We start from the raw sequence: 56,987 nt of genomic DNA, 5'->3' as shown, positions 1-56,987 counted from the left end.
TTTAATAGCTGGTGCAGCGATGGGAGATGAAGTTGTACTTGATAATGTGATCCCAACTCATTTAGAATCAATTACGGCGAAACTTAGAGAAATGGGGTTCACCATTGAAACGAGCAACGATCAGATGCTGATCGTTGGCAGAAATGAAGGACTCAAGCCTGTCGATATCAAAACTCTTGTGTATCCGGGCTTTCCAACTGACCTTCAGCAGCCGATGACGGCGCTGTTAACAAAAGCGAAAGGCACGAGTGTGGTCACAGATACGATCTACTCAGCCCGCTTTAAGCACATTGACGAATTGCGTCGAATGGGTGCAAACATGAAGGTCGAAGGAAGATCTGCTATTATTACCGGACAAACGCAGCTCCAAGGAGCAAAGGTCAAAGCAAGTGATCTGCGTGCAGGCGCTTGTCTTGTTGTCGCAGGGTTAATGGCAGACGGTGTGACCGAAATCACAGGGCTTGAACATATAGACAGAGGATATAGTTTGCTTGAGAAGAAGCTTGAAGGCTTGGGTGCAACCATCTGGCGTGAAAAGCTGAATGACCAAGAAATAGAAGAACTTCAAAATTCATAAGGCTTTGACTGTGAGAGGAGATTTGGACAAAAATGGAAAGAAGTTTATCGATGGAACTAGTACGGGTGACAGAAGCAGCCGCATTAAAATCTGCCCGTTGGATGGGAAGAGGATTAAAAGACGAGGCGGATGATGCTGCAACAAGTGCAATGCGTGATGTATTTGACACTATTCCGATGAAGGGAACAGTGGTCATTGGCGAAGGAGAAATGGACGAAGCACCAATGCTTTATATTGGGGAAAAGCTTGGGAACGGATATGGACCTCGCGTAGATGTCGCTGTTGATCCATTAGAAGGAACAAACATTGTGGCAAGCGGCGGTTGGAATGCCTTAGCTGTCATTGCAGTTGCAGATCATGGCAACCTGCTGAATGCACCTGACATGTACATGGATAAGATCGCAGTAGGTCCAGAAGCGGTAGGCTGCATCGATATTGAAGCGCCTGTCATTGATAATCTTCGCGCTGTTGCAAAAGCGAAAAACAAAGATATTGAAGATGTGGTTGCAACGATTTTAAACAGAGATCGACATGAGAAAATTATTGCTGAACTGAGAGAAGCAGGAGCAAGAATTAAACTGATCGATGATGGTGACGTTGCAGGAGCCATTAATACAGCATTTGATCACACAGGTGTTGATATTCTATTTGGTTCAGGCGGAGCGCCTGAGGGTGTCCTTTCTGCTGTTGCGTTAAAGGCACTTGGTGGTGAAATTCATGGTAAGCTTCTTCCTCAAAGTGAAGAAGAACTAAGACGCTGTGAGAAAATGGGGCTGGATGTTGGTAAAGTCCTCAGAATGGAAGATCTCGTAAAAGGAGATGACGCCATTTTTGCAGCGACAGGTGTAACGGACGGCGAATTACTTAAAGGTGTTCAATTCAAAGGCTCTGTTGGAACAACACATAGTGTTGTCATGCGTGCGAAATCAGGTACGGTTCGTTTCGTAGACGGCAGACACAGCTTAAAGAAAAAACCGAATCTTGTCATTCGTCCGTAATCTGAAAGCGGGTATTCATTACCCGCTTTTCATATAGGTGTCAAATGTATATCATTTTCTTTTAAAAGTTGAATATTCTCTGCAAATGAGGTAAAACTAAAGAGTGCTGCGAAATTTTCTGCGAATTTACTTCTTTTAAGCTTCAACAAGTTTAAATACTGCCGCATCATGACGATATACTCATTATCCTTCTCTATGTTAAAAAAGCTCTATTTCACATTGTTCCTATCTTTCACGATAAAACGAGTGGGAGCGTTACCATGAGAGCGAGGTCATTCCAACAACAACGGAATTAAAAGCTAATCAAATACAATTGGTCATGCATTTGTAAAGAAATACATTGACTGGAAAAGTGTGGTGTCCATATTGAAAGATGTTTCGATTTCATCTTTGGAAAATATGAAATTAAAAGAGCTGTATGAGTTAGCAAAACGATACAAAATCTCTTATTACAGCAAACTAACAAAAAAAGAATTAATTTTTGCCATCTTAAAGGCGAACGCTGAGCAAGAGGATCTCTTATTTATGGAAGGGGTTCTTGAAATTATTCAGTCTGAGGGATTTGGTTTCTTAAGACCGATTAACTACTCCCCAAGTTCTGAAGACATTTATATTTCAGCTTCACAAATCAGACGCTTTGATTTACGAAATGGAGATAAAGTGTCTGGAAAGGTACGACCTCCAAAAGAGAATGAACGCTACTATGGCCTCCTTCATGTAGAAGCGGTAAATGGGGACGACCCAGAATCAGCAAAGGAACGTGTTCACTTTCCTGCACTCACACCGCTATTTCCTGACCGCCAAATGATTCTTGAAACACAGCCTAATCACCTGTCTACTAGAATTATGGATATGATGGCGCCAGTTGGATTTGGACAGCGTGGTTTAATCGTTGCACCGCCTAAGGCTGGGAAAACCATTTTACTTAAAGAAATTGCCAACAGCATTTCTGAAAATCACCCAGAGGCAGAGCTGATTGTCCTTTTGATTGACGAACGCCCAGAAGAAGTAACAGATATCGAACGTTCTGTTGCAGGGGATGTTGTTAGTTCAACCTTTGACGAAGTACCGGAAAACCACATTAAAGTAGCAGAGCTTGTATTAGAGCGTGCCATGCGTCTTGTTGAACATAAAAAAGATGTCATCATCTTAATGGACAGCATCACAAGGCTTGCTCGTGCATACAACCTTGTGATTCCGCCAAGCGGCCGAACGCTTTCAGGCGGTATTGATCCTGCGGCTTTCCATCGTCCAAAACGCTTCTTCGGTGCTGCGCGTAACATTGAAGAAGGCGGAAGCTTGACGATTTTAGCCACTGCACTTGTTGATACAGGATCACGTATGGATGACGTGATTTATGAAGAGTTTAAAGGAACTGGAAACATGGAGCTTCATTTGGACCGTTCTTTGGCCGAAAGAAGAATTTTCCCTGCGATCGACATTCGCCGTTCTGGTACGAGAAAAGAAGAACTGCTTGTACCAAAAGAGCATCTTGATCGTCTATGGGCGATGAGAAAATCGATGTCAGATACACCTGACTTCGCTGAGAAGTTCATGCGCAAAATGAGAAAAACAAAGACAAACCAAGAATTTTTCGATATTTTAACGCAAGAATGGAAACAAGCCAATATGTCTGCATCAAGAAGATAGCTTCCCTGAAAAAATACATTTGCAATCATAGACTCACACTGTTATAATTTTATCATGTGCGTTTCAGAATTTATTTCTGAGATATTAACTCTGTTTCCGAATTGGATTCAGGGCGGAAGGAGATGACAGTAGATGAAAACAGGAATTCATCCTAACTACAAAAAAGCTACAGTCAAATGCGCTTGTGGAAATGAGTTTGAAACTGGATCAGTAAAAGAAGAGGTACGCATCGAGATTTGCTCTGAGTGCCATCCTTTCTATACAGGCCGTCAAAAATTCGCTTCTGCTGATGGACGTGTTGACCGCTTTAACAAAAAATACGGTCTTAAGTAATAATAGATACAATAAACAGGCAGGAATCCGTTCTTGCCTGTTTTTTTACGTGGATTGATGGAACTTTAAAACGGGGGAGAAGACCTTATGTATGTGATGAAACAAAGCGGTTGGCTTGAAGTCATCTGCGGTAGTATGTTTTCTGGAAAGTCGGAAGAATTGATTCGGAGAGCCAAAAGGGCCACCTTTGCCAAACAAGAAGTAAAAATATTCAAACCAGCGATTGATAACCGATATAGTACAAGCTCAGTTGTGTCACATAACGGTTCATCATTAGATGGGATTGCAGTAGCCTCACCAAAAGACATAATAACGCACATATCAGAAAGAACCGATGTCATTGGCATTGATGAGGTGCAATTTTTTGATGAGACAATCATTGACATTGTCACTCAATTGGCTGACCAAGGCTACCGAGTCATTGTTGCAGGCCTGGATCAAGACTTCAGAGGAGAGCCATTTGGTGTTGTTCCGCATTTAATGGCATGTGCAGAGCTTGTAACAAAACTTCAAGCAGTTTGTTCGGTATGCGGCTCCCCAGCGAGTAGAACACAACGCTTGATCGACGGTAAACCCGCATCCTATGATGATCCTATTATTTTAGTAGGTGCGCAGGAATCATACGAAGCACGATGCAGACATCACCATGAAGTACCAAGACTTGATGTTGGTACAACACTTGACAATTAAAAAAATAGCAAATGCCGCTGTGTTTCGTTTTTCGAGATTTTGGCTGAACACCCATCATTTGTACTTAAATAAATTAAATAACACTACGATTAAATTATCTAATTTTCAACGCTTGCGTTTTGTTATAAGCAGGCATAAAATGACTAACTGTAGTGTAAAGCATTTTAACGAAAAGTTCGATTTCTTGTCATAATTTTTTTGATTAAGGATTTTTCTCCTTAATCGTTCTTTGGATTAATAGTTCACTTTATTTATATTTTAGAAAGAGGGTAGTTTTTGATGAACAACGTGAAGAAAACAAAAGAAGGGTACCTCGAAACCACTTTGACAGGTAAAGACGTATTATCTATTCCAACGTTGAACAAAGGCGTTGCTTTCTCTGAAGAAGAAAGACAAGAGCTTGGACTAGAAGGCTTACTTCCTCCAACGGTTCTAACTTTAGAACAGCAAGCGGAAAGAGCGTACAAGCAATTTTTAGCTCAGCCGGATCGTCTTCGTCAAAACGTATACTTAAGTGATTTACAAAACCGTAACGAAGTATTGTTCTACAAGCTTCTAACAGAAAAGCTTCGTGAAATGCTTCCTGTTGTGTACACACCAACTGTTGGTGAAGCGATTCAAGAATACAGCCATGAATACAGAAGACCTCATGGTGTCTATCTTTCAATCGACGACATTGACGGCATCGAGAAAGCATTTGAAAACTTGCACGCAACTGCTGGAGATATTGACCTCATCGTTGCAACTGACTCTGAGAGTATTCTTGGAATTGGTGACTGGGGTGTTGGTGGTATCAACATCGCAATCGGTAAATTAGCTGTTTACACGGCTGCAGCAGGTATTGATCCTAGCCGCGTGATTCCAGTTGTATTAGATGTTGGAACAAACAATGAAAAATTATTGAATGACCCATTATACATCGGGAACCACCACAAACGTGTACAAGGTGAAAAATACGAAGAATTCATTGATGCTTATGTGAAAGCAGCACTTAAATTCTTCCCGAAAGCATTGCTTCACTGGGAAGACCTTGGAAACAAAAATGCGCGTAACATCATGAAAAAATACAACGATAACATCTTAACGTTCAACGATGATATTCAAGGTACTGGTGCCATTACTTTAGCGGGTGTTCTTGCAGCTGTCAAGAAAACTGGTACTCAATTGAAAGATCACCGTGTTGTCATCTTCGGGGCTGGATCAGCCGGTATCGGAATCGCAGATCAAATGCGTGACACAATGGTTCTTGAAGGTTTAACAGAAGAAGAAGCAAACAATGCATTCTGGACTTTAGACTACAGAGGATTGCTAACAGATCAATTTGAAGATGAAGTGCTTGATTTCCAAAAACCATACCTTCGTACTTCTGATGAAGTAGAAGGCTGGGCACGCGATGAAAAAGGACAAATCTCATTTGCAGAAACTGTTCGCCAAGTGAAGCCGACAATCCTTATCGGTACATCAGGTCAAGGCGGCGCATTCACTGAAGAAATCATTAAAGAAATGGCAGCTCATACAGAGCGTCCAGTGATCATGCCAATGTCTAACCCAACACCGCTTGCTGAAGCAGTGCCAGAAGATCTATTCAAATGGACAGACGGCCGTGCACTTGTTGCAACAGGAAGCCCGTTCGAAAACGTTGAGTATAATGGAATCGAACATGAAATCGGACAATCAAACAATGCGTTCGTTTTCCCTGGACTTGGTCTTGGTTCAATCGTAACAGAATCAAAAATCATCACAAAAGGCATGTTCGTTGCTTCTGCGAATGCAATTGCTGAAATGGTTGATCATGATAAACCAGGTGCTGGTCTTCTTCCAAGTATTGATAAATTGCAAGAAGTGTCAATTCATGTGGCTGTTGAAGTAGCGAAAGCAGCAATTGAAGATGGTGTCGCAAGAAAAACGCCTGACAACATCGAACAAGCTGTGAAAGACGCAATGTGGATTCCTGAATATAAAAAAATTGTAAGAGCATAATAAAATGTGTAACGCGGCATTGCTTCGGGTAATCTAAGCAATGCCGCAATAAATAAGAAACATGTAAAGGATTTAAGGAGGAATAGTAAGATGGACTTTTTAAATATTTTGATCCTCCTAGCACCGATTTTTTTCGTTATCGCGCTGGGTTGGTTCGCAGGACACTTCGGCAGCTATGACGCTAAATCTGCAAAAGGTGTAAGTACACTTGTTACAAAGTATGCTTTACCAGCGCACTTTATCGCCAGTATTCTGTCAACACCAAAAGATAAATTCTATAGTCAAATTCCATTTTTCATTGCATTGATTTTCGGAATCGTTGGTTTTTATATCATTATCCTTTTAGTTACGAAATTTGCTTTTAAATATGATTTAACAGATTCTTCTGTTTTCTCGTTAAACTCAGCACAACCGACCTTTGCATTTATGGGGATTCCGGTCTTGGGCAGTTTATTTGGAGCTCAAGAGGTTGCAATTCCGATTGCGATTACCGGAATAGTTGTAAATGCACTGCTTGATCCAATTGCAATTATTGTGTCAACTGTCGGTGAAAAAACAAAAGGGAAAACAAAAGACGGCGAAAGCTTCCTAAAAATGACGACAAAAGCGATTTTGCACGGTTTATCAGAGCCGCTTGCTCTTGCACCGTTAGCCAGTATCATTCTTGTTCTTTTAGGATTTAAACTTCCTGCAATTGGACACGAAATGTTAGAGGAAATTGGCAGCGTTACATCAGGGGTTGCGCTATTCGCAGTCGGTGTCACTGTTGGTATCCGCAAAATTAAATTAAGCTTGCCAGCCTTCAGTATTGCATTGCTAAAAGTAGCTGTACAACCAATACTTATGTATTTTATTGCTGTTCTTATGGGTCTTTCGGCTGATGAAATTACAAAAGCTGTATTACTTGTAGCCTTCCCAGGTTCAGCTGTTGCAGCGATGATCGCAACACGATTTGAAAAACAAGAGGCGGAAACTGCATCCGCATTTGTCATCAGTGCCATCATGTCACTCATCACATTACCGATCATTATTGCACTTACCGTATAATATAGTAAAAAGGCTGCCTATCGAGGCAGCCTTTCCTAGCGAAATGAATGAAACAGAGGGAAGAGTACACGCTTTTTTTTGATATCAGGGTGTGCGGTTTCCTTTTTTTCTTCTACTTGTGACGGTTGTTTCAAGGTTGCGGCGAGGCGGTCAAATTTTGTGGATAAATCTTCAATTTCTCTGCGGTGCTGAAGCAGCTGATACGATACACCTTCATCTGCTTTTTTAGCCAATTTCTGTTCAAGTTCTTGCAGTCGGTCTTCTACATCAGTGACGTGTAATTGCTGCTGAATGAGCTCTTTTACTTGTTTTTCTAATGCTTCAATCCGCTGTATGGAGACATCAGCTTCGGCAGCAGGTGCTGCTTGACGAACGGTTTCCTTATGGATTGGCAGTTGAATATCTTGGAGGATCACACCTTCACTCATTTGGTGTTTGACCTCTTTGAGCAGCTGTACAATATCTTCATGAAATTCATAATGTCCAAGTTCATTCCGGGCGACAGGGATGTTGAGCTGTTTGACCCAACGCTGAATCGTCTTTGAAGAAACACCAAGTTCCTTTGCAACCTCATTTGTATTCAAACCAAATGCCCTCCCTTTTTTCAATTACAAGTACCATTCTCTTTAAGGAGGACCTGTTCCTTCACGTTAGACAAAACAAGTAACCAATCGCCAAAGATCGTGTTTTATAGCGAAAAATTGCAGAAAATCAATTGTTTTGGAAATTTTTTTGACTGTCATACCCCGCTATACTATAATTAGACTGTTACGCACAAAACAGAGGTGAAGACCATGTTAGACCGTTTAAAATCAATTGAAGAACGCTATGAAAAACTAAATGAATATTTAAGTGACCCTGAAGTGGTGAACGACACTACGAAGCTTCGTGAATATTCGAAAGAACAATCCGATATTCAAGAAACTGTTGAGGTATATAGACAATATCGTGCGGCATACGACCAGCTGAATGATGCGAAAGCAATGCTCGAAGAGAAGCTGGATGCTGAGATGCGCGACATGGTCAAAGAAGAAATTTCAGAGCTCACTGAGGAAACGGAACGTTTAGAAGATGAGCTGAAAATCTTGCTGATCCCGAAAGATCCGAATGACAACAAAAACGTTATTGTGGAGGTTCGTGGTGCAGCGGGTGGAGAAGAAGCTGCTCTTTTTGCAGGAAACCTTTACCGTATGTACAGCCGTTATGCTGAAATGCAAGGCTGGAAAACAGAAGTCATGGAAGCAAGTGTTACTGGCACAGGCGGTTATAAAGAGATTATCTTTATGATCAGCGGGAAAGGCGCATACTCCAAACTAAAGTTTGAAAACGGCGCACACCGCGTGCAGCGTGTTCCGGAAACGGAATCAGGCGGACGGATTCATACATCAACTGCGACAGTCGCGGTATTACCTGAGGCTGAGGAAGTTGAAATTGATATCCATGAAAAAGACATCCGTGTCGATACTTTCACATCTAGCGGACCTGGCGGACAAAGTGTCAATACAACGATGTCAGCTGTTCGATTAACTCACCTTCCAACAGGTGTTGTTGTGTCCTGTCAGGATGAGAAATCACAAATTAAAAACAAAGAAAAAGCCATGAAAGTACTGCGTGCGAGAATTTATGATAAATTCCAGCGTGAAGCACAGGCTGAATATGATCAAACGCGTAAATCTGCGGTTGGAACAGGGGATCGTTCAGAGCGTATCCGTACGTACAACTTCCCGCAAAACCGTGTAACAGACCACCGCATCGGATTGACGATTCAAAAGCTTGATCAAATCTTAGAAGGAAAACTTGACGAGGTCATTGATGCACTAATTATGGAAGACCAAGCAAGAAAGCTTCAAGATGCAAAATAAAGAGCGAACAATCTTCGAAGCCCTTAAATGGGCTTCTTCTTTGTTAACGGAAGCTGGCAGAGACCAAAATGCAGCAGAACTCCTGTTGATGCATGTGCTCGGCTGGAGCAGAAGTGAGCTTCTTGCACGATTTCATGATGCGCTGCCTGAGGAGCAAGATCAACTGTTCAGCAAATTTGTGACGCAGCATAAGGCAGGTGTTCCTGTTCAGCATTTAACGGGTGTTGAATTCTTTTACGGACGTCCTTTCGAGGTGAATAAGCATGTTCTTATTCCTCGTCCTGAAACGGAAGAAGTTGTGTTGGCGGCGCTCAATTTGGTAGGTGACGTTTTCCCGCCCGATCAGCCGCTCAAAGCAGTTGACGTTGGCACAGGAAGCGGAGCCATTGCAATTACGCTCGCTCTTGAAAAAAAATCACTATCTGTCACAGCGACTGATATCTCACAAGAAGCACTTGCGGTAGCAAAGCGGAATCAACAAGCGCTCGGTGCAGACGTTCATTTTTTACATGGAGATTTACTTGAACCGGTTATAGCTCAAGGTATTAAAGTAGATGTATTTATTTCCAATCCACCTTATATTGCGGCGGAAGAAATGGACAGTCTGTCTGAGGTGGTGACGAAGCATGAACCGGTAAATGCGCTGACGGATGGACGTGATGGCTTGTGGTTTTATAAGCGTCTTGTTCGTGATCTTCACAGCGTGCTGAGTGAGCAGGCAGTTGTTGTCTTTGAAATTGGACATACGCAAGGTCAAGAAGTCACAGCGCTTCTCGTGCAGGCATTTCCTAAAGCGCATGTTTACATCGTTAAAGATATTAATGGAAAAGATCGAGCTGTTTGCGCTCACATTCAAAACGGAAAGTCCGGCTGAATATAGCCGGACTATTTTATTATGTAAAGATGAAACTTATGGTAAAAGAGAAACGTATATATAGAAGAATGAACATTCTGATCATGATTTTTTACATAAATTTGTTTTGAAGGAGCGAATGGTGTGAACAAAAGGTATGCGATGGTGTTGGTCATCGTCAGTGTACTATTGATTGTGAGTGCTTGTGGTAAACCGAGCTTTAAAAAAGAGGCAGCAGCATTTGGAGAAAGCTATAAAAAAGCACAATACACAGTGAATCGAACGGATGACCTATCTGACATGAAAGAGAAGCTGAAGGTTTATTTAACCGAACACGAATATCAAGAATATACAGAAGACAGCATGTTCCCGAGCATATTAGAAGCGGCGAAGGATCAAGATTGTCAAATTAAGCTGAAGAAAATTATGTTTACGCCTTCAGATGAAAGCGATGACAGAATTGAATTTAACTATGAAATGGTGATCCAATTTATCGATCAAAAAGGAAAGGTCAAAAAAGAAATCAAGAAAAAAGGGGCCATGACTGTTATCAAAACAGAATCTGGTTTAAAAATCAGCCGAGATTGGGATGGTAGACTATACCCTTCTGACTACCAATCCTCACTCAAAAGTCGTTCTTAATGAGAACGGCTTTTTTGTTTTGACTCATAATCTATTAAAAAAATAATTTATGTTGACTGTTTATGAGATGTGTTTCCTGGACACAATGTTTGTAGCGAAGAGAAAAAGTGGGGGGAACACACAATGTTGAAAAGTAAAACGATGATTTGTCTTTATATGTTTCTATTATTATGCGGTGCTTTTGCAAACCTTGGCAGAGAGGAGACAGCGGCTGCTTCTGCAAATCAGCCTGTTGTCATACCAGATGAAGCAATTCGATTACGCATTTTAGCAAATAGTGATCGTTCAGCGGATCAGGATGTGAAAAGAAGTATTCGTGACGAGGTCAATGCGAATATGACGGAGTGGGTCAAAGACCTCACGTCCATTGAAGAAGCAAGACGTGTCATTCGATCAAAGCTGCCAGAAATCAATCGTATCGCCAAAGCGAAATTGAAGGAACAGCACATTGATCAATCCGTATCGGTCAGTTTTCAAAAAGCTTCATTTCCAACAAAGCTCTATGGAAATTTCGTCTACCCTGCTGGGAAATATGAAGCCATTTTAATTACGCTTGGAGAAGGGGACGGAGCCAACTGGTGGTGTGTGTTATTCCCGCCGCTCTGTTTTATCGATTTTTCAAACGGAGAAGCCATTGCCTCACCAGAAAGCGATGATGATAAACAAGTGACAGCGCAGCAACCGAAAGAGTCTGTCAATGAAGTGGTGAAAGAAGAGGAAGAAGAGACAGGTGAAGTAAAGTTCTTTTTGTTCGAATGGGTCTCTAGTCTTTTCTCTTAAAAAAGGTATAAATCGGTTTTTGCCTCATAGAGTTGAAGTAAGAGATCAAAAAGAGGTGAAAGCATGTATTATCAATTAAGAATAGCCACAGAGGAAGATGTCCCGGCGATCAATGCTTTTCTTGAAAAGGGACAAGCAAAAGGCGGAGTGACGCTTGCAGAGCGAACGACATTTGTCGTGATGGAAGATGCGGATGGTCAGCTGGCAGGCTGCTTAGGTCTTGAACAGCTCAATGAACAAGAGGGATTGCTACGGTCTCTTGTCATATCAGATAAGCTCGGTCAGGGGCACATTGTCTCCTTGTTCCAAAGCGTTCAAACGCTCGGAGAAAAAATAGGTGTGGATACTTTTTATGTCGTTGCAAACCATTCCTCTTCCCATGATTTTTTGGCATTAATGGGCTTTGCGCCTTTAGAAGAAATCCCAGAAAGCATATGGAGCTCTGCACATGCAAAAGAGACATTGGGGAAAGAACAGGCTGTGGTCCTGCAAAAAAAAGGCAGTTAATCACAAAATGATGGACTTATACACATACTTATCCACTACAAAACAAGCGTTATCCACAAATTGTGGACAACGCTTGTTTTATTGATCATCATCTTTTATACTTTCAAAAGGATAATTGAGATATATCAACAGTTTTATCTTTTTTAAAAGGAGTTTGTATGATGTTAAATACAAAAAGGTGGTCTGTGGATTTAGAAAAGGATTTATCCACATACTATCCACAAATTAAACAGGCGGCCGATCTGCTGCAGCAAAATGAAGCGGTTGCTTTCCCGACAGAGACCGTTTACGGACTCGGGGCAAATGCGAAAGAGACTGAAGCCGTGATGAAAATTTATGAAGCGAAAGGGCGTCCGAGTGATAATCCGTTGATTGTTCACATCGCGGAAGTTCAGCAGCTTCACGAATTTGCACAAATAGAAAGCGAAAAAGCGAAGGCGCTGATGGATGCCTTTTGGCCGGGCGCCTTAACCATCGTTCTTCCGTGTAAGCCAGGCACTTTATCCAAGCAGGTTACAGCAGGTTTATCCACAGTAGGTGTGAGAATGCCTGACCATCCCATTGCGCTTGAGCTCATCCGAGCAGCTGGTCTGCCAATTGCTGCACCAAGTGCGAACCGTTCAGGGAAACCTTCACCAACACAAGCTGACCATGTAGCGAGTGACCTCGAAGGAAGAATCGCTGGAATTGTGGATGGCGGTTCAACTGGAATTGGGGTTGAGTCAACCGTTGTATCCTGTGTCGGTGAGATCCCAGTGATTTTAAGACCGGGCGGAATTACAAAAGAAGCATTAGAAGAGGTCGTGGGGACGGTGAGTGTGGATCCAGGACTGACAAAAAAGGACGAGGCGCCTGTATCGCCAGGTATGAAATACACACACTATGCACCTGAAGCCCAAATGTATATCTTTCATGGAAGTGATGAAGACATGCAGCGACACATTCAGAAATACAAAGCTGAAGGTCTAAAAGTCGGAGTACTGACAACAGAAGAAAAGAAATCGCTGTTTGCGGCAGATGTTGTGTACAGCTGTGGATGGAGAGAAAAACCTGAAACGGTTGCTGCAAACCTCTATCGTGTACTGAGACAATTTGATGAAACGGATGTAGACTTGATTATTTCAGAAGCCTTTTCAGAGCAAGGAGTTGGTTCTGCCATTATGAACCGTCTGCAAAAAGCCGCAGGAGGGCGTACACTCCCTTCTTTCCAATAGTTCTAACCTTTCTTGGACAAACATAGGTTAAAGGAGAATGTGTGTCCAAGGGGGATTTACATGAACGAACTAGCTGGCGAATTGCTGACACTCAGCATCATGGCTTTTGCACTTGGGATGGATGCTTTTTCGGTTGGACTTGGTATGGGGATGATTCAGCTGAGGTTCCGCCAGATCATTTATATTGGACTTGTCATTGGGATATTTCATATGTTTATGCCGCTTTTTGGCATGCTGACAGGTCAGCTCTTATCCGGATGGCTCGGTCTTCTTGCCACCTATATTGGCGGGGCGCTGCTTTTGGTGCTGGGACTGCAAATGATCGTTGCTTCTATCCGCAAAGAGGATAAGCCCTTTATCGCACCTGTTGGGACTGGTCTCGTTCTTTTTGCTACAAGTGTCAGCCTAGACAGCTTCTCTGTTGGTTTAAGCCTCGGGATTTACGGTTCCCAGGTGTGGATGACTATATTATTGTTTGGTTTTTTTAGTATGCTTCTCACATGGCTCGGATTATTACTCGGTAAACAGGTTCGGTCATGGGTGGGTTCATATAGCGGCGCGCTTGGCGGAATCATTTTACTAGCCTTTGGTATCAAATTATTATTTCCGCTCTAGCCAGTCTCCTTACATAACATGTAGAATGAAATGCTATATAATAGAAGAAAAGGAGGGCGAAAGATGAAAATCTTATTTGTTTGTACGGGAAATACATGCAGAAGTCCAATGGCTCAAGCCCTTTTTGCTTCCATTGCAGATGAAAAAGGTTTAGAGGTCACTGTAAAATCCGCAGGGATTTTCGCCACCGATGAAGGGAAGGCTTCTCCTCAAGCGATCGAAGCATTATTTGAGAAAAGCATTCCACTGAATCACTCATCATCAAAATTGACAGAGGAGCTTCTGCGCGAAGCTCATTACGTCTTCACGATGACTATGCAGCATAAACAGTTGATTGCAGAGCAATATGCGCATGCAAAAGGCAAGGTCTTCACTTTAAAGGAATTTGCGACAGGAACAGAAGGCGATGTATCCGACCCGTTTGGAGGAAGTCTTTCTGTTTATCAGGAAACTCGTGATGAACTTGAAGCCTTACTGTATCAGCTCGCTGAGAAATTGAAAAAAGATCATCATCATAGATAACCTGTAAAACCGTTGCGTCAACGGTTTTTCTGCTTTTGTTTGCAAATCACTAGGCAGAGGTTAAAATATAACTGTAAATAAAGAATGAATGTAAGACATAACAGATCAACTCACCCTTAGGAGGAATTGCCCGATGAAAGTAGCCATTGCATCCGATCACGGCGGAACGAATATTCGTGAAGAAATCAAACAACTGATGGATGAATTGAAGATCGAATACATTGATATGGGTTGTGAATGTGGATCAGGTTCTGTAGACTACCCAGATTATGCATTCCCAGTAGCCAATATGGTGGCAAACGGAGAAGTCGACCGCGGCATTTTAATTTGCGGGACAGGCATCGGCATGAGCATCTCGGCAAATAAAGTAAAAGGAATTCGCTGTGCATTAGCACATGATACATTTAGTGCAAAAGCAACTAGAGAACATAATGATACGAACGTTCTTGCAATGGGAGAGCGAGTGATTGGACCAGGATTAGCACGTGAGATTGCGCATATTTGGCTGACAACAGAGTTTACAGCAGGACGCCATGCTGTGCGGATTGGCAAAATTGCTGATTACGAAGAAAAGCACCTATAAGGAGCGCTTAATATGAACATTGGTCAAGATTGGCTTGAAATGTTAAAAGAGTTTCATCAAACAGTTGAATTGCGTGCCGGGCAAATTTTAGTCATTGGCTGCAGTACGTCAGAAGTGGCTGGTGAGCATATTGGTACTGCAGGAAGTGAGCAAATTGCTGCGTCCATCTATCAAGAATTGGATCAGTTAAGACGAGAGACCGGCATTGAGCTCGCCTTTCAATGCTGTGAGCATCTCAATCGTGCCCTAGTCGTTGAAGAAGAAGTGGCTTTCCGTTTTAACTTGGAGATTGTAGCTGCAGTACCTGTCCGTAAAGCGGGTGGTTCGATGGCAGCTCACGCGTATCAGCAAATGGAACATCCTGTATTAGTCGAATCCATTGAGGCGCATGCTGGAATTGATATCGGTGATACGTTAATTGGGATGCACCTAAAGAGAGTCGCTGTACCTGTCCGTCTCAGCCGTCATCAATTAGGACATGCACATGTGACTTTTGCGAAAACACGTCCGAAGCTGATTGGCGGAGAAAGAGCGGTTTATACAAGATCATAGCTTCGATATATTTCTAATATAATGTTGAATGATGAAGGCGCTTTACCACTTGAATATTCGGGTTTTCATAAAAAAGAAGTCGATTTTCCAAAAAAAACTTTTACATTTTACTCAAAAACCGTGTACAATGAGATGGTGAAAACATCGAATGGAAATAGATTGGAGAGGATTTCGCTGATGAAACATTTACCTGAGCAAGACGCACAAGTATTCAAAGCAATTCAACTAGAGCGGAAACGCCAGCAGGACAAAATCGAATTAATTGCATCAGAAAACTTCGTAAGCGAAGCAGTCATGGAAGCACAGGGCTCTGTATTAACAAACAAATACGCTGAGGGCTATCCTGGTAAACGCTACTATGGCGGCTGTGAACATGTAGACGTTGTGGAAGATATCGCACGTGACCGCGCAAAAGAAATTTTTGGCGCTGAGTATGTGAACGTACAGCCTCACTCAGGTGCTCAAGCGAACATGGCCGTATACTTTACTATTCTTGAGCATGGCGATACAGTGCTGGGCATGAACTTATCACATGGCGGGCATTTAACACACGGAAGCCCTGTAAACTTTAGTGGTGTACAGTACAACTTTGTAGAATATGGTGTAGATAAAGAAACTCAGCATATCGACTATCAAGATGTACTTGAAAAAGCACGTGAACATAAGCCGAAACTGATCGTTGCGGGTGCAAGTGCATACCCACGTCAAATTGATTTCAAAAAGTTCCGTGAGATTGCTGATGAAGTCGGTGCTTACTTTATGGTCGACATGGCTCACATTGCTGGTCTTGTTGCAGCAGGTCTTCATCCAAATCCAGTTCCTTACGCAGATTTTGTGACAACGACAACTCACAAAACATTACGCGGACCTCGCGGCGGAATGATTCTTTGCCGTGAAGAGTTTGGTAAAAAGATCGACAAATCGATCTTCCCTGGTATTCAAGGTGGACCACTCATGCATGTCATCTCTGCAAAAGCTGTTTCTTTCGGTGAAGTATTGAACGGAGATTTCAAAACATATGCACAAAACGTCATTGATAATGCAAAACAACTAGCTGAAACTCTTTTATCTGAAGATATTCAGCTTGTATCTGGCGGAACAGATAACCATCTTGTTCTCATCGACTTGCGTTCTCTTGGCATCACAGGAAAAATTGCAGAAAACGTTCTTGATGAAATCGGTATTACGGTGAACAAAAATGCAATTCCTTATGATCCAGAAAAACCATTTGTCACAAGTGGTGTACGTGTAGGGACAGCAGCAGTAACAAGCCGCGGTTTCGATCAAGAAGCGATGAAAGAAGTCGGTTCCATTATTGCACTTGCGCTAAAACATCATGAAGATGAAGCAAAATTAGAAGAGGCGAAAAAGCGTGTATCTGATCTTACGGCCCGTTTCCCTCTATATAACGAATTAGATTATTAAAAAACAGACCCATTTGCCTATTTTTGGCATGTGGGTTTTTTTTGTAGGATTTGCGAATCATATTGAAAGATGATGTCTTTTTATGTAGAATTGTAGGAAGTGTGCAAAGTTCACCGGAAGATGACAGAAAAGGAGTTGTAGCAAGCTATGGCAAAGGTTTATGTATTTGATCACCCGCTTATTCAGCACAAACTTACATATATTCGTGACGTTCATACAGGAACTAAAGAATTTAGAGAGCTAGTGGATGAAGTCGCAACATTAATGGCATTTGAAATCACAAGAGATTTACCGCTTGAAGAGGTAGATGTAGAAACACCTGTACAAGTAGCGAAATCAAACGTGATCTCAGGTAAAAAACTCGGTGTTGTGCCAATTTTAAGAGCAGGTCTTGGAATGGTAGACGGGATTTTGAAACTCATTCCAGCTGCTAAAGTGGGACATGTTGGTTTATACCGCGATCCGAAAACATTAAAGCCTGTTGAATATTATGTGAAGCTTCCATCTGATGTGGAAGAGCGTGAATTTATCGTAGTAGATCCAATGCTTGCAACTGGCGGCTCAGCAGTCGAAGCGTTAAACAGCTTGAAAAAACGCGGTGCGAAAAACATTCGTTTCATGTGTCTGATTGCTGCCCCTGAAGGTGTAGAAGAAATGCAAAAGCATCATCCAGATGTTGATATCTACATTGCAGCATTAGATGAGAAACTAAACGAAAAAGGTTACATCATCCCAGGTCTTGGTGATGCTGGTGACCGTATGTATGGAACGAAATAAGAAAGTCTTAATAAAAGCCCACATGCAAAACGTGCATGTGGGCTTTTTGAAATATATGACAAACGGTTGATACCGTTCTTAGAAAAATCATTGTATACTGAACATTGGCTGTTTTTTTCAATGAATGTCACATCTCTCCTAAAGTTTGATGAAATTGTGAACATTTTGTGTGCTCTATCACTATAGAAAAGTTTTTTAACTTTCAACCGATTGACACATCATAGACGCTATTGTATGCTAAACGAGGGTATTATGGTAAGGTTTTCATAGCCTATAGCACTCTACTAATCCTCATTGTGAACCCTTTAATAATCAGGGTTTGTATCAACGAATGAAGCAGCATCCCATAGATCTAAAGATTTCAAGTCTGATTGTGCAATTAGACCGATGGGTGATTGATTTTTTTCGAATAGGACGGCTTATCATAAGCGTCTTCTACGCAGTTTTCATCACCATTTATCACCTTTTTTACAATATTTTTCATCGGGAGTCAGATGAATGAACGATCCAAACGCGATTTTCCGCAGACAGAGTAAATATATGTTCTATCTATTGGCAATTTTTGTGTTTGGCTATGCCATGCCTGGTTTTAAACCACTGTTTCTTGGTTTCATTATCGGCACAATTTTTGCTTTCTTTAATTTATTCCTACTTATACGGAGAATGCACGCTTTTGATCGAGCGGTTAAAAAAGGAAAATCCATTCGTTCAATGGGAAGTACAGCCAGGTGGGCCAACGCGATTCTCGCAGTAGCGATTGCTTGGCGTTACCCCAATGAAGTTCATCTGGCAGGTGTTGTTATAGGATTAATGACAATATATCCTGTCATTATGATAGATTCCTTCATTCAACTTAAACGTTCTACTATGGAAGAGAGGTGAATACTCTTTGGGTCACAGTTCAAAAACTACAGAATTTTTAGGGTTAACGTTCAACTTATCCAATGTTCTCATGATTACGATTGCTAGTATCATCGTTCTTCTCATAGCGGTGCTGACTACTCGTGTTCTGTCTATTCGTCCGACTAAGGCGCAGAACTTCATGGAATGGATCGTTGATTTTGTTCGAAATATCATAGGTAGTTCGATGGACATGAAAACAGGAGCCCCATTTCTAGCGCTTGGCGTTACATTACTCATGTACATATTTGTTTCAAACATGCTTGGACTGCCATTCTCGATTACGGTCGATCACAACTTGTGGTGGAAATCACCAACTGCTGATCCTGCAATCACAATGACACTAGCAATTATGGTCATGGGTCTCACACACTACTATGGTGTCAAGGCAAAAGGAGTCAAGGAATATACGAAAGACTACTTTAGACCAATTCCGCTTTTAGTACCATTGAAACTTATTGAAGAATTTGCAAACACGCTAACACTTGGTTTGCGTCTTTACGGAAATATTTTCGCTGGAGAGATTCTTCTTGGTTTACTTGCAGGACTTGCGACCAATTTCTACTCGCAAAACATTGCGCTTGGTATCGTTGGTACATTAGGTGCTATCGTGCCAATGATTGTATGGCAGGCATTCAGTTTGTTTGTCGGAACCATCCAGGCATTTATCTTCACCATGCTGACAATGGTGTACATTTCCCATAAAGTCAGCGACGAACACTAAAAAAATTGAGAGTCCAAAAAGGACGTTATTTTAAAGGAGGAGCTTTTTAATGAATTTAATAGCAGCAGCAATTGCAATCGGTTTAGGAGCACTAGGAGCAGGTATTGGTAACGGTCTAATCGTATCTAAAACAGTTGAAGGAATCGCTCGTCAGCCAGAAGCTGGTAGAGAACTAAGAACACTTATGTTCATCGGGGTCGCTTTAGTTGAGGCACTTCCAATTATCGCTGTCGTTATCGCATTCTTGGCATTCTTTGGTTAATATGTGAGAAGCGTTCTAATATGAATTTTAATGGCGAAGATCAGATTAGTTCGAAACTTCGCCATTCCTTTATGTTTTGTTTCTTAACATATTATTTAAAGAAGGGAGTTGCCGTACTAAATGTCTCAGTTACCAGTGGTTTTAGGAGCAGGGGGCTTAAGCTTCAACGCCGGTGATATGTTATTCCAGCTTATCGCTATGCTCATTTTGCTTGCACTTTTAAAGAAATTTGCGCTTAAACCTTTATTAGGTATTATGAAGCAGCGTGAAGATTATATAGGAAATGAAATTTCAAGTGCTGAAGAAAAGCACGTTCAAGCTGAAAAGCTTCTTGAAGAACAACGTGTCTTATTGAAAGAAGCACGCGAAGAATCACATACACTCATCGAAAATGCGAAAAAGATTGGTGAGAAACAAAAAGAAGAGATCATTCAAGCAGCACGTCAAGAATCAGAGCGCTTGAAAGAGTCTGCTAGAACTGAAATCGTGAAAGAAAAAGAACAAGCTGTGGCTGCACTGCGTGAGCAGGTTGCATCACTATCTGTGCTGATTGCATCTAAAGTGATTGAAAAAGAACTTGATGAGCAGGCACAAGAGAAGTTGATTCAAGAGTACCTTAAAGAGGCAGGCGAAAGCCGATGAGCGTAACTATTGTCTCTAAGCGTTACGCTTCTGCTCTTTTTGACATCGTTCTTGCTTCTTCGGCAGTAGACGAAACTGAAAAAGAGCTGAATGAGATCAAAAAAGTTCTAAAGGCTGATCAAGAACTCAATGACTTCCTTGTTCATCCAAAGATTACAGCAGACAAAAAGAAACAGTTGATTGCTGAAGCTTTCAAAGGTGTTTCTACTTATGTATTGCACACAATGTATTTACTGATTGACCGCGGACGCACGAATATTTTCTCTGAAATGACGTCTGAGTTTGTGAAACTTGCAAACCGTACGAAACAAATAGACGATGCGATCGTGTATTCAGTGAAACCGCTGAGCGGTGCTGAAATTCAATCTTTATCTGAAGTATTTGCCAAAAAAGCCGGAGTCACATCACTGCGTGTTGAAAATGTGATTGACAAGGATCTAATAGGCGGAGTGAAAATCCGTATCGGAAACCGCATTTATGACGGCAGTGTCAGCGGAAAGCTTTCCCGCATTGAACGTCAGCTTGCAGGCGAAAATCGTTAGAAGGGGTGAAACCTTAGTGAGTATCAAAGCTGAAGAGATTAGCGCGCTGATAAAGCAGCAAATCCAAAACTATCAATCAGAAATTGAAGTAAAAGATGTCGGTACAGTCATTCAAGTAGGGGACGGTATCGCGCGTGTACATGGCCTTGACAACATTATGGCAGGAGAGCTGGTTGAGTTCTCTAACGGTGTAATGGGTATGGCTCAAAACCTTGAGGAGTCTAACGTAGGTATCGTTATTTTAGGACCTTACAAAGATATCCGCGAAGGTGACGACGTAAAACGTACAGGTCGTATCATGGAGGTTCCAGTAGGTGAAGAGTTAATCGGACGTATTGTGAACCCGCTTGGTCAGCCTGTTGATGGACTAGGTCCAATCTTAACAAGCAAAACACGTCCAATCGAAAGTGAAGCACCTGGCGTTATGGATCGTAAATCTGTACATGAGCCGCTTCAAACAGGAATTAAAGCAATTGATGCCTTGATTCCAATCGGCCGCGGACAGCGTGAATTGATCATTGGTGACCGTCAAACAGGTAAAACATCTGTTGCAATCGATACGATTCTAAACCAAAAAGATCAAGACATGATCTGTATTTATGTAGCCATCGGACAAAAAGAATCAACGGTTCGTGGTGTTGTTGAAACACTTCGTAAGCATGGTGCGCTTGACTACACAATCGTTGTCACAGCTTCTGCATCACAGCCAGCTCCACTTCTTTACCTTGCTCCTTATGCAGGTGTAACGATGGGTGAGGAATTCATGTATAACGGCAAGCACGTACTTGTTGTCTATGATGACCTTTCTAAACAAGCGGCAGCTTACCGTGAGCTTTCATTATTGCTTCGTCGTCCTCCAGGTCGTGAGGCATTCCCTGGTGATGTTTTCTATCTTCACTCTCGTTTATTAGAACGTGCAGCGAAGCTTAGTGACGAAAAGGGTGGCGGTTCTATCACAGCATTGCCTTTCGTAGAAACGCAAGCTGGCGATATTTCTGCATATATCCCAACAAACGTTATTTCCATTACAGATGGACAGATTTTCTTACAATCTGACCTCTTCTTCTCAGGCGTACGTCCAGCGGTAAACGCAGGATTGTCTGTATCTCGTGTGGGTGGTTCTGCACAAATCAAAGCGATGAAAAAGGTAGCAGGTACACTTCGTCTGGATCTTGCTTCTTATCGTGAGCTTGAAGCATTCGCTCAGTTTGGATCTGATCTAGACCAAGCGACTCAAGCGAAATTAAACCGTGGTGCAAGAACAGTTGAAGTCTTAAAACAAGACTTGAACAAACCGCTTAAAGTTGAAAAACAAGTAGCGATTCTTTACGCACTAACAAGAGGATACTTAGACGATGTTGCCATTGCTGATGTTAAACGCTTTGAAGCTGAGTTATTCTTGTACATTGAAGAAAACCATAAAGGCTTGTTTGACACAATCTCTCAAACAGGAAATATGCCTGCTGATGAAGAGTGGAAGACAGCAATCGAAGGCTTTAAACGTACGTTTGCACCAAGCAACTAATTAGTAATCTTTCCGAGAGAAAAAGATTCTCTTTTTCTCTCTTTTCACGTAAATGAACACGGATTCCTGAAAAAAGGTGGTGAAATCTTTGGCCTCATTACGCGATATAAAGTCAAGGATCACGTCAACGAAAAAATCGAGTCAGATCACAAAAGCGATGCAAATGGTATCAGCTGCGAAACTGAATCGTGCTGAAAACAATGCGAAGTCTTTTGTTCCTTACATGGAGAAAATCCAGGAAGTGGTTGCTGCAATCGCAACTGGAACAAGTGCTAAGCACCCAATGCTTCTTTCAAGACCTGTCAAGAAAACAGGGTATCTCGTCATTACATCTGATCGAGGGCTTGCAGGACCTTTTAACAGCTCGATTTTGCGTGCCGCTTACCAAACCATTCAATCTCGTCATCAATCCGCTGATGAATATGCGGTGATTGTCATTGGTAAAATCGGACGCGACTTCTTCAAAAAGCGTGGTATTCCAGTTATTTCTGAAGTAACAGGACTTGGAGACGAAGTAGCGTTTGCTGATATTAAAGAATTAGCAAGCAGCACAGTTCAAATGTTCTCTGATGAAGCGTTTGACGAACTTTACATGTTCTACAACCACTTTGTCAGTGCGATTTCACAAGAAGTAACAGAGAAGAAATTATTGCCGCTAACGGACCTTTCGGCCGCAGCGACACCAAATAAACGTTCCGCATCTTATGAGTTTGAGCCTTCTGAAGAAGAAATTCTTGAAGTTCTCCTTCCTCAATATGCAGAGAGTTTGATTTTCGGTGCGCTTCTTGACAGCAAAGCAAGTGAACATGCTGCAAGAATGACAGCAATGAAGAGTGCAACAGACAACGCAAAAGAATTGATCGACAGCCTGACACTCTCTTACAACCGTGCTCGTCAAGCAGCGATTACACAAGAGATTACAGAAATTGTCGGCGGAGCAGCTGCCTTAGAATAGAAATAATTGTCAGGAGGGAATGCAATGAAAACAGGACGCATCAGTCAGATCATGGGACCAGTCGTAGACGTTCGTTTTGAAGACGGTCACTTGCCTGAGATTTATAATGCGATCAAAGTTTCGCATAAAGCGGAAAGCGAAAGTGAAGTTGATATCGACTTAACTTTAGAAGTAGCACTACATTTAGGTGATGATACAGTGAGAACCATCGCAATGGCATCAACAGACGGTGTGAAGCGCGGTATGGAAGCTGTAGACCTTGGAAAACCAATTTCAGTACCAGTTGGTAACGTAACACTTGGACGTGTATTCAACGTACTGGGAGATAACATTGACTTAGATGAGCCACTTGTAGAAGCTCAAAGAGATCCAATCCACAGACAAGCGCCTTCTTTTGATCAACTTTCTACAGAAGTTGAAATTCTTGAAACAGGTATCAAAGTTGTTGACCTGCTTGCTCCTTACATCAAAGGTGGAAAGATCGGTCTATTCGGTGGAGCCGGTGTAGGTAAAACCGTTCTGATTCAAGAATTAATCAACAACATCGCACAAGAACACGGCGGTATTTCTGTATTCGCTGGTGTTGGAGAGCGTACACGTGAAGGAAACGACCTTTACTACGAAATGAAAGATTCTGGCGTTATCGAAAAAACAGCCATGGTCTTCGGCCAAATGAATGAGCCGCCAGGTGCACGTATGCGTGTTGCCCTAACTGGTTTGACAATGGCAGAGCATTTCCGTGATGAACAAGGTCAAGACGTATTGTTCTTCATTGATAACATCTATCGTTTTACACAAGCAGGTTCTGAAGTTTCAGCCCTTCTTGGACGTATGCCTTCAGCGGTAGGTTATCAGCCGACACTTGCAACAGAAATGGGTCAGCTGCAAGAGCGTATCACGTCTACAAACGTAGGATCTGTTACATCGATTCAAGCGATCTATGTACCTGCGGATGACTATACGGATCCAGCTCCAGCAACTACGTTCGCTCACCTTGATGCAACGACAAACCTTGAGCGTAAGCTGACTGAAATGGGTATTTATCCAGCGGTTGATCCTCTTGCTTCAACATCTCGTGCACTTGCACCTGAGATCGTTGGCGAAGAGCATTATGCGATTGCGCGTGAAGTGCAGCAAACATTGCAGCGCTATAAAGAATTACAAGATATCATTGCCATTTTAGGTATGGATGAATTATCTGAGGACGATAAGCTTGTGGTACACAGAGCGCGTCGTGTTCAATTCTTCCTATCTCAAAACTTCCACGTAGCAGAGCAGTTCACTGGCCAAAAAGGTTCTTATGTGCCATTGAAAGAAACTGTTAAAGGCTTCAAGGAAATCTTATCTGGTAAATACGATCACCTTCCAGAAGATGCATTCCGCTTAGTTGGACGCATTGAAGAAGTGGTTGAAAAAGCCAAAGAGATGGGTGTAGAGGCCTAATCTGGTCCTTAGGAGGGTAAAAGCATGAAGACCGTTCAAGTCAATATCGTTACTCCCGACGGCCCAGTGTATCAAGCGGATGTGGAAATGGTCAGTGTAAGAGCAGAAAGCGGTGAGCTTGGTATTTTAGCTGGCCACGTTCCAATGGTTGCTCCGCTAAAAATCGGTGCAGTTCGCTTAAAACATAGTGGATCAACTGAATTGGTTGCAGTAAGTGGCGGGTTTGTTGAAGTCCGCCCTGAACAAGTAACGATTCTTGCTCAGGCCGCTGAAACATCAGACAAAGTTGATGTTGATCGTGCTAAATCAGCGAAACAGCGTGCTGAAGAGCATTTGAACCACCCGAATGAAAGTGATGTACGCCGGGCGGAACTCGCATTAAAACGGGCATTAAACCGTTTAAATGTAGCAGGGAAATAAAATAGAAAATCCTTCTTATCACAGTGATAAGAAGGATTTTTTTTAGGATGACATGAGAGATTGATACATCGACACATAAGGATGAGATGCTTGCTTTTCTAAATATAACTGCTCGCAAAATTGCGTACTGCAATGCCATGTTTTATTGTTTCTGCGTAAGCCAAGCGTATATTGGTGCGAAGAGTCCATATAAGGCCGCACTACCCAGTCAGCATCTGAATGATGACGGATGACAACCTCTCCTAAATACACACTCATCATCGCTTCTAATGCATCTATTGGCATTTTCCACTCAGCGAACAGCTGCTTGGTCAATGCATCAAAGTATAGTGATTCTAACTGATACAGGCTTTCCTCAGAGTAATCCAAAGAAATGTTATGAAAATGACACAATTGTGCTAATTCTTCTAGCTGTGTCTGTCTATAATCAAAGTAGAAAGCAATGGCCTCCCATTCATGATCAAATGAGGGAACCAATTCTCCGTACAAATCAACAAAGTCAGGAAAAGAATCTTTCAATGTGTTCAGCTCCTTCCACACGCAGTATATCATCTCCTTGGCATCAGGATAAGAGGGGATTCACACTAAATGTAGCTCTTTTTTCCAAATGATTCATCTTTCCGATTTTCGAGGATATAATGAAAGGGAGTTTTCCTTTACAGAAATAAATAAAAGGAGGATTCAATTGTATGGAAGACGTAGGACAACAAGCAATCGTGGGCATTGTGATTCACCTATTTTTTATCGCGGTTACATGGTGGGCACTGCTTGCTGTAAATATTGATCCACTCATTAAAAAAGGGAAAATTGTTCAAGCAAGGCTGCTGATGATGCTCATTACCATTGCGATCGCATCTGCGGTCAGCAATTTCTTCCTTGATTACTTAAATTTCTCCAGACAAATTCCTTATATGTTCTAACATAAAAGGTTTGGTCACGGCCTTCTGCGGGAACGTAAAAAGAAGGGTCATAAGGCTCGCCTTTTGTTGACTTTTCCACGTATGTATTGACCTCCTTGCGGCAACACTTGTAGCAAGGGGGAATGACAGGTGAGAAAGTATTTGAAAGGTTGGCCATTATTTGCGTTTATTCTTTTTTTTGTTCTGATGATTCAAGGGATTCGTGCGGAAGAATCTTCTCCGCTCGCTCAAATAGCAGAAGGTTTGAAAAACCAGCAAATCGAAGTCGATGGATGGACCCTTCATGCCAAAACAAATGTAGATATTTCATCCGAACAATTTTCAAAAAAAGTGAAACGTTTGAAAGACGAACTACGACAGTATGAGTGGACCGAAAAAAAAGAACAACATGTCACCAAAGTCACAGGAATTTACAAAGATGAAAAAAATGATACAGAATCGAAAATTTTACTCGTGAAGACCGACACAAAATCAAATCAAAAGTCGTATTTATTATATGAGCAAAAAGGTGCTCGCCCACTGAATACCTGGGAGCATACATATGATCAGTTCGTACGTCATGCAAAAAGCATATTACAAGAGAAAATTGTAATTTTTACTTGTCTCGATGGTCATGTAAATGGTATGATGGATGTTGTTTTGCAAAAAAAAGCTGAAACGTTAGCAAATGAATTTCAAGCAAAACCAGTTGAGTATCTCGTTGAGTCTAATTTTGTGTCGCTTTCCGCTTACACAGATAAGTGGGAACAGTTCATTATGACTTCAAATGATAAAATGAATGTTCAAATTGCCATCAGAAGTTCGGAAATGAACGAAAATCATACGATTACGGTTGGCACACCAATCGTAACGACTGAATATTAATATAGAGAATTTGGGACGCGGAGGGGAAGACCTTGGAAAAAATCATCGTCCGCGGCGGTCAAAAGTTAAACGGCACAGTTAAAGTAGAAGGCGCAAAAAATGCCGTTTTACCAGTTATCGCTGCATCTTTGTTAGCAAGTACAGAAAAAAGCGTAATTTGTGATGTACCTACGCTCTCCGATGTATATACAATCAATGAAGTGTTACGTCATTTAGGAGCAGAAGTACATTTTGAAAATAACGAAGTATCAGTTGATGCATCTCATGCACTAGAAACTGAGGCTCCGTTTGAGTATGTCCGTAAAATGAGAGCATCCGTGCTTGTCATGGGACCACTTTTAGCAAGAACAGGTCATGCAAGAGTTGCATTACCTGGAGGCTGTGCAATTGGTTCAAGACCAATTGATCAGCATTTAAAAGGCTTTGAAGCAATGGGAGCTAAAATTCAAGTAGGTAATGGTTTCATCGAGGCTGAAGTAAAAGGCCGTTTAAAAGGTGCAAAAATCTATTTGGATTTCCCAAGTGTAGGGGCAACTGAAAACATCATCATGGCAGCAGCATTAGCTGAAGGAACAACAATTTTAGAAAACGTAGCAAAAGAACCTGAAATTGTTGATTTAGCAAACTACATCAATGCCATGGGCGGTAAGGTTCGCGGTGCTGGTACTGGTACAATCAAAATCGAAGGTGTGGAAACACTTCACGGTGCAAAACACAACATCATCCCTGACAGAATTGAAGCAGGTACTTTCATGGTGGCAGCAGCCATTACAGAAGGAAATGTTCTTGTAAAAGGCGCAGTGCCAGAGCACATGACATCACTTGTTGCAAAAATGGAAGAAATGGGTATTCAGATCATTGAAGAAGAAGAAGGTTTAAGAGTCATTGGACCATCTGAGCTCAAGCCAATTGATCTAAAAACAATGCCACATCCTGGGTTCCCAACGGATATGCAATCTCAGATGATGGCGCTATTGCTTCGTGCGAACGGAACAAGCATGATCACAGAAACGGTGTTTGAAAACCGCTTTATGCATGCTGAAGAATTCCGCCGCATGAATGGCGATATTAAAATTGAGGGTCGCTCTGTCATTATCAATGGGCCAGTTCAACTTCAAGGTGCTGAAGTGGCAGCGACTGATTTAAGAGCAGGAGCAGCACTTGTACTTGCTGGATTAGTGGCAGAAGGTCATACACGTGTCACAGAGTTGAAGCATATTGACCGTGGTTACGTGAACTTCCACCAAAAGCTTGCAGCAATCGGTGCAGACATTGAAAGAGTAAACGATGAATCAGCAGATGTGACACAAGAACAAGTTGTATCAGATCTGAACGCTTAGTCATTAAAGAAATCAGTGTGTCCATTGGGCATGCTGATTTTTTTTTAGAATCATAGAATGCTTCATTTCACGAAGCTTATCATTAGTGTATCCAACCATCTTAAATTTTATTCATACAGACGAACAGTAAAATCCATTTGAAGGACAGCCTCATACCCTCCATAAAAGACTTGTCCACTAAATGAAAGAAGCTGTCATATTAGCTTGTCCCTGCCCATAGGATAAAAGAGATTCAATGACAAATGGGGGCAGCCAAATATGAAACCAATGATATGGACAATCGCAGGAATATGCATCATCATTTTAATGATTCCAACATTACTTGTGTTGCCGACATTCCAAGGGAAGCCGGCGGCTAGCCAGCACGTAGCAGCGGAACCATCAGTTAAAAAAGAAGTGAAGGGTTCAGTCAAATTGAAGCAATCACCCGTCGCTATCCCCGTCTATCGCTCTGCTCATCAGCAGGTAGAAAACATCCCCTTAGAAGAGTATGTGATCGGTGTCGTAGCATCTGAAATGCCAGCTGATTTTGAAATGGAAGCACTCAAGGCACAAGCGCTCGCAGCAAGAACGTATATCGTCAGACAAATGATCAGTGATAAGACTGTCAAATCACCTAAGGGTTCTCTTGTAGATGATACCCAAATGTTCCAAGTTTACAAAAACAAACAGGAACTTAAGAAAATTTGGGGGAAAGCGTACAATTGGAAATTAAAAAAGGTCACGGAAGCTGTCGCCAGCACACAAGGAAAAGTGCTGACTTATGATGAGAAACCAATTGATGCTTCATTCTTTTCAACAAGTAATGGAAAAACGGAAAATGCCGAAGCCTATTGGAAAAATGAAATCCCTTATTTGAAAAGTGTCTCAAGTAAATGGGACGAAAAATCGCCAAAATTTCAAAACAAGAAAACCATCTCTGTAAGTGAATTTCAGCAAAAATTAGGTGTGACGCTCACTCAGCAGGCTCAGGTCGGACAGATTGTAGAACGGACACCAGGAAACCAAGTAGCGAAAGCCGTGATCAACGGTAAAACACTGTCAGGCCGAGACATTCGAGAATCACTAGGCCTTCATTCAGCGGACTTCACATGGGAACGCCAGGGCCAGCAGATTGTCATTACAACAAAAGGATATGGTCATGGTGTAGGCATGAGTCAATATGGTGCGCATTATATGGCGCAGGCTGGCAAAAAAGTAGATGCCATCGTGAAACATTATTATAAAGGCATTCAAATCGAATCAGCCGATCGTTTTCTCAACACGTATATGGCTAAAAAATAAAGCAAAGGTGCCTCAGAAATGAGGCATTTTTTGTTTGTTCAAAAAGATTTGAACAGAATGTGTCAAATCACGACTTAAGACGCAGGTCAGGAAATCTTAAACATTTATGTCCTGACAAGAACTGATGGCTGATACAAAGTCCCTCGAAAGACAGAGAAAACGAGAGGATAATGGGTGTGTTAGGTGAAAATATCTAGACATCTGACAGAATTTTAGTGATTTTGATGAAAGAGAAAAAGGGACCGAGTCCTATACCATTCCAAGACAGAATAATTTACGATTAAGATGTTTCAATCAAATACATAAGGAGGAAGGAAAAGTATGTTGAAAAAAGTAATCACACTCGTAACCTTAACTGTATTGACATTATCTATGTCAATCTCTTCACCAGTATTTGCAGAAGCATCTACAGTCAAAAAACATAACAAAGATGTAAGAGTGACAATCTTACTTGATGCAAGCGGAAGCATGGCAAGAAAAGTAGAGGGAGAGCGCAAATTTGATCTCGCTAAACAAGAGGTATTTAAATTTGCTCAGTCACTTCCTAAAGACGCTAAAATTCGTATGAGCTTGTTTGGTTCTGAAGGAAACAACAAAAATTCAGGTAAAGCTCAATCATGTGAAGTCATTAGAGGCGTTTATGGCGTACAGCCTTATGAAAAAGACAGCTTTGAAAACTCTTTAAACGGACTTGGGCCAACTGGGTGGACACCGATTGCACGTGCACTTGAAAATGCAAAACAAGCGGATGAGCAGCTTCATGCAGGAACAAAGCATATTGTGTACTTAATCACTGATGGTGAAGAAACTTGTGGCGGAGATCCAGTAAAAGTAGCAAAAGAATTGCATAACTCAAAAGGATCAACTGTTGTAAATGTGATCGGATTAGACTTTAACGATGGCTATGAAGGTCAATTGAAGCAAGTAGCCAAAGCTGGTAAAGGCCATTACTACCAAGCAAGCACTGGTAAAGAAATGGGTTCTATCTTTTCAGCAGAATCATTAAAACTACACGAATAACTTGCTGAACAAAAGGGAAACGATTGATTTATGCTTTCGTTTCTCTTTTTCTGTACAAAAGTAAAAAAATGGAGGTTTTTATTGATGAAAAGAAATATCATATTAACCATTTTGGCTAGTCTTGTCCTGCTTCTTTCTTCACCAGCTCATGCTGTAACAAAACAGGAGCCGCCTGCTCATGTGGTGATATTACTCGATTTAAGCGGCAGCATGGCACAGTCAGTTGAAGGTGAAAAGAAAATCGAAATTGCTAAACGGTCTATTCAAAGCTTTGCGAGTATTTTATCTGAAGATACACAAGTTCTGCTTCGTGTGTTTGGTCATGAAGGAACCAATAAAAATGCAGGGAAAGCCGTATCTTGTTCAAGTTCTGAAGCCGTTTACGGATTTGGATCATATGAGCCATCAACATTTCAGCAAGCACTGAACGTGTATAAGCCAACTGGCTGGACACCACTTGCAAAAGCATTAACGGATACGAAACAAGATTTTGAAGATCACCAGGCTGAAGGCAAAAATATTGTTTATGTTGTCAGTGATGGTGAAGAAACTTGTGGTGGAAGTCCTTCACAAGCAGCAAAGGAATTACATGAAGACGGGATAGATACAATTGTTAATATCATTGGCTTCGACGTAAATGAAAAAGAAGCAAAAAGTCTAAAATCTGTTGCAAAAGCGGGTGGAGGACAATATCAACCGGCAGCAAATGCCGAAGAATTGAACCGCATTCTTCAACAAGAAGCGAGCGTTTTTGGTCGGTAGAGAGTGAATGGCAGCTGGGGAAAATAACCCCAGCTGTTTTTAAGTTGACGATTAATTCAAAGTCGTTTCTAATTCATCGATTCGTTTCTCCACGTAATGCTGATCCTTTCTTGCATGAAAGGTTTCGGCTTTTTCTAATATGGCAGCCGTATTATATTCGGGAATCTGTGAGTAGCTCTCATACACACCTTTAGGAATTAAAACGTTCCCTTCAGGCCAATAAACTGCGATATTGCCACGTCTCAACTCTCCGAATTGAGCTACTCCTTGATAGGACCCATATTGATTAAAGAGAACAACTGGATCACCTTCTTGGACGTAAAGCTCTTTTGCATCTTCTTCATTCATTAGGATAGAATGACGTTTTCCACCGTTAAAGGCATCCTTTTCACTGTAGATCATGGAGTTGAACTGCTTTCCTCTTCTTGTCGTGATATTGAAATGTCCTTCGGTTTTTCGATATTGAGGCAACTGGGCAGGAAGAAGATGTCCCTTTCCGTCTGGCGTTGGACACTCGCCATCTTCACAAAGCCATGCGCCTCCCCATTGAAAAACGTCTCCCTTATGCCGTAAATGCTGGATGCCATCATAGTTTCGATTGGCGATCGCTATCTCACGACGAATGTCTTCAGCTGTTTCAAAATGAATCAGCTCGGCATCATCTGGGCGGACCCTTTTCGCAAGATCAACATAAATGTCCCATTCTGCTCTGGCTTCCTCAATACGAGGTCCTTCAATTTCTGGACTGAAATATACCATGCGTTCTGTACTGGTTGATGTGCCGCCGCCTGGTTGTTCATATCTTGTCATAGCAGGCAGCACAATTACCGCCTCTTCAGCGTCTACCAGCGTAGAGGTATTCAAAATGATATCTTGGTGGACACGGAGTTCAAGTTCAGATAATGCTTTTTCAATCGCTTCTGGGTTTGGCATCGTTTCTAAAAAGTTTCCACCACTCGTAAACAGCATTTTGAGTTTTTGTGGATGATCTTTTGGGAGAGCCATCTTCTCAAAGGATTGCCCAATGGTGTCACCATGCCATTTAGGAATGTCAAATCCCCATATATGTTCGATTCTTTCAATATTCTCTTCATCAAAATCACTACCCGGCAAAACGAATGGATCAGCGCCCATTTCACCGGAACCTTGGACGCCGCTATGCCCCCGAATTGGCATGACACCACAATGTTTTCTGCCAATGAATCCTCGCAGCATGGCAAGGTTGGCAACCTGTGATATATTATCAGTTGCAAAGCGGTGCTGAGTAAGGCCCATACTCCAAATAAAAACACCTGAATTAGCATTGGCAAGCAGTGTTGCAAATTCCTTCATTCTTTCTTTTGATAAACCTGATGATGCTTCTAGGTCCTTCCACTTCAACTGTGCGACATGCCGCTTTAAATCCTGTATGCCTGTTGTATGGTTTTGAATAAATTCGTGATCAAGGGCCGAATGGGGAGCATGCTGCTCCATGTCAAACCAATGCTTGATGACGCCGTTCATAAACGCAATATCGCCGCCTATATTGACTTGGTAAAAATCATCCGCAATTTTTGTACCGAATAATGCACTCTCTGGAATAGAAGGAACCCAGTATTTTTCCATGGCAGGCTCTTTATACGGATTGATGATGATAATTTTTGTCCCCTTCTTTTTAGCAGCGTACATATATTTAGTGGAAACAGGCTGATTGTTTGCTGCGACAGATCCCCAAAAAATTAATACATCCGTTCCAATCCAATCGCTGTAATTACAGCTTGAAGCACCGATGCCGAGGGACCGTTTAAGAGCGGTTTTACTTGGTGAATGGCAAATGCGAGAAGCATTATCAATATGATTCGTTCCTATAAATCGAGCTGCCTTTGCAGCGGTATAATAAACTTCATTTGTAATTCCTCTGGCGGTTAAATAGAAAGCAAGCTGCCGTTTATCAATTGATTGGATTTTAGATGCGATTTGATCTAGTGCATTATCCCAAGAAATACGTGTAAAGGCATTGTCACCTTTTTTTCGGAGCAATGGATAAGGAATTCGCCCAAGCTTGCGAAGAGAGGTGCTGTCCATTTGCTTTAGCTGATGAATATCTTCAAACCATTTTGGATCAATAGCTGGCATTGTGTTGAGACGAAGTACATTTAGTCTTGTAGTGCATATATGAGGTCCTGCGAGCGTTTGATCATACAGTCCTGAGACACCAAGTGCACAGCCGTCACAAACGCCCTGCGTTAAAATACGGTACGCATAGGGAAGGTTATCTTTGTTCTCCCATGCCACTTTCATCGTATCTCGAATATGTTTCGGTTTCACTTTGCCAAGCCCCATTGGTGCAAAAGAGGCCCATAGCTTTGGTGAGGGTTTTTTATTGAGTTTAACAGGCCCTTTATGTTTTGTTTTCCCCATGAGATCATCACCCTCCTATTACTTTGTAAAGCGTTTTCATATCTAAAAATTACCTTTAGATTGTGATTCTGTCAAATTCAAATTAAGGTCGGGCTGAAACAGAAGAAGCAGTAGGTGGGTTTGTTTCTCTCAGCTGCTGAATATCCTTCCGAATAAGAAGTGATATGATAAAAGCGATGAAAAATAAGCCAGAGAACACCATGAGACTCTGTGTGTAATTACCTGTTATATCTCGGATGAAGGATGAAAATAGAGGGCCTGCTAAACCCGCAGCGGCCCAAGCCGTCAGAATATAACCGTGTATGGCACCAAGCTGCTTTGTACCAAACAAATCCCCAATATAGGCTGGAATTGAAGCAAATCCTCCTCCATAGCACGTATAAATGATCGCCATGACGATTGAAAAGATGAGCGGTTCTTTTAAATAGGGAAGTAAAGGAAAAGCAATGAGCTGGATACTGAAAAAAATCGTGTAGGTATTCGGTCTTCCTATATAATCTGAGAACGATGCCCAGCCAATTCGTCCTAACCCATTAAAAGCACCTAAAATGCCCACAAGAGTGGCTGCAGCACCTGCAGTGAACCCAACACTTTCTTGAGCAAGAGGTGACGCTACTGAAATAATAGCAATTCCGCATGTGATATTAATAAAAAACATAAGCCACAAATAATAAAAACGTCTTGTCTTGATCGCTTCATTTGCTGTAAGCTGTGATAAATCTTGAGGAATTTTTCTTTGCTTTGTTTTGAATGTGTCAAATTGCTTGACGTCATCAGGTGTTGGTGGTGATAAATAAAGAGATGAGGTCACCATGATGATAAAATAGGAGATTCCAAGAATATAAAAAGTATTTGCGATATTCACTTTTTCAATGAGAAATTGAATAATTGGGCTGCAAATAAGAGAAGCAAATCCAAACCCCATAATGGCTAAACCGGTTGCAAGCCCTCTTCGATCCGGAAACCATTTGACTAGAGTTGATACAGGTGCAATATAGCCTACACCTAAGCCTATTCCAGCGAGTACCCCATAAAATAAATAGAGGAGAGGCAGTGAGGACATGTGGACAGCGAATCCTGATCCAGTCATTCCGATGCCGAAGAAAATAGCTGAGAAGAGCCCCGATGCCTTTGGGCCATACCTTTCAACGAAATGTCCCATGAAAGCAGCAGATAAACCTAAAAATAAAATAGCAATACTGAAGGTGAGACTTATTTCTGTTAATGACCACTGAAAGGCTTCATGTAAAGGATTCGTAAAAACACTCCAAGCATAAACAGACCCAATAGATAAATGAATTCCTACAGCACTTGTTGCAATGAGCCAGCGATTTTTCGATTTGTTCATTTTGTTCCCCCCATATAAAGCAATCAAGAAGTTTGATAAGATAGAAATATGTTACATTTTCATGACTTTTTAAAATAATATCACAATTTGATTGGATCATATAACTAAATTTGCATTGAAAGGAAGATCATACAATGAATCCTTCTGTTAAAAAGAAACGAGTCATACACCAATACCGTGAAGGCCAGTTTACATGCAAATCTGATGAAATTGTAGAAGAATTTCCTTTAACTGTGATGGTGAATGGAGAAGAATTTGTGACACTTGTTTGTTCGCCAGAGCACCTGAAAGAATTGGTTATCGGCTTTTTGGCTTCAGAAGGGGTCATTCGATTTGAAAATGAGATTAAAAGGTTTACAATAGATGAAAGTATGGGTTTTGCCTATGTTGATTTAGTTCATTCAAGTGGATTTGATTCATCAGATTTTACAAAACGAGTGATTGGTTCATGCTGCGGGAAAGGAAGACACTTTTATTTTCTTCAAGATGTGAAGACGGCAAAAACAGCCATTGATCGAATTAGTATCTCTGCTGAAACCTGTACGCATCTCATGAAGTGTTTGCAAGAAGAAAGCCAATTATTTCAACATACTGGTGGAGTGCATAATGCTGGACTGTGTGACACAGAGAAGTTATTTATCACTAGAACTGATATAGGAAGACATAATGCTTTAGATAAAATTTATGGATATTGTTTACTCCAGCGAATCCCACTTAGAGATAAAATTCTTGTGTTTAGCGGCCGGATATCGTCAGAAGTTCTATTGAAGGCAGCAAAACTAGGAGTCTCTATCGTCATTTCAAAATCAGCACCTACTGAGCTAGCGCTTCAAATGGCAGAAGAATTAAATATTACGACAGTTGGATTCGTCAGAGGAAAATCCTTTAATATTTACACTCATCCTCAGCGTATTACAGAATAGGAGGCAAAGTATGGACAGTATTTTAGATAAAAGACATCGACCATTGCGCAATTTAAGAATATCAGTAACTGATCGCTGTAACTTTAGATGTACGTACTGTATGCCTGCTGAAATTTTTGGACCAGATTATCCTTTCTTGAAAAAAGAAGAACTGCTTAGTTTCGAAGAAATTGAACGACTTGCTACCCTTTTTGTAAAGAATCTAGGTGTGGTAAAAATACGCATCACGGGCGGGGAACCTTTAATGCGGAAGGATCTGCCTGTCTTAATAGAAAAGCTCGCAAAAATTCCAGGGATTGAAGACATTGCGATGACAACCAATGGAACGCTTTTACCTTTATATGCTGATCAGTTAAAGAGAGCTGGTCTTAATAGAGTTACCATTAGTTTAGATTCATTAAATCCCGATCGTTTTAAGCAAATGAACGGAAGGCACATTTCTATCCAAAAAGTGTTTGATGGCATTGAGGCGGCAAAAAAGGCTGGACTTGCTATCAAGATTAATATGGTTGTTCAAAAAGGTGTGAATGATCAGGATGTCTTACCAATGGCGGCTTACTTTAAAAAAGAAGGACACGTTCTCAGGTTTATCGAGTTTATGGATGTCGGTAATACGAATAAATGGAATCTAGAACATGTCATGACAAAGAATGAAATAATTGAAATAATTGATTCAACATATCCTATCAAACCAGAACCTCCTCAATATACAGGTGAAGTAGCCAACCGATTTTTTTACAAAGATGGATCAGGAGAGATAGGCATTATTTCTTCCGTTTCAGATGCTTTTTGCGGAACATGTAACAGAGCAAGGCTATCTGCACGCGGGGAATTGTTTACATGTCTGTTTGCATCATCGGGTTTTGATCTGAAACGGATGATTCGTACGACAAAAGATAATGAAGAGTTAGCAAACTTGTTAAAGGAACTATGGTCGAATAGACATGATCAATATTCAGCTGAGAGAGAGCAGAAAAAAGATCAGAAAAAGGTTGAAATGTCATATATCGGTGGGTAGTGACAACAAAGTATCATGATCAGGTATTTTTGAAAAGAAGGCAAAATGGAATAATCATTATTGGAACTCCTTTTTTGAGAACAGGTTATTTTATCTTATGAATTCAGTCATTATAAAAAACCAGCAGAGATTCTGCTGGTTTTTAAATTACTATTTTGAACTTCAAAAAGCTTGAGATAAGTCTTGAAAATAGATTTTTCATCGTTTTGTGCTGCTTTACTTTTCCGACTGCTGTGATAAGATCAAATCATTCTTTACCAGCTCGATTTTTTTACCCCAGGGATATGACCCTTATAGGCAAGCTCACGAAAAGCAATCCTAGACATTTTGAATTTTCTTAAGTAACCTCTCGGGCGGCCGGTTAATTCACAACGATTTTTTAAGCGGGTAGGGGAAGAGTCTCTAGGTAATTTCCGTAAAGCTTCATAGTCACCTTTTTCTTTTAACTCTTTCCTTAATTCTGCATATTTCAATACAAGCTGCTGTCGTTTTTTTTCTTTAGCAATCTTAGATTTCTTTGCCAATTAAAACCCTCCTGGCCTAATTTTGTATTTTCCATTGAAAGGGATCCTCAAATGTAGTCCAATCTTGATCCAATTCGTCAGGTGTGAGCAAGCATTGATCAAGAGTGCGAATAATTTCTGCTTTAGGCAACTCCACACCGATAAACACAAGTTTTGTATGACGATCACCAAACTCTGCGTCCCACTCATCTAGAAGCTCTGGTTCCTGATTTAATATTCGTGTTTTTTCTTGCTCAGGCAAAGCAGCAATCCAGTATGCAATTGGTTCAATCGCAACAGATTTACCAGCCTGTGAAATTAAAATGGTTAAATCATGATGTGTGGCAAGCCAAGTAAAACCTTTCGCACGAACGATCTGCTCAGGCATTTGATCTAACCAATTATTCAGCCTACCGGTATGAAAAGGGAGTCTTCTTTCGTAAACAAAGGATGAAATTTGGTATTCTTCTGTTTCCGGCGTATGCTGAGCATGTCCTGCGTTGATCTCTTTGATCCATCCAGCAGAAGCACTTGATTTTTCAAAGTCAAATAAACCAGTATTCAATATGTCATCTGGCTGTACTTTACCTTGTGAGGTTCTGATGATAGATGCTTCTGGTTGTAGTTTGTTCAGCACATGCTCAAGTCGATCTAACTCTGAGGATGATACTAGATCACATTTATTGATAATGAGCACGTCACAAAATTCAATTTGATCAATGAGTAAATCTGAAATTTCTCGTTCGTCGTCATCGGAAACCGCTTCTTTACGATCTAATAAACTCTCTCCTGACTGGAAATCAGTCCAGAAGCGATTTGCATCTACTACTGTGACCATCGTATCTAGACGGCAAAAGCGGGTCAAATCTATGCCCATTTCTTCATCAATATAAGAAAACGTTTGAGCGACGGGGATTGGTTCACTAATTCCAGTTGATTCAATGACAATATAATCGATATTACCCGCTTTACAAAGGCGTTCTACTTCGATTAACAAGTCTTCTCTCAAAGTGCAGCAAATACAACCGTTAGATAATTCAACTAGTTTTTCATCTGATCGGGAAAGCTCGCCGCCTTGTTTGACTAGTTCTGCATCAATATTAATTTCGCTCATGTCATTGACGATCACAGCCACTTTTAATCCTTTGCGATTTTTAAGTACATGATTTAATATCGTTGTTTTTCCTGCTCCTAAAAAGCCGCTTAATACTGTAACAGGTATACGCTTATTCATTTGTTTTTGTCCTTTTGAAAACGATCATTTTGTTTTCCGCCTCACTTAAAAAGTAATCATTACGATTTATAATCTAAAAAATTTATTTTGTTTCTCTATGAAGGGTATATTTCTTTAATCGAGGAGAATATTTTTTTAACTCCAATCGATCAGGATTCGTTCTTTTATTTTTTGTTGTGATGTAGTTTCTGTCACCTGTTTCAGTACAGGCCAACGTAATTTTCACGCGCATAAGTAATAGGATCCTCCTTTAATTCGTAATAGTTACGATTTGTATTTTAAAATGAACAAGACTGAATGTCAAGCATAGGAGGATAATCCAAGCCAAATGATAAAAATAAAAGGGGTATCGAACGACAATTGATACCCCAATCCATTAATAAAAGTCACCGAGTTCTTGCTCGTAATCACCTTCATATTGCTGGACATCATAAGGAATTTCTTGGAGGAAGGCTAACCCGCCTAGTATAAGCATCAAAACGATGGCAATGAATGAAAGAATAACTGCGGCAATACTTGAAATGGCAAACAGTGTCTGCATTTTCATCATCTTAGCGTATTGTTCTAATAATTCTTCGTAAGAAGTATCAGGAGCCTGAATCAATTGTTCAGCTGCTTTTACAGATTTCTGTACATGGATTCCCATCATAATGAGAAAGACGCCAAGGGCTGCAGGAAGAACAAGCCAAAAACCAATAAGAATAGCCAGACCGCCTGAAATATAGAGAAAGATACTACCAACCTTTCCCCACTTTACGATTGAATGAAGAGATTGAATGATTTTCTCAGTTTGTTGCAATGGTGTTCACTCCTTTATGTATTCACTCTTTATCATACTTGAGTAAGTAGTGCTTTAGGAAGAGTGAATGTTGATTAATGAAAATGTTTCTATCTTCACTTCACTATTTATGGATAAATAAATTATTTTCAAATAAGAAAAAAGTAACATTTACTATTAAAATTATCGACAAATTATGTCATAAATAAGATTGATAGTAAAAAATAATTAGTAAATTTATCAAAATATGTTGTTAGTTGTCTTGCAATTGGTTATTATTGTGTTGTGTTACCATAAAAATTGGAAGGTGGAATTCATATGTTAGATCGTTTCTTAAACAAAATGACCAATGTTCAACCTGCAGCTGCAAGATGTATTTTGCAAAAATTAGTCACTTCATGCAAATCAGCACCGACTTGTTTCCTTCAAGGTGTTGGAACTTTCCGTTACTACGTCGATCGCGACACAGGTGAGATTTGTACTAGTCAAGAACGCGTTAGATGTGGCTGCTAAAACTAAGGATCTTATTTAATAGGATGTGAACGCATGAGCATATCTTCAATTTCATTCTTAACAAATGCTATGCAGACGTCAAATAGGCGTCAAGCGGGTCAATCATCAAATTCTTTTTTAACCCAAGCGGCTCAAATTGTTCAAGGTGACCATTCTCCAGAAGAGAGAAAGGCATTATTTCAACAACTTACTTTAGTTCAGCAAGGTAAAGATTTGGAACTTCATGTTTCTAAATTAAAGGAACTAGAGAAAGAGGCTCAAAAAGAGACGTCTTCTTCGTCTGTTACTGTGAATCAGCATGGTGACCAAGTAGACATTTCAAATGAGGCACGGAGTGAGTTTGAACAAGCCGAGGAACAGGCTTCAGATGAAGCAAGTGAAGCTGCTGCAGTGGAAAAAGATATAGATGTTCACTCAGATCCACAATAAAAAAATGAGGCATGTGTTTGATATTCTTCACATGCCTCATTTATCTTTATTTTGCAGATATCCTTGAAAAAAGACCATCCGGAAAAGGTGCTGCATATGAGATGATTTCATCTTCTTCTACCATGATGTAATACGGAAATTCTTCAACTTGGAATGTGTCTATCATTTGTTCGTCCACTGGGATAATTCGCATGTTGGTTTTATTATCACGATATAATTCTTGATCCTCTTTTTGCCCATTCTTTAGCAAAATACTAAATGAAATGTCTAATTTACGCTGCTTTTTCGTTTCTAGGAATTGTTCAAGTGATGGAATGCAATGCGGACATGATGTATCAGTGAAAATAAGCAGCTGATGCTTACTGTTGGTTTGCAGTAAATCATTCACTGGAATAGGTGATGGTTTTTCAAGCAGCGGATGCACTAGTTTTTGTCCAACATGCTGTATCGGTAAGATGATCAGTTCCATTTGTTGTTTTAAATAGATGATGACTCCGATCGTTAATAATAGGCTGCAAAGAATAAGAGTGAGCTGTAAAAGTAAGATTGAATTCATCGTATATCGTCCTCTCAGAGTGAAGTTACGCAAAGCTATCATAATACAAATATCAAAAATATGTCAATTATACTAAATGGTGTAAGGTGGAGCAGTTGATGAGTACAGTGAACCATTGTCTATATGCAATCTCCTATACTTGGAAAAGAAGTCGATCTTATCTTCTTCTTACCTTATTGATCCAAGTAATCGTTGGTTTTATGCCTTTGGCTAGTGTCTGGATTATTCAAACTTTGATTAATGAAATTATTTTATTCATGACGTCTTCAGGAGACATTCAAAAGGTTTTGTGGTTATTTGGACTGCAAATGGTCATTGTGGTTTTAGGATATGGGCTTCAATTCGTTCTTCAGCTTAGCCAGCAGAAAGCGACAAATTTGATTGGTCTGCATTTGAAGGGGGAATTACTTCAAAAGGCGATCAGGCTGCCGTTTATTACATTTGAACACCCGTCTTTTTACAATGAAAGTCAACGTGTGATGAACAGTCATCAGCATGTTCTGAGTATGGTTAGAAGTATCTTTACAATCATGAGCGCATTGATTACTGTTGTATCACTTCTTATCTATATGATCGGTATCCATTGGGGCTTGGCGGTCATTCTGATCGTGTTTACCCTGCCTGTCTTGTGGATTGAGCTTTTCTTTGGAGGAGCGCGTTATCAATTAAACCGCATGTTAACTGCCAATGACCGCAGAGAAATGTATGTGTCCGATCTTGTCGCGCAACGAGATTCATTGAAGGAGATCCGTTTATATGGAATCGGGGATTATCTTCTTCAGAAATGGAAAGGTCATTATGTAAAAAGTGCAGATGAAAAATATAAACTGCTTAAGCGGCAAGTTCGCTGGGAGATGGCGGGCGGATTGCTTATGACATTTTCCTATGTATGCTGCGGTCTTTTTATTGTCTTTCTTATTTTTCAAAAAAAATTAGCTGCTGGGACATTTGTCGCTGTGCTGCAAGCGGTACAAAACATCCAAAGTGGTTTTCAGGACTTAACAAGAGAATGTTCTAGTTTATATGAAACAAGTCTTTATGTTGATGAAATGAGAGCTTTTCAAAAGAGAGAAGAAGAAATTCATGAGCAGACAGAAGAAGGGGCATCGCTTCGGAAGATCGAGTCTATTCAGTCCATTACACTTGAAAATCTCTCATTTACTTATCCGAATATGAAAACACCTGCCATTGAGCATATACATTTTCATATCAATAAAGGTGAACGTATTGCATTGGTGGGGGATAACGGATCAGGTAAAACCACCTTGATCAAATGTTTGACAGGTTTATATGATCCAGATCAGCCGAATATGCAAAAAGTCAACGGTGAGTCTATTTCTACTATTCAAAAAAAGTCATACCATGCGAGAATGGCTGTTCTTTTTCAAGATTTTATGAAGTACGAGTTCACTGTGAAAGAAAACATCGGGTTTGGCCGTATTGATCATATGGACGAGGAAGAGCGGATGATTTCAGCTGCACGGCAAGCAGGTATAGAGAAAAGAATTCATCAAATGGAAGAAATGTATGATGCACAGCTTGGCCGTTTTTTTGAAGAAGGCCATGAACTGTCTGGCGGACAATGGCAAAAGCTCGCGATGGCTAGAACCTTCTTTAGAGAGAGTGATTTTATCATTTTAGATGAACCGACATCTGCTCTTGACCCACTATCGGAAATTTCACTCATTCGAAAGCTATTCGATCACACGAAGGATCAGGGTGTCTTGTTTATCACACATCGAATGGGAGCAGCTCGTTTAGCAGACCGTATAATCGTAATGAAAGATGGTGCTTTCGTTGAAGAGGGGAACCATGATGAATTGATGGTGTTGAACGGAGAGTACAAAAGGCTTTACGAGGCACAATCTCAATTATTTCAACAAAAGGAGATGGCATAAGGTGAGTGTCTTTTATTATATAGGTGTCTATTTACTAGGGATCATTTTTGCGGGTGCATGGTTTGATAAAGTGAAAAAACAGACGGCACATATGCAGCAGATGGATGCTTATCGGCTGCTACCTCCTTCTTTCACGGCACCCATGTTTTATTTGTTTTTAACTGCTGAATTGGTTTGTACTGGTTATTTGTTCATATGGCACATGACTCTTGTACCTGCGATTGGTCTTACAGCACTTTTATTTATTTATACTGGAGCGGTGGCCTTCAATTTATTGAGAGGACATCGTGATATTTCTTGCGGCTGTGGTGGACTGCTTGATAATGAACGCCTTCACTGGGGAATTGTGATTCGCAATGTGTCGATGCTGTCTCTTGTGATCGGGTTGTTTTATGTGCATCCTTATGTAGAAACCATTCCATGGCAATATAACATCATTTGTTTTCTCATTGCCGTGGCTGTCTCTTTCATGATAGCGGTGGGTCAAGAAGTCTTAATGTTTAAAAGAAAATGGATCAATCAATTTGAATTATTTATAGAAGGAGACGATGTGAAATGACAGATATTCTATTGATTATTGTGTTATTCATTGTCATTGCTCAGTTGGCTGTGATATTTTTGCTCGCCCGTTTTATCGGAAAATTTATGAATAAAATTAAAACCCTTGATGGAATTGAATTAAAGGAAGCAGATGTGGGGGATCCTGCACCGTTATTTCGAAGCTATTCCCATTTACGGGAGAAGGTCATTTTGAAGGAATATTTTCAAAGTGGGAGTGCTGTGATGCTGTTATTTGTGAATTCTACTTGTATGACGTGCAAAAGTATTTTGGCAGATATGCAGCAGCAAATCGCTGGCGAAGATACTCAATTCATTATTATTAATGGAGATGAGCAGGCGGATGATACGCCGATCCTTGAATTGCTTCCGGCCCAGGCTGTGTATACTCGTTCTTCACAAATTATGGAGCTGTATGGGGTAACGGTTGTTCCACAAGCGATTCTCATTGATGAACATGGTATCATTCTGCAAAGAAAATCTCTTCAAAATGCGAAACAGTTTGAACAGCTGTTACATGCGTCATAAAAAAGCGTCTCTTTGTCAGGGAGACGCTCATTTTATAATTCTTTTCCTAGGATATCTAAATCGTATCTGCTGCCGTCCATTTCTGCGATGCGTGGCAGGTGGCCCCATGTCTCAAAGCCGTGCTTTTTAAATAGTCGAATGCTGGCTTCGTTGTGCCCGAAAATAAAGGCAAGTAACGTTCGAATGCCTAATGAAGGTGCTAAATCAATGGCTTCTTGTAAGAAAAGTGAGCCTAAGCCTTTTCCTCGATAGTCTTGGTTCAAATAGATACTCATTTCAACGGTCCCGTTGTATGCAGGTCTACCGTAAAATGTTTCAAAGCTCAGCCAACCGTAGATAATTCCATCCTCATCTGTTTTCACATAGAGAGGTCTTTTTTCGGAATGATTCAAAAACCATTGCCGGCGGTCCTCAACAGAAACTGGTTCTGTATCAGCGGTCACTTCTCTTGAAGCAATGGTTGAATTGTAGATATCAACGATCGCTTTGAGGTCATCTTCTGTTGCTATGCGGTTGAAAGTTTTCACAATTAAGTCCCCCATCTTTTTTTCATTTATCATACATATTATTGATGCGATTGCGCAAAATAAAAAGAAAAATGATTTCGTGTGTATATATTTTTTGAAAAGTGTTCAGAATGTTGCTGAGGTGATGAAAAATGAGAGAGGAAGAAAAGAAACGTACTTCCAAAATCACAAAAGTTCAGCAATTTTTCCGTAAGCGCTGGGTATTCCCTGCAATTTACTTAGTCAGCGCAGCGGTCGTGTTAACAGCCGTTCTTTGGTATCAAGCTGTATCAAAAGATGTGAAAGACCAACTATCTGATGGAAATCAAACAGGGCAAGAACAGCGCGATGATGCTGTTGAAGTTGGAAAGCCAATTGAAAATGTCGCAATGCCGGTCCAGAATTCTGATAATGTTTCTGTCGTGAAAAAGTTCTATGAAGCAGATGCTGACCAAAAAGAAAAAGAAGCAGCACTTGTAAACTATAATAACACCTATACCTTGAGCAAAGGTATTGATCTTGCAGATAAAGATGGCAAAGTGTTCGATGTCACAGCTGCTCTTAGTGGAACAGTGGTTCAAGCGAAAAAAGATCCAGTTCTTGGTCACGTCGTTGAAATTGAACATGAAGATGGATTATCAACTGTCTATCAATCGTTGTCACAAGTGAGTGTCAAAGAAGGCGACGAAGTGAAGCAGAATGATGTCATTGGTGCTTCTGGTAAAAACCTATATGGCGCTGAAAGCGGCAACCATGTGCATTTTGAAATTCGTATGGAAGGTTTAGCGCTTAATCCGCTTAGCTTCATTGACAAGCCTGTTTCTACGATTGAAAAAGCAGCGCAAGAAGTGACGGAACAAGCAAAAGAACCTGCTCAGCCAAAGACTGAGGAAAAAACGAAGGAACCTGCTGCTGAAGATAAAGCCAAAGAGCCAGCTGGAGAAAAATCGGAAGAAAAGTCTGATGAGAAGGGGAAATCCTCTGATCAAGAAAAGTCTTCTGATTCCTCTAAAGACAGCAGTCAGTCAGAAGAAACAAAACAATCTTAATGTCTTACAAGGTCCTCTGTGTATATAAAAATATGCAGAGGTTTTTTCTGCTTAAAAAGATCCTCCGCCACTCGGCGGAGGATGAACTATAGGGCGGCAGGTCCTTCTTCACCTGTCCGAATGTTGATTGTATTCGCTATCTCATATATAAAAATTTTCCCATCCCCTGGTTCGCCTGTACGAAGTACCTTTTGAGCTGTTTCAACCACCTGTTCGACAGGTACTTTGCTTAGGACGATTTCGATCTTTAATCGTTCGTACACGTTGCTTTCTCTTTTGACACCGCGGTATAGCTCTGTATGTCCCTTTTGTAAGCCGCAGCCGTGTACATTTGAAAAGGTAATCGAGGTGACACCAATCTTTCCAAGCTCCACCTTTAATGTTTCAAAATTAGCTGGACGTGTGACAATCTCCACTTTATACATTTTGCTCATAGAGACACCCCTTTTTCTTTAATCTTGATAAGCTTTTTCACCGTGCATGGTTAAATCAAGACCCACGGATTCTTCTTCTTCGGTTGCACGAATTTTGAAGAAGACATTGACCAATTTGATGATCACGTATGTCACAACGGCAACAAAAGCGTACGTGGCAACAATCGCGACCACTTGCTTCCAAAGTAAGCTGGGATCTCCGTAAAATAAGCCATTGGCTCCACCGTCATTGACAGAAGTTGTGGCGAAAAATCCTGTTGCAATTCCTCCCCAAGTACCACCAATTCCGTGAAGACCGAATGCGTCCAGTGCGTCATCATAGCCAAATTTGGCTTTGAGTGAAAAAACTCCCCAGAAACAGACGATCCCGCCAATAATTCCTATTATAATAGAAGCAAACGGTGTAACAAAGCCTGCGGCGGGTGTAATGGCGACAAGACCTGCGATGGCTCCAGAGATCGCGCCGAGCATGGTTGGTTTTTTGTTGATCATCCACTCTACTAACAGCCAGCCGATGATTCCTGCAGCAGCGGCTGTATTGGTGTTAATAAAGGCAAACATGGCCACGCTGTCTAATGTAAGAGCACTACCCACGTTAAAACCAAACCAGCCAAACCAGATGACAGCTCCGCCAAGAAGGGTGTAGATCAAGTTATGCGGAGAAGAGCTTGCTGCGTCTTTACGCTTCCCGAGCACAATCGCAACGACAAGACCTGCAACACCGGATGAGATGTGAACCACGTTTCCGCCTGCGAAGTCAAGCGCACCCATCTCGCCAATCCAACCACCGCCCCATACCCAGTGTGCGACTGGAGCGTATACAAATGTGACCCAAAGAAGTGTAAATACAACGACTGCTGAGTAGCGAATCCGTTCAGCAAAGGCACCTGAGATGATGGCTGTTGTTAAGACGGCAAAGGTCATTTGGAACATCATGAACAATGAATGTGGAATGGTCTCGCTATAGGAACCGGGCTCAAAGCCCACGCCTTTCAGGCCAATCCAGTCTAATCCTCCGATCCATGCATTGCCTGGTGCAAAAGCTAAGGAATAACCGAATACGATCCATACGATTGAAACGATCGCTAGTGATGTTAAGCTATGCATGGTTGTGCTTAACACGTTTTTACTTCTCACGAGTCCTCCATAGAATAAAGCTAAACCCGGTGTCATTAACCACACGAGTAGTGCGCAGAAGAACATAAATACTGTATCACCCATTTGCATGCTGCATTCCCCCGAATCATTCAGAATTATTGTTTTCTTAATTCTTCATTATAGAGAGAAAAGTCATATATAACATATACATGTAAGTTTATCTAACATGGTTTTTTGGTTAAGTTCAATATAAATGGATGAAAAGTTCGTAAAAAATGAGCAAAAACGTCAGTTAAGCACTAAAAATGAAGGGCGTTTGACCTATAAAATGGAGCTGAGAAACAGTTTTGTACGTTCCTCCCTAGGGGAATCAAACAATTCAGAAGGGACGCCTTCTTCGACGATGCGGCCCTCGTGCATGTAGACGACACGATCAGCAACTTCTTTCGCAAAGCCCATTTCATGTGTGACAATGACCATAGTCATGCCTTCTTTTGCGAGGCTTTTCATCGTTTGCAGCACCTCGCCTACAAGCTCTGGATCAAGGGCAGACGTAGGTTCGTCAAATAACATGACATCAGGCTTCATAGCGAGAGATCTGGCGATGGCTACACGCTGTTTTTGGCCGCCTGATAGTTTAGAAGGATATACGTTGGCTTTATCCGCAAGTCCGACTTTTTCTAACAAGGCGCTGGCTTCGGTGATGGCTTGCGCTTTCTTTGTTTTTTTCACCATAATAGGTGCTTCAATGATATTTTCAAGAACAGTTTTGTGCGGAAAAAGATTAAAATGCTGAAACACCATTCCTATTTTTTGTCTCATTTCGTTTAATTGATCGCGCTTTGGATGAACAGGGCTGCCATCGATGATGATATCTCCGTCATTTTTTATTTCTAAAAAGTTCATACAGCGGAGCAAGGTGCTTTTTCCAGAACCGCTTGCGCCAATTAAGACGACCACATCATTTTCATAAACGGTGAGATCGATATCCTTTAAAACATGGAGCTCTCCAAAGTATTTATTGAGTTTTTCAACACGAATGATTTCCTTTGATTCTGTCATGCTACTCCTCCTATTGGTCACTGGCTGATAATTTCTTCTCAAAGGTTTGGACAGCGAATGTTAACAGCAGGACAAGAATTAAGTAATAGACGGCTACAACAAGTAAATACGTCATATTATCAAAGCTGTTGGAGCCTTGCGTGGTGGCGACGTTAAATAGTTCATTCACACTAATAAAGGCGGCGAGTGATGAATCTTTTAAACCGATAATGAACTGGTTGCCAAGAGGGGGTAGGGCGCGCCGCATCGCTTGCGGGAGAATGATGCGTCTCATGGTTAAAAAACGACCCATGCCAAGAGAGCGTCCTGCCTCTTTTTGCCCCTGATCGATGGATTGGATGGCGCCTCTAAATATTTCGGCTATATAGGCGCCATTATGAAAGGCGAGCGCAATGGAAGCAGCCCAGAAGTCGGGTATATTCAATTCTGTGAGACCGAAATATAGGATGAAAATTTGAACAACAAGTGGTGTTCCGCGTACAAGAAAGATATAAGCATTGGCGATATAACCGAAAACGGCTACGCGGGATATTTTCAATAAAGCAAAGAAAAGCCCGATAAACATACCGATGAAGATGCTGATCACCGTGAGCTGTAAGGTGATCAGCATTCCTTCTAAGAAAATGCCTCTAGAATCAACGAGTGTCTGAAAAAAGTGTGCTAAGGTAGGCAAAACAATCATCTCCATTTGAAGAAAGTGCGCCTATCAAAAGGCGCACAATCGTGGTTTTAATCTTGTTTGACCGTGATGTCTTCATCAAAGTACTTTTCGCTAATTTGTTTTAATGTTCCGTCTTTTTTTAATGCATCAATCGCATCGTTGATCTCTTCTATGAGCTGTTCATTTTCTTTTGATACAGCAATTGCCTGCTCGCTTTGTCCGAGTCTTTCCTGCGCTGTGATTTTCAATTTTTTCTTCATCGCTTCTGCACCTGTGGCGAAATCTGTCACGACTGCATCGTGTTTTCCGTTGGCTAGTGCTTCTAAGGCGACGACATCACTATCATAATATTTTGGTTCTTGCCCGCTATGTTCTTTTGCAATATCAGCGTAGGACGATCCTTTTGATACAGCAATTTCTTTGTTTTTTAAGTCATCAGCATGTTGAATGTCTGATCCAGGTCTTGTGAAAATTTGCGGACCAGAGTAGTAATAGGGCTTAGAAAAAAGGACGTGTTTTTTTCGTTCCTCATTGATGGTATGACTTGCAACTGCCGCATCAAATTTACCTGCTTTCACGCCTTCGACGATGCCTGCGAATTTATATTTTTTCTGTATAGGTTCGAGGCCTAGTTTGTCACTAATCGCATTGCCTACGTCGATATCGAAGCCAGACATCTGATTTCCATCCATGTAACTAAACGGATGAAATTCACCTGATGCTGCAAAAATAAATTTTCCATCCTCCAAAATTGGCGACCCTTTCGCTGTAGAATTACGTTTATCTCCGTTCCCATTTGTTTCGTTTGAACCACACGAAGACAGAAGTAATACTGCAACCGAGAAAAGGGCTGGGACCCAAAACCGTCTTTTTTTAATAATAAGCTTCTCCTCCTTTTCAGCCGTTCTCCCTGTAAGGAGAAAGTAGGCTTTTAAATATGAAATGAATATTACCATCCCTTCCTCATATTCTCAATTTTATATGTGCTTTTCCAACAGCCGCCCTTTTTAAAATGTATGTCTAGCTTTTCCGAGAGAGAACTCGATTTGATCAGGGTAAAAAAGGGAATTGAATCTCATAATAACGGGAGGATGGGCAAAGAACATGCCAGAAAGAGGAGTAGTGTATGCACAAGTGGAAAGACAATCGAAAAGTTTTTTTAACCGCTATTGCCTTTGGAACGATGTTGAATCCGTTGAATTCATCAATGATTGCTTTAGCCTTGCATCAAATTCAGCATGAATTCGGTTTGTCGTTTACGACTGTATCTTGGCTTATTTCTTCTTTTTATTTAGCTAGTGCAGTGACGCAGCCGGTAAGCGGCCGGATTGGGGATCATGTCATGAGCCGGAGAACCTTATTTTTATTCGGTCTCGTTCTTGTCGCAGTCTCAGCCATCTGCGCGCCGTTTGCTCCGACGTTTGCGGTGCTGATTGTGATCCGTCTGTTACAGGCGATTGGAAGCAGTGCCATTTATCCCTCTGGGGTCGGACTCATTCGGGATCATATTCAAGAAAAACAGGCTTCTGCGTTAGCGGTATTATCCATTTTTGCTTCAGCGATGACGGCACTTGGGCCGACGCTTGGCGGATTTTTGATGACCATTGGCGGCTGGCCGGCTATCTTTTTAGTGAATCTGCCGTTTATTTTGATCAGTTTCTTTCTCGGTCTATTGCTGTTTCCGAAGGAGCAGAAGAAGAGAAAGCTGCGCATAGGCGAGACCGTGCGAACACTCGATTTGCCAGGAATGCTTCTATTTACTGTCTGCATTGTTCTCCTGCTTTCATTTTTATTATCACTCGGTAATGGCATTCAATATGTTCAAGGCATTCTTTGTCTCCTGAGTGCAGGCGCTTTTATCTGGTGGGAGTATCAGGTGGATGAACCGTTTATTCAAATTCGGATGTTCAGAGAAGAGCAGCGGCTGTCACTTGTGTATGTGCAATTTATCATCTTAAATATCTTTTTCTATTGTCTCTTTTTTGGTTTGCCGAGTTATTTTCAAGATGAGTTAGGCTGGCGTGTGGAGATGACGGGTCTTTTTATGCTGTGTATGTCAGGAGTGAGCATTATTGTGTCGCCTCTGACAGGAAAGTGGGTAGATCGCGGGGATGAACGCCATCCAGTTTTAGCAAGTGCAGTATTAATGCTGGCTGGAGCGTCTGCAATGACTTTCTTTTTTATTCCTTCACCATTATGGGGGAAAGGATTGGTTCTAGCGCTGCTTGGGCTCAGTTATGGAATTGGGAATGTTGCGCTTCAAGCTGCGATGCTCAAGGCAAGTCCTCAGCAAATGATTGGCACGTCCTCTGGACTTTTTCAAACATGCCGCTACCTTGGTTCTATTCTGTCGTCTGCTGTGCTTGGTATGCTGTTTGGGGATGAAATTGCTGGTTCTCATTTTGCGCAATTAGGCTGGACGTTGATCATCATTTCTCTTATTGGCATTGGTGTCAGCCTTTATTTTTCAAGTATGGTTAGAGGGAGACAGCCAATAAAAAAAGCGGCACGATAAGTGAGAGAAGAATCTTCATCACGTTATCGCAAGGCCGCTTAAGAGTTGGACAGGTCTGAGCCCTGATCCTTTGTCTTCCTTCTGAAAATTTTCCCCACAATTGTCTCGTAAAATGTCACGATACGATCAATAGGAGAGTCAAAGAACTTCCATAATTTATTCATGATAAAGACAACCACAATCGATACGACCAAGCTGCCTAAAACATCAAATGGATAATGATGACCAACCCAGATGCGGGAGAATCCTGTGAGTAATCCAAAGACGAGCAAGATGTTGCCGAGCTTTTTATTACGGGATCGAATGGCTAATGATAGAGCCAGTGCACCTGTTGTATGGTCACTTGGGAAGGAAGCGTCTGCTGAGTGCGGGATGAGTGTGTCGACTTTATGCGCCACAAACGGCCGCTCTTCATAATGAAACAATGTAATGGCGAAGTTGACGATAAGTGCTGCAATGCCTGTTACACCGGAAAAGAAGACATGCTTCTTAAATTTGTGATTCCCTAAAAACCAGCAAATCAATAAGACAAGGGCATACACAAGAATGGCCTTTTTCGTAATGAATATCATGGCCTGATCTAAAAACTCAGAATGGTGAGCCATCCCGTGTATGACTTTAAACAATTCGTAATTCAAAACATCACCTATACTTTCGCTTAGTGCCAACTATTTTTCAAAAAAGCCTGTATGCTCTATTTGAAATATCCTATATTTTAGCATGTTTCCGGTGAAGTTTAAAATAGTATCCTTTTATTCTGAAAGGGAGACCTTTTGTGCTTTTGCTTCCTGGGGTTTTCGTTCGCTCCAATAAAAAACGCCCATACTTAGTAAGACCACAATACCCGCAATGAGGTACACATTTGAAAAGTCTGTGAAGCTGACAAGGAGTCCAAAGACAAATGAGCCAGCAGCAATACCCGTATCATACAGGGTGAAGAAAGTGGCCGTCGCATATCCTGTACGGTGAGCTGGTGAGTGCTGAATCGCAAGTGTTTGTAAACATGGCACGAGCGATCCGTAGCCAAGTCCAATCACAGCGCCTGATAGAAGAAGCATTGTGGCTGAATGTGTCGCAGTCAGCATCCATAAACCAATAGCAAAAAGGGCAATCGAAGGATAGATCACAATGTGAGCTCCAACCCGGTCAAAAAGTCTGCCTGTAAATGGACGTGATCCAAGCATTGCGGCCGCAAACACAATAAAGAAATAACTGCTTGCACCCATCAAATGGAGTGAATTGGCATAGACTGAAATAAATGAAATAATCGGCGAATAACAGAAGGAAATAATGATGCCGACGGCCGCTGTTTTTAATGCGCCTTTTTCAAACAGGTGAGAAAACGTGAATCGGAAGACGATACTTCCACCGTTTTCAGGCTCTGGCTGTCTAATCAGCATTGTAAAAGCGGCTCCGATTGTTACGATAATGGAAAAGAGAAGAAATAAGGAATGAAATCCTATTTTTCCTACTTGATTCAGTGCGATAAATGGACCGATGACAACAGCGAGGTTCATGGACATCACAAAGTATCCGAGTCCTTCCCCGCGTTTATGTTTCGGGATCATATCAGCCGCAATGGCACTGGCTACTGTCGTCAAAATACTAAAAAAGATCCCTTGTACGAAACGCAGTATAAGAAGCGTTTGGAATTGATCAATCGGGATGTATAAATAAGTGAGTAAGGCAAAGGCCGTAGAAGAGAAAATCGCCATCTGTTTTTTGCCAAATTTCTCAATAATGGCGCCCGAGAAAGGTCTTGTCACAATTGCAGATAATAAGAAGACCGTCACAAGCAGACCGCCCTGTGATTCTGTTCCATTTAGTTCATCCATTGTGTAAATGGGCAGTAATGTCAAAAGGGCATAAAAAGAGGTGAACGTAAATAAATTCACCAGGACAATCATAATAAAGTCTTTTGTCCAAATACGTTCGTTCATGATGTATGTCACTTCCTATTCAGTAGATAATTTGTGTAAAAGTGTATGGAGGAGTTGTTTTTCTTCGTAGGTAAAATCTGAAAGACATTCTTCTTCAAATTGTTCCATCGTGCGTTTGATTTCTTCAAATCGGGCTTTTGCATCATCTGTCATCACGATCAGATTCTCACGTTTGTCTTTTCCTTGTACACGTTTCACCCAGCCGTTTGCTTCTAAACGAGTGACGGTTCTGGTGATTGTCGGTGCTTCGACGTTCAAATATGTCCAGATATCTTTTTGGGTTTTCGGGCCGAATGTATCCAAACAAAAAAGCACAGTCCACTGGGACATGTACAAGTCATAAGCAGCAAGCGCTTCGTTCGCCTTTTTAGACAGCAGTCGTGCGCCTTGATGTATTTGATGTAAACACTCTCTATTTAACGTATCCATATGCTCACCTTTTTTAAATATTTAGCTAGGTAAATAAATTCACCTTTTCTATTTTACGTGCTGAACCCTTTCTTGTAAAGTGAAAATTTTCGCGCCCCGAAATGATTTTTTGTTTAGCCTTTTCTGATAAATCCCTTGTCCCATCTTCATTTTTAGCATATTCCCTATTCAATGCTAATACACTGTTACAAACCTGACAAAGAGAGTGTTTGAGGTGAGGGATCGTGTTTGGCATTTACTACCTAATGGATGAGAAATTACGACGAACAAGCGCCGCTGAAAATGGATAATCTTCATACGGATCTCATTTCACACTTCTCACATCCATTTTAGGGAGGTCGAGTGGTGTGCACGATTACATCAAAGAGCGAACAATCAAGATAGGAAAGTATATCGTGGAGACAAAGAAAACCGTTCGTGTTATTGCGAAAGAATTTGGAGTCTCTAAAAGTACTGTACACAAGGATCTAACAGAAAGACTGCCAGAAATTAATCCAGATCTGGCTAATGAAGTGAAGGAGATACTGGATTATCATAAATCAATCCGCCACTTGCGAGGAGGAGAAGCCACCAAGTTAAAGTATAAAAAAGAAGAAATTTTAGAAGGCGAGCCTGTGAAACAGTAAGCTTAGTTCTTTGTTCATAAACATGATATATATATCTTCCTCATATCGGTAGTTTCTAACCACAAATTTTGTAAAGACTTTTGTAAAGAAATATCTTTTTTTCTGCAAATTATGATAGAATATATAATTAGGGCAGAATGTGGTATTTGCTATGGAAACAGATTTTCAAGGAGGATATATATAGATGTTTGCTAGGGATATTGGAATTGATCTTGGTACTGCCAATGTACTGATTCATGTCAAAGGAAAAGGAATTGTGTTAAATGAACCATCTGTGGTAGCTCTTGACAAAAACAGCGGGAAAGTTTTGGCTGTTGGAGAAGAGGCTAGACGTATGGTTGGACGTACGCCTGGGAATATTGTTGCGATTCGTCCATTAAAAGATGGCGTAATTGCTGATTTTGAAGTAACTGAAGCGATGCTCAAGCATTTTATTAACAAATTAAATGTGAAAGGGCTATTCTCTAAGCCGCGTATGCTCATCTGCTGCCCGACAAACATTACATCTGTTGAGCAGAAGGCGATCAAAGAAGCTGCTGAAAAAAGCGGTGGTAAGCATGTATTTCTTGAAGAAGAGCCAAAAGTAGCAGCCATTGGTGCTGGTATGGATATTTTTCAGCCAAGTGGAAACATGGTCGTAGATATTGGAGGCGGAACGACAGATATCGCTGTCATCTCAATGGGTGACATTGTAACCGCCTCTTCTATTAAAATGGCTGGAGACAAATTTGATCTGGAAATTCTAAACTACATTAAAAAAGAGTACAAGCTGTTGATCGGTGAGCGCACGGCTGAGGATATTAAGATCCAAGTTGCAACGGTATTCCCAGACGCACGTCACGAAGAGATTTCAATTCGTGGTCGAGACATGGTGACAGGATTACCAAGAACGATTACCGTCACAAGCAAAGAAGTAGAAGAAGCATTGCGTGAATCTGTATCTGCGATTGTTCAGGCTGCGAAACAAGTTCTTGAGAGAACACCGCCTGAATTATCAGCTGATATTATCGATCGCGGCGTCATCATTACAGGTGGCGGAGCTCTTCTAAACGGGCTTGATCAATTGCTTGCTGAAGAGCTGAAAGTACCGGTTTTCGTTGCTGAAAATCCAATGGACTGTGTAGCAGTTGGTACTGGCGTGATGCTTGATAATATGGACAAGCTGCCAAAGCGTAAACTCAGCTAATGGTTTCCCTCATTCTTTTTAGAAAGAATGGGGGATTTTTATTAAAGAACCCTGCTAATTAGCCGATATATTTCATAGAAGATTGTGTTTAGGTCATGTGAAAGAATTTGAATGAGGTGAGCACGTGTTAAAAGGACTATACACCGCAACATCTGCCATGATCGCTCAAGAGCGGCGGACAGAAATGCTTTCAAATAATATCGCAAATGCGAATACGCCAGGCTATAAAGCAGATGAAGGGGCAATGCGTGCATTTCCAGAAATGCTGCTGAGCCGAATGGAATCAGGACGTTTCCAAACATCCTCAGGCAAAGGCTTTAGTGTTCCACTGCAATCGCCGATTGGTGGAATCAATACTGGGACATATATGCAGGAATTAATCCCTCAATTTACACAGGGAACTTTAAAAACAACAGATCAAACAACAGACGTAGCACTAGTTGAAAATAATGTGCCGATCAATCCGGAGACCAATCAGAAATCAGCGCTATTTTATGCGGTCAACACACCAGAAGGCGTTCGTTATACGAAAAGCAGCTCCATTACATTGAACGCACAAAAACAGTTGACCATTAATGGCCGTGCTCTTCTTTCCGTGACGGGTCAGCCGATTACGGTTCAGAGTGAGAATTTCAAAGTGAATGCAGATGGTACTGTCACTGAAAATGGCCAAAATCTTGGTCAAATTGATGTACGAGTTGCGATGGATACAAGAAACCTAGCGCGTGAAGGAAATGATTTATATCGTACAGCTGATAATCAACCCCTCCCAAGTGCAGTCAATAACGGTCAAATGTCCTATACGTTAAGCCAAGGGGTATCGGAGCTGTCGAACGTCGATGTGACGAAATCATATACAGATATGACAACGGCCTACCGAGCATTTGAAACAAACCAAAAAGTGGTTCAGGCGTATGATAAAAGCTTAGAAAAAGCAGTGAATGAAATTGGAAGAGTGTACTAATCAAGAAATGAAAAAGAAAGGAGGATACTTATGCTTAGAACGATGATAAACGCAGCTGTCTCGATGAATGAAGTGCAAAAGCAGCTTGACATCATCAGCAACAACATCGCGAACAGTGAGACAACAGGGTACCGCGCGAAAAACACCCGTTTCTCAGAGCTGATCAGACAGCAGTTTAACCAGGTAGATGAAAAAAATGAGCAGGTGGCAAACAGTCGTCTGACACCTGCTGGGTTAAGGCTTGGTACGGGGACAATGGTCAATGCGTCCATTAACTCGCTGCAAGGCTCAATTAAAGAAACTGGACGTGATCTTGATGTTGCATTCGGAGCGCCGTCGCAGTATTTGCAGGTCAACGCCGGCGGTAATATCCGTTATACAAGAGATGGTTCACTTTACTTACAGCCGGGCAATAACCGTAACCAAGTACAGCTTGTCACGAGCGAAGGCTATCCGATTCTTGATGAAAATGGGAATGCGATCGTCTTAAATGCGAATTTCCGTGATATTTCAATCGATAAAAATGGACGGCTTACGGCGATTTCAAGAGATAATCAACCGAATCAGCAAGTGAATCTAGGCGTTGTACAAGTCAACAATTCTTCAGCACTTGTCTCTGAA

Annotated in this window: 64 protein-coding genes (2 of these 64 cut by a window edge); 46 read left to right on the top strand and 18 right to left on the bottom strand. The window is 41.2% G+C overall.

Annotated features, from left to right (window positions below; all coding sequences use genetic code 11):
* The 7 genes from ACP69X_RS02975 to ACP69X_RS02945 all read left to right on the top strand — a co-directional run.
* A protein-coding gene (locus ACP69X_RS02975; RefSeq protein WP_041087823.1) for a UDP-N-acetylglucosamine 1-carboxyvinyltransferase crosses the window boundary here: on the top strand, window positions 1-577 show its end. 713 nt of this gene lie to the left of the window's left edge; 577 of the gene's 1,290 nt are visible here — the last part of the coding sequence; its start codon lies off the left edge, out of view; it ends in the stop codon at window positions 575-577.
* A gap of 32 nt (window positions 578-609) precedes the next feature.
* The gene (gene glpX / locus ACP69X_RS02970; protein WP_012011567.1) at window positions 610-1,575 is read left to right on the top strand and encodes a class II fructose-bisphosphatase; all 966 of its coding nucleotides are present in this window, start codon (window positions 610-612) and stop codon (window positions 1,573-1,575) included.
* 366 nt (window positions 1,576-1,941) lie between these two features.
* Entirely contained in the window at window positions 1,942-3,225 is a 1,284-nt protein-coding gene (gene rho, locus ACP69X_RS02965) for a transcription termination factor Rho (RefSeq protein WP_008354975.1), read from the top strand.
* A 132-nt stretch (window positions 3,226-3,357) separates the two neighbouring features.
* Window positions 3,358-3,558 (top strand): 50S ribosomal protein L31, encoded by a 201-nt coding sequence (gene rpmE / locus ACP69X_RS02960; RefSeq protein WP_003215407.1) that lies wholly within the window; start codon window positions 3,358-3,360, stop codon window positions 3,556-3,558.
* An 87-nt stretch (window positions 3,559-3,645) separates the two neighbouring features.
* Window positions 3,646-4,248 (top strand): thymidine kinase, encoded by a 603-nt coding sequence (locus tag ACP69X_RS02955; RefSeq protein ID WP_073978863.1) that lies wholly within the window; start codon window positions 3,646-3,648, stop codon window positions 4,246-4,248.
* 279 nt (window positions 4,249-4,527) lie between these two features.
* Window positions 4,528-6,228, top strand: a complete 1,701-nt coding sequence (malS, locus tag ACP69X_RS02950; RefSeq protein WP_041087834.1) for an oxaloacetate-decarboxylating malate dehydrogenase — start codon at window positions 4,528-4,530, stop codon at window positions 6,226-6,228.
* Window positions 6,229-6,318: 90 nt separating this feature from the next.
* On the top strand, window positions 6,319-7,275 hold the full coding sequence (locus ACP69X_RS02945; RefSeq protein WP_041087836.1) for an AEC family transporter: 957 nt from the start codon (window positions 6,319-6,321) through the stop codon (window positions 7,273-7,275).
* Window positions 7,276-7,310: 35 nt separating this feature from the next.
* Here the strand turns inward: ACP69X_RS02945 and racA are convergent, their stop codons facing one another.
* Window positions 7,311-7,859, bottom strand: coding sequence for a chromosome-anchoring protein RacA (racA, locus tag ACP69X_RS02940; RefSeq protein WP_041087837.1), 549 nt, complete (start codon window positions 7,857-7,859; stop codon window positions 7,311-7,313).
* Window positions 7,860-8,069: 210 nt separating this feature from the next.
* Between racA and prfA the strand changes: the two genes are divergently transcribed.
* The 21 genes from prfA (at window position 8,070) to ACP69X_RS02835 (ending at window position 25,020) form a co-directional block, all read left to right on the top strand.
* Window positions 8,070-9,137, top strand: coding sequence for a peptide chain release factor 1 (prfA, locus tag ACP69X_RS02935; protein ID WP_039182133.1), 1,068 nt, complete (start codon window positions 8,070-8,072; stop codon window positions 9,135-9,137).
* A complete protein-coding gene (prmC, locus tag ACP69X_RS02930) occupies window positions 9,127-10,011 on the top strand; it encodes a peptide chain release factor N(5)-glutamine methyltransferase (protein ID WP_426052404.1) in 885 nt (294 codons plus the stop codon). Before prfA ends, prmC begins: the two co-directional genes overlap by 11 nt.
* A 141-nt stretch (window positions 10,012-10,152) precedes the next feature.
* Entirely contained in the window at window positions 10,153-10,632 is a 480-nt protein-coding gene (locus ACP69X_RS02925) for a hypothetical protein (protein WP_370333344.1), read from the top strand.
* Window positions 10,633-10,755: 123 nt separating this feature from the next.
* The gene (gene spoIIR / locus ACP69X_RS02920; RefSeq protein WP_075612060.1) at window positions 10,756-11,412 is read left to right on the top strand and encodes a stage II sporulation protein R; all 657 of its coding nucleotides are present in this window, start codon (window positions 10,756-10,758) and stop codon (window positions 11,410-11,412) included.
* Between the two features lie 63 nt (window positions 11,413-11,475).
* On the top strand, window positions 11,476-11,919 hold the full coding sequence (locus ACP69X_RS02915) for a GNAT family N-acetyltransferase (protein ID WP_075612059.1): 444 nt from the start codon (window positions 11,476-11,478) through the stop codon (window positions 11,917-11,919).
* 161 nt (window positions 11,920-12,080) lie between these two features.
* Window positions 12,081-13,133, top strand: a complete 1,053-nt coding sequence (locus tag ACP69X_RS02910; protein ID WP_426052403.1) for an L-threonylcarbamoyladenylate synthase — start codon at window positions 12,081-12,083, stop codon at window positions 13,131-13,133.
* 60 nt (window positions 13,134-13,193) lie between these two features.
* The gene (locus ACP69X_RS02905) at window positions 13,194-13,748 is read left to right on the top strand and encodes a manganese efflux pump MntP family protein (protein WP_039182117.1); all 555 of its coding nucleotides are present in this window, start codon (window positions 13,194-13,196) and stop codon (window positions 13,746-13,748) included.
* Between the two features lie 63 nt (window positions 13,749-13,811).
* Window positions 13,812-14,270: a low molecular weight protein arginine phosphatase gene (locus ACP69X_RS02900; RefSeq protein ID WP_411242537.1), complete on the top strand. Its 459-nt coding sequence runs from the start codon at window positions 13,812-13,814 to the stop codon at window positions 14,268-14,270.
* A 133-nt stretch (window positions 14,271-14,403) separates the two neighbouring features.
* Complete coding sequence (gene rpiB / locus ACP69X_RS02895; RefSeq protein ID WP_003214714.1) at window positions 14,404-14,853, top strand: ribose 5-phosphate isomerase B; 450 nt, start codon at window positions 14,404-14,406, stop codon at window positions 14,851-14,853.
* A gap of 12 nt (window positions 14,854-14,865) precedes the next feature.
* Window positions 14,866-15,405, top strand: coding sequence for a TIGR01440 family protein (locus ACP69X_RS02890; protein ID WP_039182113.1), 540 nt, complete (start codon window positions 14,866-14,868; stop codon window positions 15,403-15,405).
* A gap of 177 nt (window positions 15,406-15,582) precedes the next feature.
* Window positions 15,583-16,830, top strand: a complete 1,248-nt coding sequence (gene glyA / locus ACP69X_RS02885; protein ID WP_034281450.1) for a serine hydroxymethyltransferase — start codon at window positions 15,583-15,585, stop codon at window positions 16,828-16,830.
* 147 nt (window positions 16,831-16,977) lie between these two features.
* Window positions 16,978-17,607 (top strand): uracil phosphoribosyltransferase, encoded by a 630-nt coding sequence (gene upp, locus ACP69X_RS02880; protein WP_003214553.1) that lies wholly within the window; start codon window positions 16,978-16,980, stop codon window positions 17,605-17,607.
* A 498-nt stretch (window positions 17,608-18,105) separates the two neighbouring features.
* Window positions 18,106-18,489 (top strand): ATP synthase subunit I, encoded by a 384-nt coding sequence (locus ACP69X_RS02875; protein WP_024423731.1) that lies wholly within the window; start codon window positions 18,106-18,108, stop codon window positions 18,487-18,489.
* 7 nt (window positions 18,490-18,496) lie between these two features.
* Window positions 18,497-19,231, top strand: coding sequence for a F0F1 ATP synthase subunit A (atpB, locus tag ACP69X_RS02870; protein ID WP_073978871.1), 735 nt, complete (start codon window positions 18,497-18,499; stop codon window positions 19,229-19,231).
* A gap of 49 nt (window positions 19,232-19,280) precedes the next feature.
* Window positions 19,281-19,493 carry a F0F1 ATP synthase subunit C gene (gene atpE, locus ACP69X_RS02865; protein WP_003214968.1) on the top strand — a complete coding sequence of 71 codons (213 nt, stop codon included), beginning with the start codon at window positions 19,281-19,283 and terminating at the stop codon, window positions 19,491-19,493.
* A gap of 120 nt (window positions 19,494-19,613) precedes the next feature.
* Complete coding sequence (atpF, locus tag ACP69X_RS02860; protein ID WP_034281220.1) at window positions 19,614-20,135, top strand: F0F1 ATP synthase subunit B; 522 nt, start codon at window positions 19,614-19,616, stop codon at window positions 20,133-20,135.
* The gene (locus tag ACP69X_RS02855) at window positions 20,132-20,677 is read left to right on the top strand and encodes a F0F1 ATP synthase subunit delta (RefSeq protein ID WP_047202549.1); all 546 of its coding nucleotides are present in this window, start codon (window positions 20,132-20,134) and stop codon (window positions 20,675-20,677) included. Before atpF ends, ACP69X_RS02855 begins: the two co-directional genes overlap by 4 nt.
* 16 nt (window positions 20,678-20,693) lie before the next feature.
* On the top strand, window positions 20,694-22,202 hold the full coding sequence (gene atpA / locus ACP69X_RS02850) for a F0F1 ATP synthase subunit alpha (protein WP_024423728.1): 1,509 nt from the start codon (window positions 20,694-20,696) through the stop codon (window positions 22,200-22,202).
* Window positions 22,203-22,290: 88 nt separating this feature from the next.
* Window positions 22,291-23,157: a F0F1 ATP synthase subunit gamma gene (locus ACP69X_RS02845; protein ID WP_024423727.1), complete on the top strand. Its 867-nt coding sequence runs from the start codon at window positions 22,291-22,293 to the stop codon at window positions 23,155-23,157.
* Window positions 23,158-23,181: 24 nt separating this feature from the next.
* Window positions 23,182-24,600, top strand: a complete 1,419-nt coding sequence (gene atpD, locus ACP69X_RS02840; RefSeq protein ID WP_041087854.1) for a F0F1 ATP synthase subunit beta — start codon at window positions 23,182-23,184, stop codon at window positions 24,598-24,600.
* Window positions 24,601-24,624: 24 nt separating this feature from the next.
* Window positions 24,625-25,020 carry a F0F1 ATP synthase subunit epsilon gene (locus ACP69X_RS02835; protein ID WP_003214592.1) on the top strand — a complete coding sequence of 132 codons (396 nt, stop codon included), beginning with the start codon at window positions 24,625-24,627 and terminating at the stop codon, window positions 25,018-25,020.
* Between the two features lie 42 nt (window positions 25,021-25,062).
* Here ACP69X_RS02835 and ACP69X_RS02830 read toward each other — a convergent pair whose 3' ends face one another.
* A complete protein-coding gene (locus tag ACP69X_RS02830) occupies window positions 25,063-25,572 on the bottom strand; it encodes a hypothetical protein (RefSeq protein ID WP_395940728.1) in 510 nt (169 codons plus the stop codon).
* 137 nt (window positions 25,573-25,709) lie between these two features.
* Between ACP69X_RS02830 and ACP69X_RS02825 the strand changes: the two genes are divergently transcribed.
* From ACP69X_RS02825 to ACP69X_RS02800, 6 genes are all read left to right on the top strand, one after another.
* A complete protein-coding gene (locus ACP69X_RS02825; protein ID WP_024423724.1) occupies window positions 25,710-25,940 on the top strand; it encodes a DUF1146 family protein in 231 nt (76 codons plus the stop codon).
* Between the two features lie 129 nt (window positions 25,941-26,069).
* Window positions 26,070-26,804, top strand: coding sequence for a YwmB family TATA-box binding protein (locus tag ACP69X_RS02820; RefSeq protein ID WP_411264117.1), 735 nt, complete (start codon window positions 26,070-26,072; stop codon window positions 26,802-26,804).
* A 32-nt stretch (window positions 26,805-26,836) separates the two neighbouring features.
* Entirely contained in the window at window positions 26,837-28,144 is a 1,308-nt protein-coding gene (gene murA / locus ACP69X_RS02815; RefSeq protein ID WP_024423722.1) for a UDP-N-acetylglucosamine 1-carboxyvinyltransferase, read from the top strand.
* A 258-nt stretch (window positions 28,145-28,402) separates the two neighbouring features.
* Window positions 28,403-29,428, top strand: a complete 1,026-nt coding sequence (gene spoIID / locus ACP69X_RS02810) for a stage II sporulation protein D (protein ID WP_041087858.1) — start codon at window positions 28,403-28,405, stop codon at window positions 29,426-29,428.
* Window positions 29,429-29,749: 321 nt separating this feature from the next.
* On the top strand, window positions 29,750-30,448 hold the full coding sequence (locus tag ACP69X_RS02805; RefSeq protein ID WP_080772281.1) for a VWA domain-containing protein: 699 nt from the start codon (window positions 29,750-29,752) through the stop codon (window positions 30,446-30,448).
* Between the two features lie 84 nt (window positions 30,449-30,532).
* Window positions 30,533-31,210, top strand: coding sequence for a VWA domain-containing protein (locus ACP69X_RS02800; RefSeq protein ID WP_041087860.1), 678 nt, complete (start codon window positions 30,533-30,535; stop codon window positions 31,208-31,210).
* 51 nt (window positions 31,211-31,261) lie between these two features.
* On the opposite strand, the gene ACP69X_RS02795 is transcribed toward ACP69X_RS02800, so the two are convergent.
* Together ACP69X_RS02795 and ACP69X_RS02790 are read right to left on the bottom strand one after the other, a co-directional pair.
* On the bottom strand, window positions 31,262-33,610 hold the full coding sequence (locus tag ACP69X_RS02795) for an FdhF/YdeP family oxidoreductase (protein WP_305960516.1): 2,349 nt from the start codon (window positions 33,608-33,610) through the stop codon (window positions 31,262-31,264).
* Between the two features lie 82 nt (window positions 33,611-33,692).
* A complete protein-coding gene (locus ACP69X_RS02790) occupies window positions 33,693-34,958 on the bottom strand; it encodes an L-lactate MFS transporter (protein WP_426052402.1) in 1,266 nt (421 codons plus the stop codon).
* Between the two features lie 134 nt (window positions 34,959-35,092).
* Here ACP69X_RS02790 and fdhD point away from each other — a divergent pair, with 134 nt between their 5' ends.
* Window positions 35,093-35,881, top strand: a complete 789-nt coding sequence (gene fdhD / locus ACP69X_RS02785; protein ID WP_041087866.1) for a formate dehydrogenase accessory sulfurtransferase FdhD — start codon at window positions 35,093-35,095, stop codon at window positions 35,879-35,881.
* 10 nt (window positions 35,882-35,891) lie between these two features.
* Window positions 35,892-36,899: a GTP 3',8-cyclase MoaA gene (gene moaA, locus ACP69X_RS02780; protein WP_426052401.1), complete on the top strand. Its 1,008-nt coding sequence runs from the start codon at window positions 35,892-35,894 to the stop codon at window positions 36,897-36,899.
* A gap of 254 nt (window positions 36,900-37,153) precedes the next feature.
* Here the strand turns inward: moaA and rpsN are convergent, their stop codons facing one another.
* The 4 genes from rpsN to ACP69X_RS02760 form a co-directional block, all read right to left on the bottom strand.
* On the bottom strand, window positions 37,154-37,423 hold the full coding sequence (rpsN, locus tag ACP69X_RS02775; RefSeq protein ID WP_025093900.1) for a 30S ribosomal protein S14: 270 nt from the start codon (window positions 37,421-37,423) through the stop codon (window positions 37,154-37,156).
* Window positions 37,424-37,439: 16 nt separating this feature from the next.
* Window positions 37,440-38,636, bottom strand: coding sequence for a GTP-binding protein (locus ACP69X_RS02770; protein WP_073978874.1), 1,197 nt, complete (start codon window positions 38,634-38,636; stop codon window positions 37,440-37,442).
* 82 nt (window positions 38,637-38,718) lie between these two features.
* Complete coding sequence (gene rpmG / locus ACP69X_RS02765) at window positions 38,719-38,868, bottom strand: 50S ribosomal protein L33 (RefSeq protein ID WP_003214771.1); 150 nt, start codon at window positions 38,866-38,868, stop codon at window positions 38,719-38,721.
* Window positions 38,869-39,012: 144 nt separating this feature from the next.
* Window positions 39,013-39,435 carry a DUF5362 family protein gene (locus ACP69X_RS02760; protein ID WP_039182073.1) on the bottom strand — a complete coding sequence of 141 codons (423 nt, stop codon included), beginning with the start codon at window positions 39,433-39,435 and terminating at the stop codon, window positions 39,013-39,015.
* A 525-nt stretch (window positions 39,436-39,960) separates the two neighbouring features.
* On the opposite strand from ACP69X_RS02760, the gene ACP69X_RS02755 reads away from it, so the two are divergent.
* A complete protein-coding gene (locus ACP69X_RS02755) occupies window positions 39,961-40,356 on the top strand; it encodes a hypothetical protein (protein ID WP_041087873.1) in 396 nt (131 codons plus the stop codon).
* 46 nt (window positions 40,357-40,402) lie between these two features.
* On the opposite strand, the gene ACP69X_RS02750 is transcribed toward ACP69X_RS02755, so the two are convergent.
* Window positions 40,403-40,912 (bottom strand): thiol:disulfide interchange protein, encoded by a 510-nt coding sequence (locus ACP69X_RS02750; RefSeq protein ID WP_269102712.1) that lies wholly within the window; start codon window positions 40,910-40,912, stop codon window positions 40,403-40,405.
* A gap of 98 nt (window positions 40,913-41,010) precedes the next feature.
* Here ACP69X_RS02750 and ACP69X_RS02745 point away from each other — a divergent pair, with 98 nt between their 5' ends.
* From ACP69X_RS02745 to ACP69X_RS02735, 3 genes are read left to right on the top strand one after another with little or no spacing between them, the layout of a single operon-like run.
* On the top strand, window positions 41,011-42,810 hold the full coding sequence (locus tag ACP69X_RS02745) for an ABC transporter ATP-binding protein (RefSeq protein WP_426052400.1): 1,800 nt from the start codon (window positions 41,011-41,013) through the stop codon (window positions 42,808-42,810).
* Window position 42,811: 1 nt separating this feature from the next.
* Window positions 42,812-43,369, top strand: coding sequence for a MauE/DoxX family redox-associated membrane protein (locus ACP69X_RS02740; protein WP_426052399.1), 558 nt, complete (start codon window positions 42,812-42,814; stop codon window positions 43,367-43,369).
* Entirely contained in the window at window positions 43,366-43,896 is a 531-nt protein-coding gene (locus ACP69X_RS02735; protein ID WP_426052398.1) for a TlpA family protein disulfide reductase, read from the top strand. Before ACP69X_RS02740 ends, ACP69X_RS02735 begins: the two co-directional genes overlap by 4 nt.
* Before the next feature lie 32 nt (window positions 43,897-43,928).
* Here ACP69X_RS02735 and ACP69X_RS02730 read toward each other — a convergent pair whose 3' ends face one another.
* Complete coding sequence (locus ACP69X_RS02730) at window positions 43,929-44,438, bottom strand: GNAT family N-acetyltransferase (protein WP_039182054.1); 510 nt, start codon at window positions 44,436-44,438, stop codon at window positions 43,929-43,931.
* Between the two features lie 116 nt (window positions 44,439-44,554).
* Between ACP69X_RS02730 and ACP69X_RS02725 the strand changes: the two genes are divergently transcribed.
* Window positions 44,555-45,451 carry a peptidoglycan DD-metalloendopeptidase family protein gene (locus ACP69X_RS02725; protein ID WP_034281210.1) on the top strand — a complete coding sequence of 299 codons (897 nt, stop codon included), beginning with the start codon at window positions 44,555-44,557 and terminating at the stop codon, window positions 45,449-45,451.
* A gap of 86 nt (window positions 45,452-45,537) precedes the next feature.
* On the opposite strand, the gene ACP69X_RS02720 is transcribed toward ACP69X_RS02725, so the two are convergent.
* The 5 genes from ACP69X_RS02720 to ACP69X_RS02700 form a co-directional block, all read right to left on the bottom strand.
* Window positions 45,538-45,885, bottom strand: a complete 348-nt coding sequence (locus ACP69X_RS02720; protein WP_039182051.1) for a P-II family nitrogen regulator — start codon at window positions 45,883-45,885, stop codon at window positions 45,538-45,540.
* Between the two features lie 18 nt (window positions 45,886-45,903).
* Entirely contained in the window at window positions 45,904-47,112 is a 1,209-nt protein-coding gene (locus ACP69X_RS02715; RefSeq protein WP_426052397.1) for an ammonium transporter, read from the bottom strand.
* Window positions 47,113-47,304: 192 nt separating this feature from the next.
* Window positions 47,305-48,045, bottom strand: coding sequence for an amino acid ABC transporter ATP-binding protein (locus ACP69X_RS02710; RefSeq protein ID WP_426052396.1), 741 nt, complete (start codon window positions 48,043-48,045; stop codon window positions 47,305-47,307).
* Between the two features lie 10 nt (window positions 48,046-48,055).
* A complete protein-coding gene (locus ACP69X_RS02705) occupies window positions 48,056-48,733 on the bottom strand; it encodes an amino acid ABC transporter permease (RefSeq protein ID WP_269102708.1) in 678 nt (225 codons plus the stop codon).
* 41 nt (window positions 48,734-48,774) lie between these two features.
* Window positions 48,775-49,662 (bottom strand): transporter substrate-binding domain-containing protein, encoded by an 888-nt coding sequence (locus ACP69X_RS02700; RefSeq protein WP_269102707.1) that lies wholly within the window; start codon window positions 49,660-49,662, stop codon window positions 48,775-48,777.
* Between the two features lie 170 nt (window positions 49,663-49,832).
* Here ACP69X_RS02700 and ACP69X_RS02695 point away from each other — a divergent pair, with 170 nt between their 5' ends.
* Window positions 49,833-51,221: an MFS transporter gene (locus ACP69X_RS02695; protein ID WP_073978882.1), complete on the top strand. Its 1,389-nt coding sequence runs from the start codon at window positions 49,833-49,835 to the stop codon at window positions 51,219-51,221.
* A 38-nt stretch (window positions 51,222-51,259) separates the two neighbouring features.
* On the opposite strand, the gene ACP69X_RS02690 is transcribed toward ACP69X_RS02695, so the two are convergent.
* The 3 genes from ACP69X_RS02690 to ACP69X_RS02680 all read right to left on the bottom strand — a co-directional run bounded on the left by ACP69X_RS02690 (window position 51,260) and on the right by ACP69X_RS02680 (window position 53,590).
* Window positions 51,260-51,859 carry an undecaprenyl-diphosphatase gene (locus ACP69X_RS02690; protein ID WP_024423699.1) on the bottom strand — a complete coding sequence of 200 codons (600 nt, stop codon included), beginning with the start codon at window positions 51,857-51,859 and terminating at the stop codon, window positions 51,260-51,262.
* A 114-nt stretch (window positions 51,860-51,973) separates the two neighbouring features.
* On the bottom strand, window positions 51,974-53,161 hold the full coding sequence (locus tag ACP69X_RS02685) for an MFS transporter (protein WP_073978883.1): 1,188 nt from the start codon (window positions 53,159-53,161) through the stop codon (window positions 51,974-51,976).
* A 15-nt stretch (window positions 53,162-53,176) separates the two neighbouring features.
* Complete coding sequence (locus tag ACP69X_RS02680) at window positions 53,177-53,590, bottom strand: MarR family winged helix-turn-helix transcriptional regulator (protein ID WP_024423697.1); 414 nt, start codon at window positions 53,588-53,590, stop codon at window positions 53,177-53,179.
* A 347-nt stretch (window positions 53,591-53,937) separates the two neighbouring features.
* Here ACP69X_RS02680 and spoIIID point away from each other — a divergent pair, with 347 nt between their 5' ends.
* From spoIIID to ACP69X_RS02660, 4 genes are all read left to right on the top strand, one after another.
* Window positions 53,938-54,216 carry a sporulation transcriptional regulator SpoIIID gene (gene spoIIID / locus ACP69X_RS02675; protein ID WP_008343327.1) on the top strand — a complete coding sequence of 93 codons (279 nt, stop codon included), beginning with the start codon at window positions 53,938-53,940 and terminating at the stop codon, window positions 54,214-54,216.
* 184 nt (window positions 54,217-54,400) lie between these two features.
* Window positions 54,401-55,402 (top strand): cell shape-determining protein Mbl, encoded by a 1,002-nt coding sequence (gene mbl / locus ACP69X_RS02670; protein ID WP_007497573.1) that lies wholly within the window; start codon window positions 54,401-54,403, stop codon window positions 55,400-55,402.
* Between the two features lie 124 nt (window positions 55,403-55,526).
* Entirely contained in the window at window positions 55,527-56,366 is an 840-nt protein-coding gene (locus tag ACP69X_RS02665; RefSeq protein ID WP_305960511.1) for a flagellar hook-basal body protein, read from the top strand.
* A 30-nt stretch (window positions 56,367-56,396) separates the two neighbouring features.
* Window positions 56,397-56,987: the 5' portion of a flagellar hook-basal body protein gene (locus ACP69X_RS02660; protein ID WP_269102694.1), read on the top strand. It continues 228 nt past the right edge of the window; only the first 591 of its 819 coding nucleotides appear in the window; its start codon is at window positions 56,397-56,399; its stop codon lies beyond the right edge, outside the window.

Origin of the sequence: Bacillus sp. DC4300-2b2 (genome assembly GCF_049895685.1) — a bacterium.
Lineage (GTDB): Bacteria > Bacillota > Bacilli > Bacillales > Bacillaceae > Bacillus > Bacillus safensis.
The sequence above is the reverse complement of the archived record's forward strand: the minus strand, read 5'-3'. Positions and strand labels throughout refer to the sequence as shown.

Bases quoted from the DNA above. Each gene is read 5' to 3' on its own strand.
- glpX (WP_012011567.1), top strand. From the start codon at position 610: ATGGAAAGAAGTTTATCGATGGAACTAGTACGGGTGACAGAAGCAGCC.
- rpmE (WP_003215407.1), top strand. From the start codon at position 3,358: ATGAAAACAGGAATTCATCCTAACTACAAAAAAGCTACAGTCAAATGC.
- ACP69X_RS02955 (WP_073978863.1), top strand. From the start codon at position 3,646: ATGTATGTGATGAAACAAAGCGGTTGGCTTGAAGTCATCTGCGGTAGT.
- malS (WP_041087834.1), top strand. From the start codon at position 4,528: ATGAACAACGTGAAGAAAACAAAAGAAGGGTACCTCGAAACCACTTTG.
- ACP69X_RS02945 (WP_041087836.1), top strand. From the start codon at position 6,319: ATGGACTTTTTAAATATTTTGATCCTCCTAGCACCGATTTTTTTCGTT.
- prfA (WP_039182133.1), top strand. From the start codon at position 8,070: ATGTTAGACCGTTTAAAATCAATTGAAGAACGCTATGAAAAACTAAAT.
- prmC (WP_426052404.1), top strand. From the start codon at position 9,127: ATGCAAAATAAAGAGCGAACAATCTTCGAAGCCCTTAAATGGGCTTCT.
- ACP69X_RS02925 (WP_370333344.1), top strand. From the start codon at position 10,153: ATGGTGTTGGTCATCGTCAGTGTACTATTGATTGTGAGTGCTTGTGGT.
- spoIIR (WP_075612060.1), top strand. From the start codon at position 10,756: ATGTTGAAAAGTAAAACGATGATTTGTCTTTATATGTTTCTATTATTA.
- ACP69X_RS02915 (WP_075612059.1), top strand. From the start codon at position 11,476: ATGTATTATCAATTAAGAATAGCCACAGAGGAAGATGTCCCGGCGATC.
- ACP69X_RS02910 (WP_426052403.1), top strand. From the start codon at position 12,081: ATGTTAAATACAAAAAGGTGGTCTGTGGATTTAGAAAAGGATTTATCC.
- ACP69X_RS02905 (WP_039182117.1), top strand. From the start codon at position 13,194: ATGAACGAACTAGCTGGCGAATTGCTGACACTCAGCATCATGGCTTTT.
- ACP69X_RS02900 (WP_411242537.1), top strand. From the start codon at position 13,812: ATGAAAATCTTATTTGTTTGTACGGGAAATACATGCAGAAGTCCAATG.
- rpiB (WP_003214714.1), top strand. From the start codon at position 14,404: ATGAAAGTAGCCATTGCATCCGATCACGGCGGAACGAATATTCGTGAA.
- ACP69X_RS02890 (WP_039182113.1), top strand. From the start codon at position 14,866: ATGAACATTGGTCAAGATTGGCTTGAAATGTTAAAAGAGTTTCATCAA.
- glyA (WP_034281450.1), top strand. From the start codon at position 15,583: ATGAAACATTTACCTGAGCAAGACGCACAAGTATTCAAAGCAATTCAA.
- upp (WP_003214553.1), top strand. From the start codon at position 16,978: ATGGCAAAGGTTTATGTATTTGATCACCCGCTTATTCAGCACAAACTT.
- ACP69X_RS02875 (WP_024423731.1), top strand. From the start codon at position 18,106: ATGAACGATCCAAACGCGATTTTCCGCAGACAGAGTAAATATATGTTC.
- atpE (WP_003214968.1), top strand. From the start codon at position 19,281: ATGAATTTAATAGCAGCAGCAATTGCAATCGGTTTAGGAGCACTAGGA.
- atpF (WP_034281220.1), top strand. From the start codon at position 19,614: ATGTCTCAGTTACCAGTGGTTTTAGGAGCAGGGGGCTTAAGCTTCAAC.
- ACP69X_RS02855 (WP_047202549.1), top strand. From the start codon at position 20,132: ATGAGCGTAACTATTGTCTCTAAGCGTTACGCTTCTGCTCTTTTTGAC.
- atpD (WP_041087854.1), top strand. From the start codon at position 23,182: ATGAAAACAGGACGCATCAGTCAGATCATGGGACCAGTCGTAGACGTT.
- ACP69X_RS02835 (WP_003214592.1), top strand. From the start codon at position 24,625: ATGAAGACCGTTCAAGTCAATATCGTTACTCCCGACGGCCCAGTGTAT.
- ACP69X_RS02830 (WP_395940728.1), bottom strand. From the start codon at position 25,572: ATGATATACTGCGTGTGGAAGGAGCTGAACACATTGAAAGATTCTTTT.
- ACP69X_RS02825 (WP_024423724.1), top strand. From the start codon at position 25,710: ATGGAAGACGTAGGACAACAAGCAATCGTGGGCATTGTGATTCACCTA.
- spoIID (WP_041087858.1), top strand. From the start codon at position 28,403: ATGAAACCAATGATATGGACAATCGCAGGAATATGCATCATCATTTTA.
- ACP69X_RS02805 (WP_080772281.1), top strand. From the start codon at position 29,750: ATGTTGAAAAAAGTAATCACACTCGTAACCTTAACTGTATTGACATTA.
- ACP69X_RS02800 (WP_041087860.1), top strand. From the start codon at position 30,533: ATGAAAAGAAATATCATATTAACCATTTTGGCTAGTCTTGTCCTGCTT.
- ACP69X_RS02795 (WP_305960516.1), bottom strand. From the start codon at position 33,610: ATGGGGAAAACAAAACATAAAGGGCCTGTTAAACTCAATAAAAAACCC.
- ACP69X_RS02790 (WP_426052402.1), bottom strand. From the start codon at position 34,958: ATGAACAAATCGAAAAATCGCTGGCTCATTGCAACAAGTGCTGTAGGA.
- fdhD (WP_041087866.1), top strand. From the start codon at position 35,093: ATGAATCCTTCTGTTAAAAAGAAACGAGTCATACACCAATACCGTGAA.
- moaA (WP_426052401.1), top strand. From the start codon at position 35,892: ATGGACAGTATTTTAGATAAAAGACATCGACCATTGCGCAATTTAAGA.
- ACP69X_RS02770 (WP_073978874.1), bottom strand. From the start codon at position 38,636: ATGAATAAGCGTATACCTGTTACAGTATTAAGCGGCTTTTTAGGAGCA.
- rpmG (WP_003214771.1), bottom strand. From the start codon at position 38,868: ATGCGCGTGAAAATTACGTTGGCCTGTACTGAAACAGGTGACAGAAAC.
- ACP69X_RS02755 (WP_041087873.1), top strand. From the start codon at position 39,961: ATGAGCATATCTTCAATTTCATTCTTAACAAATGCTATGCAGACGTCA.
- ACP69X_RS02750 (WP_269102712.1), bottom strand. From the start codon at position 40,912: ATGAATTCAATCTTACTTTTACAGCTCACTCTTATTCTTTGCAGCCTA.
- ACP69X_RS02745 (WP_426052400.1), top strand. From the start codon at position 41,011: ATGAGTACAGTGAACCATTGTCTATATGCAATCTCCTATACTTGGAAA.
- ACP69X_RS02735 (WP_426052398.1), top strand. From the start codon at position 43,366: ATGACAGATATTCTATTGATTATTGTGTTATTCATTGTCATTGCTCAG.
- ACP69X_RS02730 (WP_039182054.1), bottom strand. From the start codon at position 44,438: ATGGGGGACTTAATTGTGAAAACTTTCAACCGCATAGCAACAGAAGAT.
- ACP69X_RS02725 (WP_034281210.1), top strand. From the start codon at position 44,555: ATGAGAGAGGAAGAAAAGAAACGTACTTCCAAAATCACAAAAGTTCAG.
- ACP69X_RS02720 (WP_039182051.1), bottom strand. From the start codon at position 45,885: ATGAGCAAAATGTATAAAGTGGAGATTGTCACACGTCCAGCTAATTTT.
- ACP69X_RS02715 (WP_426052397.1), bottom strand. From the start codon at position 47,112: ATGCAAATGGGTGATACAGTATTTATGTTCTTCTGCGCACTACTCGTG.
- ACP69X_RS02710 (WP_426052396.1), bottom strand. From the start codon at position 48,045: ATGACAGAATCAAAGGAAATCATTCGTGTTGAAAAACTCAATAAATAC.
- ACP69X_RS02705 (WP_269102708.1), bottom strand. From the start codon at position 48,733: ATGGAGATGATTGTTTTGCCTACCTTAGCACACTTTTTTCAGACACTC.
- ACP69X_RS02700 (WP_269102707.1), bottom strand. From the start codon at position 49,662: ATGGTAATATTCATTTCATATTTAAAAGCCTACTTTCTCCTTACAGGG.
- ACP69X_RS02695 (WP_073978882.1), top strand. From the start codon at position 49,833: ATGCACAAGTGGAAAGACAATCGAAAAGTTTTTTTAACCGCTATTGCC.
- ACP69X_RS02685 (WP_073978883.1), bottom strand. From the start codon at position 53,161: ATGAACGAACGTATTTGGACAAAAGACTTTATTATGATTGTCCTGGTG.
- ACP69X_RS02680 (WP_024423697.1), bottom strand. From the start codon at position 53,590: ATGGATACGTTAAATAGAGAGTGTTTACATCAAATACATCAAGGCGCA.
- mbl (WP_007497573.1), top strand. From the start codon at position 54,401: ATGTTTGCTAGGGATATTGGAATTGATCTTGGTACTGCCAATGTACTG.